The 57,671-nt window shown below is 57.7% G+C and carries 50 protein-coding genes (1 of these 50 running past the window's edge); 27 read left to right on the plus strand and 23 right to left on the minus strand.

Annotation, left to right across the window (positions count from 1 at the left end; genetic code table 11):
• Window positions 1-101 precede the first annotated feature (101 nt).
• A complete protein-coding gene (locus LCM31_RS06785; RefSeq protein ID WP_224868551.1) occupies window positions 102-1,526 on the plus strand; it encodes a response regulator in 1,425 nt (474 codons plus the stop codon).
• A 107-nt stretch (window positions 1,527-1,633) separates the two neighbouring features.
• A complete protein-coding gene (locus LCM31_RS06790) occupies window positions 1,634-1,987 on the plus strand; it encodes a DUF4870 family protein (protein ID WP_224868552.1) in 354 nt (117 codons plus the stop codon).
• Window positions 1,988-2,119: 132 nt separating this feature from the next.
• Here the strand turns inward: LCM31_RS06790 and LCM31_RS06795 are convergent, their stop codons facing one another.
• The 7 genes from LCM31_RS06795 to LCM31_RS06825 form a co-directional block, all read right to left on the minus strand.
• Window positions 2,120-3,379 carry a DUF945 family protein gene (locus LCM31_RS06795; protein WP_224868553.1) on the minus strand — a complete coding sequence of 420 codons (1,260 nt, stop codon included), beginning with the start codon at window positions 3,377-3,379 and terminating at the stop codon, window positions 2,120-2,122.
• Between the two features lie 113 nt (window positions 3,380-3,492).
• On the minus strand, window positions 3,493-4,413 hold the full coding sequence (locus LCM31_RS06800; RefSeq protein WP_224868554.1) for a hydroxymethylglutaryl-CoA lyase: 921 nt from the start codon (window positions 4,411-4,413) through the stop codon (window positions 3,493-3,495).
• An 86-nt stretch (window positions 4,414-4,499) separates the two neighbouring features.
• The gene (locus LCM31_RS06805) at window positions 4,500-6,503 is read right to left on the minus strand and encodes an acetyl/propionyl/methylcrotonyl-CoA carboxylase subunit alpha (RefSeq protein ID WP_224868555.1); all 2,004 of its coding nucleotides are present in this window, start codon (window positions 6,501-6,503) and stop codon (window positions 4,500-4,502) included.
• A gap of 211 nt (window positions 6,504-6,714) precedes the next feature.
• A complete protein-coding gene (locus tag LCM31_RS06810) occupies window positions 6,715-7,512 on the minus strand; it encodes an enoyl-CoA hydratase/isomerase family protein (RefSeq protein ID WP_222231494.1) in 798 nt (265 codons plus the stop codon).
• Between the two features lie 58 nt (window positions 7,513-7,570).
• Window positions 7,571-9,178, minus strand: a complete 1,608-nt coding sequence (locus LCM31_RS06815) for a carboxyl transferase domain-containing protein (RefSeq protein ID WP_224868556.1) — start codon at window positions 9,176-9,178, stop codon at window positions 7,571-7,573.
• A gap of 173 nt (window positions 9,179-9,351) precedes the next feature.
• Window positions 9,352-10,521 (minus strand): isovaleryl-CoA dehydrogenase, encoded by a 1,170-nt coding sequence (locus tag LCM31_RS06820; RefSeq protein WP_077407340.1) that lies wholly within the window; start codon window positions 10,519-10,521, stop codon window positions 9,352-9,354.
• Between the two features lie 44 nt (window positions 10,522-10,565).
• Complete coding sequence (locus LCM31_RS06825) at window positions 10,566-10,967, minus strand: MerR family transcriptional regulator (protein WP_224868557.1); 402 nt, start codon at window positions 10,965-10,967, stop codon at window positions 10,566-10,568.
• Window positions 10,968-11,252: 285 nt separating this feature from the next.
• Between LCM31_RS06825 and LCM31_RS06830 the strand changes: the two genes are divergently transcribed.
• From LCM31_RS06830 to LCM31_RS06840, 3 genes are all read left to right on the plus strand, one after another.
• Window positions 11,253-11,750: an RNA polymerase sigma factor gene (locus tag LCM31_RS06830; RefSeq protein WP_224868558.1), complete on the plus strand. Its 498-nt coding sequence runs from the start codon at window positions 11,253-11,255 to the stop codon at window positions 11,748-11,750.
• Complete coding sequence (locus tag LCM31_RS06835) at window positions 11,747-12,379, plus strand: hypothetical protein (RefSeq protein ID WP_224868559.1); 633 nt, start codon at window positions 11,747-11,749, stop codon at window positions 12,377-12,379. The genes LCM31_RS06830 and LCM31_RS06835 overlap by 4 nt, the downstream gene beginning before the upstream one ends.
• 98 nt (window positions 12,380-12,477) lie before the next feature.
• Window positions 12,478-12,765 (plus strand): superinfection immunity protein, encoded by a 288-nt coding sequence (locus tag LCM31_RS06840; protein WP_224868560.1) that lies wholly within the window; start codon window positions 12,478-12,480, stop codon window positions 12,763-12,765.
• 92 nt (window positions 12,766-12,857) lie between these two features.
• Here the strand turns inward: LCM31_RS06840 and hutH are convergent, their stop codons facing one another.
• The 3 genes from hutH to hutC form a co-directional block, all read right to left on the minus strand.
• Window positions 12,858-14,408, minus strand: a complete 1,551-nt coding sequence (gene hutH / locus LCM31_RS06845) for a histidine ammonia-lyase (protein ID WP_224868561.1) — start codon at window positions 14,406-14,408, stop codon at window positions 12,858-12,860.
• A 31-nt stretch (window positions 14,409-14,439) separates the two neighbouring features.
• Window positions 14,440-16,113, minus strand: a complete 1,674-nt coding sequence (hutU, locus tag LCM31_RS06850) for a urocanate hydratase (protein ID WP_224868562.1) — start codon at window positions 16,111-16,113, stop codon at window positions 14,440-14,442.
• Between the two features lie 234 nt (window positions 16,114-16,347).
• Window positions 16,348-17,085: a histidine utilization repressor gene (gene hutC, locus LCM31_RS06855; protein WP_224868563.1), complete on the minus strand. Its 738-nt coding sequence runs from the start codon at window positions 17,083-17,085 to the stop codon at window positions 16,348-16,350.
• A gap of 384 nt (window positions 17,086-17,469) precedes the next feature.
• Here hutC and hutI point away from each other — a divergent pair, with 384 nt between their 5' ends.
• A complete protein-coding gene (gene hutI, locus LCM31_RS06860) occupies window positions 17,470-18,699 on the plus strand; it encodes an imidazolonepropionase (protein ID WP_224868564.1) in 1,230 nt (409 codons plus the stop codon).
• Window positions 18,683-19,636, plus strand: coding sequence for a formimidoylglutamase (gene hutG / locus LCM31_RS06865; RefSeq protein WP_222231514.1), 954 nt, complete (start codon window positions 18,683-18,685; stop codon window positions 19,634-19,636). The genes hutI and hutG overlap by 17 nt, the downstream gene beginning before the upstream one ends.
• A gap of 23 nt (window positions 19,637-19,659) precedes the next feature.
• On the opposite strand, the gene LCM31_RS06870 is transcribed toward hutG, so the two are convergent.
• Window positions 19,660-20,256 (minus strand): NUDIX hydrolase, encoded by a 597-nt coding sequence (locus tag LCM31_RS06870; RefSeq protein ID WP_224868565.1) that lies wholly within the window; start codon window positions 20,254-20,256, stop codon window positions 19,660-19,662.
• Between the two features lie 278 nt (window positions 20,257-20,534).
• On the opposite strand from LCM31_RS06870, the gene ampC reads away from it, so the two are divergent.
• From ampC to LCM31_RS06890, 4 genes are all read left to right on the plus strand, one after another.
• Window positions 20,535-21,749 (plus strand): class C beta-lactamase, encoded by a 1,215-nt coding sequence (gene ampC / locus LCM31_RS06875; RefSeq protein ID WP_224868566.1) that lies wholly within the window; start codon window positions 20,535-20,537, stop codon window positions 21,747-21,749.
• A gap of 46 nt (window positions 21,750-21,795) precedes the next feature.
• Window positions 21,796-22,569: a 4'-phosphopantetheinyl transferase family protein gene (locus LCM31_RS06880; protein ID WP_224868567.1), complete on the plus strand. Its 774-nt coding sequence runs from the start codon at window positions 21,796-21,798 to the stop codon at window positions 22,567-22,569.
• 228 nt (window positions 22,570-22,797) lie between these two features.
• Entirely contained in the window at window positions 22,798-23,487 is a 690-nt protein-coding gene (locus LCM31_RS06885) for a TetR/AcrR family transcriptional regulator (RefSeq protein WP_224868568.1), read from the plus strand.
• Between the two features lie 128 nt (window positions 23,488-23,615).
• Window positions 23,616-24,287, plus strand: a complete 672-nt coding sequence (locus LCM31_RS06890; protein ID WP_224868569.1) for an RluA family pseudouridine synthase — start codon at window positions 23,616-23,618, stop codon at window positions 24,285-24,287.
• 89 nt (window positions 24,288-24,376) lie between these two features.
• Here the strand turns inward: LCM31_RS06890 and LCM31_RS06895 are convergent, their stop codons facing one another.
• Window positions 24,377-26,725, minus strand: a complete 2,349-nt coding sequence (locus tag LCM31_RS06895) for a Tex family protein (RefSeq protein WP_224868570.1) — start codon at window positions 26,723-26,725, stop codon at window positions 24,377-24,379.
• A gap of 352 nt (window positions 26,726-27,077) precedes the next feature.
• On the opposite strand from LCM31_RS06895, the gene LCM31_RS06900 reads away from it, so the two are divergent.
• From LCM31_RS06900 to LCM31_RS06925, 6 genes are all read left to right on the plus strand, one after another.
• Window positions 27,078-28,274, plus strand: a complete 1,197-nt coding sequence (locus tag LCM31_RS06900) for an efflux RND transporter periplasmic adaptor subunit (RefSeq protein ID WP_224868571.1) — start codon at window positions 27,078-27,080, stop codon at window positions 28,272-28,274.
• A gap of 2 nt (window positions 28,275-28,276) precedes the next feature.
• The gene (locus tag LCM31_RS06905; RefSeq protein ID WP_224868572.1) at window positions 28,277-31,411 is read left to right on the plus strand and encodes an efflux RND transporter permease subunit; all 3,135 of its coding nucleotides are present in this window, start codon (window positions 28,277-28,279) and stop codon (window positions 31,409-31,411) included.
• A gap of 178 nt (window positions 31,412-31,589) precedes the next feature.
• On the plus strand, window positions 31,590-32,330 hold the full coding sequence (locus tag LCM31_RS06910; protein WP_224868573.1) for a 16S rRNA (uracil(1498)-N(3))-methyltransferase: 741 nt from the start codon (window positions 31,590-31,592) through the stop codon (window positions 32,328-32,330).
• 13 nt (window positions 32,331-32,343) lie between these two features.
• A complete protein-coding gene (locus LCM31_RS06915; RefSeq protein ID WP_224868574.1) occupies window positions 32,344-32,706 on the plus strand; it encodes a hypothetical protein in 363 nt (120 codons plus the stop codon).
• Window positions 32,707-32,728: 22 nt separating this feature from the next.
• Complete coding sequence (locus LCM31_RS06920) at window positions 32,729-33,388, plus strand: HAD family hydrolase (protein WP_224868575.1); 660 nt, start codon at window positions 32,729-32,731, stop codon at window positions 33,386-33,388.
• 71 nt (window positions 33,389-33,459) lie between these two features.
• Window positions 33,460-33,621: a hypothetical protein gene (locus tag LCM31_RS06925; protein WP_224868576.1), complete on the plus strand. Its 162-nt coding sequence runs from the start codon at window positions 33,460-33,462 to the stop codon at window positions 33,619-33,621.
• 12 nt (window positions 33,622-33,633) lie between these two features.
• On the opposite strand, the gene LCM31_RS06930 is transcribed toward LCM31_RS06925, so the two are convergent.
• On the minus strand, window positions 33,634-34,386 hold the full coding sequence (locus tag LCM31_RS06930) for a hypothetical protein (RefSeq protein ID WP_224868577.1): 753 nt from the start codon (window positions 34,384-34,386) through the stop codon (window positions 33,634-33,636).
• A 246-nt stretch (window positions 34,387-34,632) separates the two neighbouring features.
• Between LCM31_RS06930 and LCM31_RS06935 the strand changes: the two genes are divergently transcribed.
• On the plus strand, window positions 34,633-35,286 hold the full coding sequence (locus LCM31_RS06935; protein ID WP_224868578.1) for an OmpA family protein: 654 nt from the start codon (window positions 34,633-34,635) through the stop codon (window positions 35,284-35,286).
• Between the two features lie 41 nt (window positions 35,287-35,327).
• On the opposite strand, the gene metF is transcribed toward LCM31_RS06935, so the two are convergent.
• From metF to LCM31_RS06955, 4 genes are all read right to left on the minus strand, one after another.
• Window positions 35,328-36,167 carry a methylenetetrahydrofolate reductase [NAD(P)H] gene (gene metF / locus LCM31_RS06940; RefSeq protein WP_224868579.1) on the minus strand — a complete coding sequence of 280 codons (840 nt, stop codon included), beginning with the start codon at window positions 36,165-36,167 and terminating at the stop codon, window positions 35,328-35,330.
• A 63-nt stretch (window positions 36,168-36,230) separates the two neighbouring features.
• Window positions 36,231-37,607 (minus strand): adenosylhomocysteinase, encoded by a 1,377-nt coding sequence (ahcY, locus tag LCM31_RS06945; RefSeq protein WP_224868580.1) that lies wholly within the window; start codon window positions 37,605-37,607, stop codon window positions 36,231-36,233.
• A gap of 73 nt (window positions 37,608-37,680) precedes the next feature.
• Window positions 37,681-38,901, minus strand: a complete 1,221-nt coding sequence (gene metK, locus LCM31_RS06950; protein WP_222248754.1) for a methionine adenosyltransferase — start codon at window positions 38,899-38,901, stop codon at window positions 37,681-37,683.
• 140 nt (window positions 38,902-39,041) lie between these two features.
• On the minus strand, window positions 39,042-40,019 hold the full coding sequence (locus LCM31_RS06955; RefSeq protein ID WP_224868581.1) for a metalloregulator ArsR/SmtB family transcription factor: 978 nt from the start codon (window positions 40,017-40,019) through the stop codon (window positions 39,042-39,044).
• Between the two features lie 321 nt (window positions 40,020-40,340).
• Between LCM31_RS06955 and tkt the strand changes: the two genes are divergently transcribed.
• From tkt to LCM31_RS06975, 4 genes are all read left to right on the plus strand, one after another.
• Window positions 40,341-42,341, plus strand: coding sequence for a transketolase (gene tkt / locus LCM31_RS06960; protein ID WP_224868582.1), 2,001 nt, complete (start codon window positions 40,341-40,343; stop codon window positions 42,339-42,341).
• A 209-nt stretch (window positions 42,342-42,550) separates the two neighbouring features.
• A complete protein-coding gene (gap, locus tag LCM31_RS06965) occupies window positions 42,551-43,579 on the plus strand; it encodes a type I glyceraldehyde-3-phosphate dehydrogenase (protein ID WP_224868583.1) in 1,029 nt (342 codons plus the stop codon).
• A 4-nt stretch (window positions 43,580-43,583) separates the two neighbouring features.
• Window positions 43,584-44,066: a tRNA-uridine aminocarboxypropyltransferase gene (locus LCM31_RS06970; protein ID WP_318247433.1), complete on the plus strand. Its 483-nt coding sequence runs from the start codon at window positions 43,584-43,586 to the stop codon at window positions 44,064-44,066.
• A gap of 242 nt (window positions 44,067-44,308) precedes the next feature.
• Window positions 44,309-44,827, plus strand: coding sequence for a peroxiredoxin (locus LCM31_RS06975; RefSeq protein ID WP_224868585.1), 519 nt, complete (start codon window positions 44,309-44,311; stop codon window positions 44,825-44,827).
• An 87-nt stretch (window positions 44,828-44,914) separates the two neighbouring features.
• On the opposite strand, the gene LCM31_RS06980 is transcribed toward LCM31_RS06975, so the two are convergent.
• Window positions 44,915-45,715: a DUF2884 family protein gene (locus tag LCM31_RS06980; protein ID WP_224868586.1), complete on the minus strand. Its 801-nt coding sequence runs from the start codon at window positions 45,713-45,715 to the stop codon at window positions 44,915-44,917.
• Window positions 45,716-46,028: 313 nt separating this feature from the next.
• Between LCM31_RS06980 and LCM31_RS06985 the strand changes: the two genes are divergently transcribed.
• Window positions 46,029-48,599, plus strand: coding sequence for a TonB-dependent receptor plug domain-containing protein (locus tag LCM31_RS06985; RefSeq protein WP_224868587.1), 2,571 nt, complete (start codon window positions 46,029-46,031; stop codon window positions 48,597-48,599).
• A gap of 130 nt (window positions 48,600-48,729) precedes the next feature.
• Here LCM31_RS06985 and LCM31_RS06990 read toward each other — a convergent pair whose 3' ends face one another.
• Window positions 48,730-49,884 carry a pyridoxal phosphate-dependent aminotransferase gene (locus tag LCM31_RS06990; protein ID WP_224868588.1) on the minus strand — a complete coding sequence of 385 codons (1,155 nt, stop codon included), beginning with the start codon at window positions 49,882-49,884 and terminating at the stop codon, window positions 48,730-48,732.
• Window positions 49,885-49,942: 58 nt separating this feature from the next.
• On the minus strand, window positions 49,943-50,959 hold the full coding sequence (locus tag LCM31_RS06995) for a sulfite exporter TauE/SafE family protein (RefSeq protein WP_224868589.1): 1,017 nt from the start codon (window positions 50,957-50,959) through the stop codon (window positions 49,943-49,945).
• 35 nt (window positions 50,960-50,994) lie between these two features.
• On the opposite strand from LCM31_RS06995, the gene LCM31_RS07000 reads away from it, so the two are divergent.
• Window positions 50,995-53,400, plus strand: a complete 2,406-nt coding sequence (locus LCM31_RS07000) for a zinc-dependent metalloprotease (protein ID WP_224868590.1) — start codon at window positions 50,995-50,997, stop codon at window positions 53,398-53,400.
• A gap of 74 nt (window positions 53,401-53,474) precedes the next feature.
• Here LCM31_RS07000 and LCM31_RS07005 read toward each other — a convergent pair whose 3' ends face one another.
• Both LCM31_RS07005 and LCM31_RS07010 read right to left on the minus strand, forming a co-directional pair.
• Window positions 53,475-54,290, minus strand: a complete 816-nt coding sequence (locus tag LCM31_RS07005; RefSeq protein WP_224868591.1) for a transglutaminase-like domain-containing protein — start codon at window positions 54,288-54,290, stop codon at window positions 53,475-53,477.
• A gap of 9 nt (window positions 54,291-54,299) precedes the next feature.
• On the minus strand, window positions 54,300-54,530 hold the full coding sequence (locus tag LCM31_RS07010) for a DUF350 domain-containing protein (protein WP_010132325.1): 231 nt from the start codon (window positions 54,528-54,530) through the stop codon (window positions 54,300-54,302).
• Window positions 54,531-54,697: 167 nt separating this feature from the next.
• Between LCM31_RS07010 and LCM31_RS07015 the strand changes: the two genes are divergently transcribed.
• The 3 genes from LCM31_RS07015 (at window position 54,698) to LCM31_RS07025 (ending at window position 56,517) form a co-directional block, all read left to right on the plus strand.
• Window positions 54,698-55,597, plus strand: coding sequence for an SPFH domain-containing protein (locus tag LCM31_RS07015; RefSeq protein WP_224868592.1), 900 nt, complete (start codon window positions 54,698-54,700; stop codon window positions 55,595-55,597).
• A 14-nt stretch (window positions 55,598-55,611) separates the two neighbouring features.
• Window positions 55,612-56,022 carry a hypothetical protein gene (locus tag LCM31_RS07020; RefSeq protein WP_224868593.1) on the plus strand — a complete coding sequence of 137 codons (411 nt, stop codon included), beginning with the start codon at window positions 55,612-55,614 and terminating at the stop codon, window positions 56,020-56,022.
• Between the two features lie 117 nt (window positions 56,023-56,139).
• The gene (locus LCM31_RS07025) at window positions 56,140-56,517 is read left to right on the plus strand and encodes a hypothetical protein (RefSeq protein WP_077407230.1); all 378 of its coding nucleotides are present in this window, start codon (window positions 56,140-56,142) and stop codon (window positions 56,515-56,517) included.
• Between the two features lie 130 nt (window positions 56,518-56,647).
• On the opposite strand, the gene LCM31_RS07030 is transcribed toward LCM31_RS07025, so the two are convergent.
• Window positions 56,648-57,671: the 3' portion of a S8 family serine peptidase gene (locus LCM31_RS07030; RefSeq protein ID WP_224868594.1), read on the minus strand. 530 nt of this gene lie beyond the right edge of the window; the window shows 1,024 of its 1,554 coding nt (coding positions 531-1,554); its start codon lies beyond the right edge, outside the window — the gene reads right to left on this strand; its stop codon occupies window positions 56,648-56,650.

Genomic DNA, 57,671 nt, shown 5'->3' on the forward strand with positions numbered 1-57,671 from the left:
CACAAAACCCTCCAATAAGTGCCCCGTTAGCGGGTATACAACGTGGGTTTTGATCGGGTTGCAGGATTAACCCATACATACCAATGGTTTCAAGGATGAATATGACCATGACCTACTGCCGCCCGGCGGGTAGCCGCGTTGTCGGTGCCAACACCAGAAATACTCGCGCTGTCGTCGCCCGTACCTGTATCGCCTCTGCGCTGATCGCTTTCGCGCCGATGGCTGCCTACGCCTTTCCCGGTCAGGCACTATTGCTTGATACCGGGATTCCCCTGTTCTGGTTATTGCTTGTAGGAGCCGCATTCGTCGGCGTTATGGCGCTCTATATGCGGTCGCGAGCCCAGCTGCAGGCTGCCCTGGAATCCTCAGCTGTCCGTGTCTCAGATTTGCAGGCAGAGAACGCCAAACTGTTTCGCCAGGTGCAGACTCGGGTTCATGAGCTGATGGAGCGGGACAAACTGCTGGAGGAGGTCAAGCTTTCCGCTGCGCAGTCCGAAGAAGAGCACCGGGATTTCCTCTCCATGACCGGGCACCGTATGCGCAAGCCCCTGGAAACCCTGGTCAGTACCATGAGCTTGCTCTCGCGCGGCGGCAATGATGAGAGCCGGCACTTGGCGGACGCGGCATTGGGGCAGTGCCGTACGCTACGCAGCAATATCGAAGAGATCCAGCGGGCGGGCCAAGGGACTTCCGAGGGCGTAGGCGCCGCTGGCCAAGTACCGGCTGTTTCGGCACAGGGTGTTGAGGAGGCGCATCAGCCACTGAATATTCTGTTGGTGGAAAATGACGGGCACGCCAGCTTACGCCGGCGACTGGAGGCCGGGGGGCATGAGGTACGTTGCGAAAGTAATGGAATTGATGGCGCCGAGGCAGCCCTCAAGGCGAAATACGACTTGGTGCTAATTGATGTGCGCCTGCCCCTGATCGATGGTGTGGAAACGGCGCGAAAAATGCGCGGTGACTATTCCAATGACAACCTGCTTATTTTCGGCATGCTCGACAGCCTGAATAAGGGCGACCGCGAGCACTATATGGCGAAGGGATTGACCGGCGTGTTGCCGAGCGAGCCTTCTGAGGCGCAGCTGGCGCAGTTGTTGAGCTGGGTGGAGCAGAAAGCCCAGGGCAAATCGGCCAAGAGCAAAACGTCTCGCGCCAACAAAGTATTGAACTCAAGCACGCTCGAGCGGCAGCGGGATACCCTCGGCCACCTGGCGTTTGCCGAATTGCTTGGGGGGCGCCTCGCCAGCCTGCCCAAGAAAATCACCGCCTTTACCAGCGCTCTGACTGGTCGACACTGGCTCGACGCGCAACACCAGGCACAGGCGATCGCCGCGGAAGCAGAAAGTGTCGGGCTGGAGGTGGTTGCCGGGCGTCTGAAAGCGCTGTCAGCGCGCTTGTCCATCGACAGCGAGCGGGAGTACTGTCGCCACCAGCGCACCGAGATACTCGGGCTGATGCGCACTTCCATTCAACAGCTGAAATCCTGGCGCGAGAAAAACGTCCATACCGAGTGGGCGCTGAGATAAACCCGGTGATTGTCGCGATGGGTGGCCGTTGGCAGCGGTTATCCTGAGAGGCAATAGCGCTTACACTTAGCGCTGGTTTAATGAAAGTGAATAAATGGAAGTCGACCATGTCCGAGCAGTACCCTGTTGAGCAACAAACGGAACGCGAGCGCTCTGCGCGCGATGTCACCACTCTGGTGTACCTGATTCAGGCGATCAGTATTTTCACCGCGGTTCCCTTCTTTGTCGGCGTGATCATCAACTACGCGAAGCGCGGCGACGTGCGCGGCACCCTGGCCGAGTCCCATTTCCGCTGGCAAATCCGTACCTTCTGGTACAGCCTGCTGTGGTTTGTGATCGGTTGGGCGACGGTATGGATTCTGATTGGTTTTGTGGTCTGGGGAATCAGTTGGGTCTGGGTCGTTTATCGCGTGGTGCGTGGCTGGCTGAATCTGGCAGACAATCGCCCTGCTTACTCTTAAGTCGCAGAGTCTTAAGTCGCAGAGTCGATTGGTAAATGAATTGAAGTTGTAACGATAAACGGTGAGAGAAAACCGTTGAGCGGCCCAGGAGGCCGCTCTTTTTTTATCTGTAACGCTGCTGCGGGCGGTGGCTTAGAGCCCGCCCATCAGCGCGAGCACAAACAGGTCTGCGGGCAGCTGCTGACCGTTGACCGCCAGAACCCCTTTATCCAGCTGCAGGTGCATGGTCAGCTGGCCGTTCTCTTCCAGCAGAAAGCCGTATTGTTTTAGCGCGCTTGCCTGCATGATCAGTGGCGATTGCATCAGCGCCTGCTCGGACGCTGAAATATTCGCGCTGCCTTCCAGGCTGTCCAGCCAGAACAACTTGTCGTTCTGTACTCGCTGACTGCGCGGAATCCCTTTCCAGTCCACATCCAGTTGCAGTTGCATGGGCCCATTTGCGGTGGCGATATCCAACTGCTGTTGCGCCTGTAGTGGACGCTGGAACACCTGCGGCCAGCTGCGCTCGGTGGAGGGCTTTAGCAACAGGCTGTAGACGAAGTGGTGCAGGTCGTCATAGGTGACCGCGGGCAGGTGAAGCTGCTGAGTTAGGCTGGTGGCCGGTGTGGCGGACTGAATGTCCGGCAGGTTGATTGCGGTTTGTATCTTCAGGGTCTGTGGCGCAACCAGTTCGCCGGTGTAGTCCAGAGCAGCATCGCGCAGTTCCAGCGGGCCGGAATCATTGTTGGTGCGCACCAGTGGCAATTTCACCTGCAGGGTGCCTGCGCCGGTTGGCGCTAGAGTAAAGTCGCCACGGGCGGATTGCAGGTACAGCGCTTCGCGGTGGCCATCCATGCGCACAAACTCACCCAGTTCAAAGCGGCTGTCTTGTTGCTGGCCCGTGTAATCGGTCACCAGGCGAACCTTGCCCCCTGCAAACTGGATTTGCTGGTCGGCCACGTTGCGGTCGATGGGCCGCAGGTGCAGGGTGTTGATCACGCGATTGTTGGCGGCAACGAGTGTTTCGACCACTACCGGACTTTCATCCAGGGCCTGGCTTATCGGGCCGTAGTAGGCCTCCAGTTGGTGACGCAGAGACGGTTCCAGTTGTTTGCCGGTCAGGCGGGTTTCCGCGTACAGGGCGCCGACCTTGAGGCCGCTGCGGGTAAACAGTACCGGGCCGTGCTGGATGTCGCTCTGGGTCTCGGTCTTGCCGTCCTTGCCGGTGAGCAGGGTCACCGCCTCGGCGCCAAACCAGCCGCGCTGGTAGCCGGTCAATTCGACATTGTCTTGCTGGCTGAGTTGCTGTTGCAGCACCACTTCGACCTGAGGCCCGATCAGGCGGGGGGCGATCAGGGCGGCCAGTAACAGCAGGGCGGTGACGGCGATAAGGCCAAAGCGTAAGACTTTCATGCGGACAAATTTCAGGCGACTGGATAAGAGCGCTCGATAGTAGCAGATCAAGATGAATCTAGTGACCCCGGTGCTTCTATCGCCCTAATAGGGGCTACCTGATAGAGGGTACCTTAATCGCCCTCGATGCAGCCGTGCTCACCGGCGATCGCCCGCGCCACCTTGGAGTTGCTCTCGCGCCCCAGTGCGTGGGAGATAAAGTTGCCCGCCTTGGCCAGTCGCCCCAGATCAATGCCGGTGTGAATGCCCAGTCCATCCAGCATATACAGAACATCTTCGCTGGCCACATTGCCGGAGGCGCCGCGCGCATAGGGGCAACCGCCGAGGCCGGCCACTGCCGAATCTATGACGCCCACGCCCGCCTGCAATGCCGCATAGATATTTGCCAGCGCCTGCCCATAGGTGTCGTGGAAGTGCACCGCGAGTTTTTCCAGCGGCACCTGCCGGGCGACGGTTTCGATCATGTAGCGGGCTTTTTCCGGAGTGCCAACGCCGATGGTATCGCCGAGACTGATTTCGTAGCAGCCCATATCCAGCAGGGCGCGGCTGACCTCGGCAACCCTCTCCGCGGGAATATCGCCCTCGTACGGGCAGCCGAGCACACAGGAAACGTAGCCGCGCACCGGGATACCATCCACGCGCGCCTGTTCGGCGAGCGGGCGGAAGCGCTCAAGGCTTTCTTCGATTGAGCAGTTGATGTTTTTGCGGGTGAAACTCTCTGACGCTGCACCGAATACCGCGACTTCGTCGGCCCGTGCGTCGCGGGCGCGCTCGTACCCGACCATGTTGGGGGTGAGCGCACTATAGTTGACGCCGGGGGCGCGTCGGATACCGGCAAGAACGTCTTCGCTGGCGGCCATTTGTGGCACCCATTTGGGGCTGACAAAGCTGCCTGCTTCGATGGCCTGCAGGCCGCTTTCGCTCAGCAGGTCGATCAGCTGCACACGGGTCGCCACCGAAATCGGCTGTTTTTCATTTTGCAGCCCGTCGCGGGGGCCGACTTCGACCATCTTTATCTTGTGGGGCAGTGACATTGCCTTGAACCTCGTTAGGTATTCTTCGCTGGTTACGCTTGGCGGGCTACCCCGCCTGTTGTCCATCACCTGTTGTGCGAGGCCTGTCAGTTTTCGACCGTCTCGCTACTGAAATCAATCAGCAGGCTGCCGCCATCGACCAGTTCGCCCGGAGCGCAAAAGAATTGGGTGACGGTGCCGTCCGCTGGTGCGCGCAGGGTGTGCTCCATCTTCATCGCTTCCATCACCAGCAGCGGTTCGTCCTGCATAACTTTCGCACCAGGCTTAACCAACAGGGTGACAATGGTGCCGTTCATCGGCGCTTCCAGTCCGTGCGCTGCATCCGACCCTTCACCGATGTCCGGCGGCAGGATTTTGAAGTCCACCTGCTCGCCACTGACAAATACCGTACCCTCGTTATCGTGGGATACGCTGGAATAATTCACCCGGCGTCCGTCCAGTACCGCGACGCCCTGACCGTGTAACGAAGATACGGTGCCGCTTTGATTGTCCACCGCCGCGCTGCATCGCCAGAACAGGTTTTGCTCGCTGCCAGAGAAATGAATCTCGATTTCGCGCCCGTGCACTTCCACTTTTTGGCTGCGCCAAACCGTCAGGCCGTTGCGCCAGTTGTTGCCACTGTGCCACGGTGAATAAGCGTCTGCCTTGGGGGCGGAGCGATGCTGGTCTCGGGTTTCGCGGTGGGCCAGAAATACGGCAATGGCGGCGCACTGTTGCGAACGCAGCTGCTGCTCTTGTTGCAGGATTTCCTGTTCATGGTCTTCGATAAAATGGGTATTCACACGGCCATTCACAAACGCGGTGTGATTGATCACGCGGCGCAAGAACTCAATATTGTGGCGCAGGCCTGCAATCTGATAATGCTGCAGCGCGCGGTCGAGTTTTGCCAGCGCTTCGCGGCGGTTGCTGCCGTGTACGATGAGCTTGGAGATCATCGGGTCGTAGTGCACGCTGATTTCATCGCCAGTTTGCACGCCGGTATCCACGCGCACGGATTGGTTTTCCGGTGGTGGCTGGTGGCGTAACAGCTTACCGGTGGCCGGCAGGAAATCGTTGTCCGGATCTTCCGCATAAATGCGCACTTCAAAGGCGTGGCCGACGATATGCAGTTCGTCCTGCGCAAGCGGCAGGGGATCGCCGGCGGCGACGGCGAGCTGCCACGCGACCAGGTCCTGCCCGGTGATCATCTCGGTGACTGGGTGCTCCACCTGCAGGCGGGTGTTCATTTCCATAAAGTAGAAAGAGCCACCGGCATCCAGCAGAAATTCCACGGTGCCGGCACCGACATAGCCGATCGCATGAGCGGCACGCAGTGCCGCTTCGCCCATTTTTTTGCGGGTCTCCGCGGGCAGGCCTGGAGCCGGTGCTTCTTCGACGACTTTCTGGTGGCGGCGTTGCACCGAGCAATCGCGCTCGAACAGATACACGCCTTTGCCATGTTGGTCACAGAACACCTGGATTTCCACATGGCGCGGATTTACCACGTAGCGTTCGATCAACATGATCTCATCGTTGAAGGCGCTTTGCGCTTCGCGCTTGGCGGCATCCAGTGCGGCATGGAACTCGTCGGGCTTGTCCACACGGCGCATGCCCTTGCCACCACCGCCGGCGGCCGCTTTCAGCAGTACCGGATAACCGATGCGGTTGGCGTGGCCTTCGAGGATGCCGGGCTCCTGGCTTTGGCCGTGGTAGCCGGGTACCAGTGGCACATTGGCTTCTTCCATGATGCGCTTGGCTGCGGACTTGGAGCCCATGGCTTCGATGGCACCGGCCGGTGGACCGACAAAGATAATGCCGGCTTCTTCACAGGCGCGGCAGAAGTGCGCGTTCTCCGACAGGAAGCCGTAGCCCGGGTGAATGGCGTCGGCGCCGGTTCGTTTGGCGGCATCGAGGACCTTGTCGATATCCAGATAGGATTCTTTGGCGGGCGCCGGGCCCAGGTGCACGGCTTCGTCGGCTTGCTGCACGTGCAGGGCATTGGCGTCTGCATCGGAGTAAACCGCGACGGTGGCAACGCCGAGACGGCGTGCGGTGCGGATAATGCGACAGGCAATTTCGCCGCGGTTGGCGATCAGCAGTTTGCGAATCATGGCTGGCTCTGTTTGGTTTTTCGCGCTCTTGGTGGAGCTCTTTTCCGGCTTTTCTGGCGGCCGGGTAGCGGAGGCGAGTTTTCAGGAACGCTGTGAACCCATCCCTGGGCGCTTCGGCGCAAACTTCCTGTTTGCGACGATCCTGAAAACTCGCCTCCGCTACCCGGCCTTCAATTTAGACTTCTGTACTGCGCAAGCGTTGTTGTGCGTTTCAGTCTTCGCTGGTGTTCATCCAGCTTGGTGCGCGTTTTTCCAAGAACGCGCTCAATCCTTCCTGGCCTTCCGGGGAAACCCGCACGGCGGCAATCAGTGCACTGGTCTGGCCCTGAAGCTCCGAATTGATTACCCGGTTGGACATGGACATGGCCAGTTGTTTGGCCATGGTGACGGCGTTGGGACCGTTGTCGGTAATGCTGTTCACCAGTTTCTGTACGGTTAGGTCCAGATCGCCCTCGGCAACCACTTCCGAAACCAGCCCGATTTCCTGGGCACGGGCTGCGGAAAAGCGCTCGGCGGTGACGAAGTAACGGCGTGCCTGGCGCGCGCCGATGGCGTTGATCACGTAGGGGCTGATGGTGGCGGGCAGCAGGCCGATTTTTACTTCGCTCAGGCAGAAACTGGCGCGCTCGGTGGCAATGGCGATATCGCAGCAGCTCACCAGTCCAACGGCGCCACCAAACGCTGCACCCTGTACGCGCGCGATGGTCGGTGCGGGGAACTGATCGAGTTTGTGCAGCATGGCCGCGAGCGCCGCTGCGTCCTGGCGGTTTTGCTCTTCGCTGTATTCCGCCATGCGCTTCATCCAGTTCAGGTCGGCGCCGGCGGAGAAACTCTTGCCATTGGAAGCGAGAATAAGTGCGCGCACGCCGCCGCTGTTGGCGAGCTTGTCGAAGGTCTCGCCCAGCTGGCGAATCAGATCGTCGTCAAAGGCATTGTGAATCTCGGGGCGGTTCAGGGTTACCGTCGCGACGCCTTCGCTATCGATCTCGCACAGCATTTTATCGGTCATGTTCTTTCCTTAATTCGTATAGGCAGAGGGTTAGCCAGTTACTAACACAGCCAACATTCTACATGCGGAAAACGCCGAACTTGGTTTCCTCGGGCTCTTTGTGGGTGGCGGCGGCCAGACACAAGCCCAGTACCGTGCGGGTATCTTTGGGGTCGATCACACCGTCGTCCCACAGACGTGCCGACGCGTAGTAAGGGTGCCCCTGGTGTTCGTAATCGTCGATGATCGGCTGCTTGAACTTGGCGATTTCTTCCTCGCTCCAGCGCTCGCCCTTCGCGGCCATCTGGTCGCTCTTGACCTGTGCCAGCACCCCGGCCGCCTGTTCGCCGCCCATCACGGAGATGCGCGCGTTGGGCCACATAAACAGGAAGTTGGGGTCGTAGGCGCGGCCGCACATGCCGTAGTTGCCGGCACCGAAAGAACCGCCGATCAAAATAGTGATCTTGGGTACCTTGGCGGTGGCCACCGCGGTCACCATCTTGGCACCGTGCTTGGCGATGCCGCCGGCTTCATACTGCTTGCCCACCATAAAGCCAGTGATGTTCTGCAGGAATACCAGCGGAATGTTGCGCTGTGCACACAGCTCAATAAAGTGCGCGCCTTTTTGTGCGCTCTCCGCAAACAGGATGCCGTTGTTGGCGACGATGCCCACCGGGTAACCGTGAATACGCGCAAAGCCGGTCACCAGGGTGGTGCCGTACATTGCCTTGAACTCATCAAATTCAGAACCGTCCACCACACGCGCAATAATCTCGCGCACGTCAAACGGCTGGCGTGAATCCTTCGGCACAATTCCGTAGATATCTTCCGGCGGGTATATCGGCTCGATCGGTTTCTTGATGTCCAGGCCCGGATTCTTGACCCGGTTCAACCTGGCTACAGAATTGCGCGCGATCTGCAGCGCATGGGTATCGTTGTTGGCGAAGTGATCGGAAACCCCGGACGTCTTGCAGTGCACCTCGGCACCACCCAGCTCCTCCGCGGTAACCTCTTCGCCGGTCGCGGCTTTCACCAGCGGCGGGCCAGCGAGGAAAATGGTGGCCTGCTCCTTAACCATAATGGACTCATCTGCCATTGCCGGTACATAAGCACCGCCGGCGGTACAGCTACCCATCACCACTGCAATCTGCGGGATATTCTTTGCCGACAGGTTGGCCTGATTAAAGAAGATGCGCCCGAAATGTTCGCGATCCGGGAACACCTCGTCCTGACGCGGCAGGTTGGCGCCACCGGAGTCCACCAGATATATACACGGCAGATTGTTTTCGTCGGCAATGGCCTGGGCGCGCAGGTGCTTCTTCACGGTAAGCGGATAATAGGTGCCGCCTTTCACCGTTGCATCATTGGCCACAATCACACAGGGCTGGCCGGATACGGTGCCGATACCGGTCAGAATTCCTGCCGCTGGCACGTCTTCACCGTACACATCGAAGGCGGCGAGCTGGGAGAACTCCAGGAAAGGACTGCCGGGATCCAGCAGTGCATCGATACGATCACGTGGGAGCAGCTTGCCGCGCGATACGTGCTTCTCACGCGCGCGTTCACTACCACCTTTAGCGATGGTTTCCAGTTTTTCCTGTAAGTCATCGACGATGCTTTGCATCTGTTCGCGGTTTTCCGCAAACGCGGGATCGCGGGAATTAATCTTGGTCTGAATCTGATTCATAAAAAATACGAGGCCAATTCGTAGTCAGAACCTGGATGCGAAGGTGTTGCCGCCGTAGCCGCTTTTCCAGACCTTCTAAAACAGGGATGTTTTAGAAGAGCCCCCATGGATGGGTTCACGGCGTGTCTGGAAAAGCGGCTACGGCGGCAGCACCGCCACGGAATTTCAAAAAGTTATCGGGTCTCGTTAAACAACTCGCGCCCGATCAACATGCGACGAATCTCAGAAGTACCCGCGCCAATCTCATACAACTTGGCATCGCGCAGCAGGCGGCCGGTGGCGTACTCGTTGATATAGCCATTGCCGCCCAGGGTCTGGATCGCCTGCAGCGCCATCTGCGTGGCACGCTCCGCAGTAAACAAGATTACCGCCGCAGAATCCTTGCGCGAATCCTCACCGCGATCACAAGCCTGAGCCACCGCATACAGATACGCGCGGCTCGCATTCAGGTCCGCATACATATCTGCAATCTTGCCTTGCATCAGCTGGAACTCACCGATCGCCTTGCCAAACTGTTTGCGCTCGTGAATGTACGGCACAACAACATCCATACACGCCTGCATAATGCCAACCGGGCCGCCAGACAGAATCGTGCGCTCGTAATCCAGGCCGCTCATCAGCACGCGCACACCGCCGTTCAGCTGGCCCAGAATATTCTCTTCCGGCACCTCACAGTCCTCGAACACCAGCTCACAAGTGTTGGAGCCACGCATGCCCAGCTTGTCCAGCTTCTGCGCCTGGGAGAAACCCTTAAACCCGCGTTCCACGATAAACGCCGTGATACCACCGGAGCTGATGCCCGGTTCGGTACGCGCATAGATCACATAGGTGTGCGCATCCGGACCATTGGTGATCCACATCTTGTTGCCGTTCAGGATGAAACGGTCACCCTTCTTTTCCGCCTTCAACTGCAGGCTCACTACATCGGAACCCGAGTTCGGTTCACTCATAGCCAGCGCGCCGATATGCTCACCGGAGCACAACTTCGGCAGGTACTTGGCTTTCTGCTCCGGGGTGCCGTTCTTGCGGATCTGGTTAACACACAGGTTGGAGTGCGCGCCGTAGGAAAGGCCAACAGAGGCCGAGGCGCGCGAGATTTCTTCCATCGCCACCGCGTGGGCCAGGTAACCCATATTCGAGCCGCCGTATTCTTCTTCGACGGTCATGCCTAACAGACCGAGTTCGCCAAACTTCTTCCACATATCCGCAGGAAACAGGTTGTCTTCGTCAATCTGCGCTGCGCGCGGGGCCAGTTCTGCCTGACAGAACTTGTAGACCATATCCCGCAGCATTTCGATGTCCTCGCCGAGGCCGAAGTTGAGAGTTGGGTAAGGCGTATTCATGGGTTGCTCCGCGATGACTCAGTCAGAGTGTTATTAGGTTGAAATTAGTTACTGTGTTCTTTGAGGGCCGCCTGGGTGCGGGCGGTGGCTTCATCCAGCTGCGCGAGCATCTTCTCGATATCGCGCTGCTGCTGGCGCAGTTGCTCGCGCTTGCTTTCGATACGCTCCAGCAGGCGGCTGAGCTGCTCTAGATTGCCGTGGGCCGGGTCGTACATATCGATGATTTCCCGGCTCTCATCCAGAGAGAATCCCAGACGCTTGCCGCGCAGGATTAGCTTCAGGCGCACCCGGTCTTCCGGGGAATACACCCGCGTCTGTCCACGCCGCTCAGGGCTGATCAGTCCCTTGTCTTCATAAAAGCGGATGGTGCGGGTGGTAATCCCGAACTCCTGGGCCAGCTCAGAAATACTGTAGCTGTCGGCGCTATTGGTGGCGGTGGCGTTCATTTGAGCTCCTCTGATCTGTCCGAAGTCTAGTTGACGTTTACGTTAACGTAAACGTCAATCTGGGCCGGAATGTGACCGAAATAGTCTTTGCTGTCTTCATGGGGCACAAGCGGGGGCGATTTGGGCGCCAAGGTGCAGGGACTGTGGGGCCTTCAGCGGAGGTAACGTTTTCGTTGAAAGCGGGAAATTTTATGTAAGGTTTCGATCCCGCTGGGTACAGTAGCCCGTATCAACCGCTGCCAGTGATGGCCCAGCGGCCCATTTCAACGGATAGATAACGATAACTTGGACACTCGGGAACAGATCTTTCAGCAGCTGGTGGATGCATGCGGCGGCGGTATTGCCCGTGTCGCGGGTAGCTACGTGCGCAATCGGGCGGAGCAGGAAGATCTCGTGCAAGAGATCTGGATGGCCATCTGGCGGGCACTGCCGAATTTCCGCGGCGACTCGAGCCTGCGCACCTTTGTCTACCGCATTGCCCACAACCGCAGTGTGACTCAGCTGGTGCGGCGACGAGACGCGGGCGACAGCGACCTGCTGGAGAGCGTGTGTGATGAGCGGCCGGGACCGGAGGGTAGCCTGATACAGGCGCGGGACGCGGAGAGACTGATGCGCGCGGTGGCCCAGCTGCCCCTGGGCATGCGCCAGGTGCTGAGCCTGCGCTTTGAGGGGCTCAGCTACAGCGAGATATCCGAAGTATTGGGTATTAGTGAATCCAATGTGGCGGTGCGCCTGAATCGCGCCCGCGAGCGCTTGAATACAAAATTGGGTAAGACGGTATGAGTGGCGACGCAAACAACAAGTCGGTAAACGATGCGGCAGAAGATGACGAGCTGCAGGCCCTCGCGGAAGTGTGGCAACAGGCGGCAGTTGCGCCGCCGGTACCAGACACTATTCGCAGCAGGATTCGTCGCGAGGAGCGGAAGATGCGCTTGTATGCGCTGCTCGAATGGGGTGCGGCAATAGTGGTTGGCTTTTTCGGAATTTACCTGATGCTGACCAGTGAGGTGCGCGACGCACCGTGGCGTGCGCTGCTGGTGCTGGTGTTGTTGATCGGGGCGATGGCGTTCTCGGTCTCCAATCGTCGAGGCCTGTCGGCGCCGCTGGAGGAAACCACGCAGGCATATCTGGAGCGCGCGCGGCTGCGGCTGGTGCGCAAGCGTCGTACCCTGCAATTCGCCTGGCTGCTGTTTGTCGCAGAGCTGGTGATTCTTGCGCTGTGGCAGTGGCTGTCGCAATTTGGTTGGTTGGAACCCATTTTCGGGCGGAACAGTGCAGCCAGCATCGGCCTGCTCGGTGTTTTTACCCTGGCGATGGCAGTCTGGAGCCTGTGGTATTGGCGCCGTATACAGCGCAGCGCACAGCAGATTTATCGCTGGCAGCGAGAAAATATTGCAACGAATGAAAAATAAGAAAAATAAATTGTAAGAAAGTCCTGTTCACCGGTACTAACGCAAGCGTCGATCGGACAACCTGATTCAATTTTCCATCAGATATAGAGACCTTGCTTATGTTGTCGAACCTTGAACAAAAAACTCAGGACTTTCTCGAGTTACTGGCGGGACTGGACCCAGTGCAGACTGCTATCTTTGTGGTGTTTTTCTTTGCGGTGTGGTTTTTGCCGAGCCTGCTGGCGATCTTTTTCAACCGCAAGTATTTGGGGAAAATTTTTCTCGCCAATGTACCCGCGGGACTGTCGTGGATTGCCTGGGTAGCGTTGCTGGTATGGGCGGTGACGGGAAAGCTCAGCGGCAAGCTGGCGAAGAAGTACGAGTCCCCGCAGGCGTCCGCCAGTTAACGTTTGCAGGCTAAGGCTAAGGTATAAGTAGAAAAACCTTCGCTCACACGCAGATGAACACTGCGTACAAGCGAAGGTCGGCGGCAGACTAATTACTGATTGCTGGGCAACATTTCTGTGGCCAGGTAATCGCGGTAATAGGCGCTCGCCAGCAGTTGCTTGGCTTCCTCGATATCCGGTGCGAAGTAGCGGTCCTTGTCATAGAAGGGAACGCGCTCGCGCAGGGCAGCCTTGGCATTTTCCAGTTTGTCGGTAGTTTTCAGTGGCGCGCGGAAGTCGAGGCCCTGACAGGCGGCCAGTAATTCCACCGCGAGAATGCCGCAGGTGTTATCGGCCATGTCGCGCAGGCGACGACCGGCGAAGGTGGCCATGGACACGTGGTCTTCCTGGTTGGCGGAGGTGGGCAGTGAGTCGACGCTCGCTGGATGGGCGAAGGTTTTGTTTTCACTGGCCAGCGCCGCAGAGGTCACCTGGGCAATCATAAAGCCGGAGTTCACTCCGCCGTTGTCCACCAGGAAGGGTGGCAGGCCGGACAGGTTGGAGTCGATCAGCAGCGCCATGCGGCGCTCGGACAGGGAGCCGATTTCGGCAATGGCGAGGGCCAAATTGTCGGCAACCATGGCCACCGGCTCCGCGTGGAAGTTACCACCGGAAATGATGTCGGAGTTTTCCGGGTTTTCCTCGTCGGTAAACACTAGCGGGTTATCGGAAACACCGTTGGCTTCCGCCAGTAATACCTCGGCGGCAAAGCGGATCTGCTGCAGGCACGCGCCCATTACCTGTGGCTGACAGCGCAGGGAGTAGGGGTCTTGCACCTTTTCACAGTTTTCATGGGAGTCGCCGATGTCGCTGGCCGTGCCGAGCAGGTCGCGGTAGCTGGCGGCGACGTCGCGCTGGGCAACCTGTCCGCGCGCTGCGTGAATGCGGTCGTCGAACGGGCGGCGTGAGCCCTTGGCCGCTTCCAGGGTCAGTGCACCGGTTACCACCGCGCCGGCAAACAGGTCTTCCGCGGAAAACATGCCTTCCAGTGCGAAGGCAGTGGAGGCCTGGGTGCCGTTCAGCAGTGCCAGCCCTTCTTTCGGTGCCAGTACCAGCGGGGTCATGCCTGCAAAGCTCAGGCCTTCGGCGGCAGACTTGCGTTCGCCATTGATAAAGCACTCGCCTTCACCGAGCAGTACCACGCTCATATGCGACAGTGGCGCCAGGTCACCGGAGGCGCCCACGGAACCCTTTTCCGGGATCGCCGGGTAAACGCCGGCGTTAACCAGCTTGATCAGTGCCTCGATCACTTCCAGGCGGATGCCGGAAAAACCGCGCGCGAGGGAGTTGATCTTCAACACCATCAGCAGGCGCACGGTATTGGCATCCATAAAGTTGCCGGTACCGGCCGCGTGCGACAGTACGATGGCGCGCTGCAGGGTTTCCAGGTCTTTCTTTTCGATACGTGTGTTGGCCAGCAGACCAAAACCGGTGTTGATCCCGTAGACGGTGCGGCCCTGTTCGATCACATCCGCCACGGTTTTAGCCGAGGCTTCAATTGCCGCGTGGGCGTCTTTGTGTAGCGATAGCTGCACCGGTTCCCGTGCAACGCGGCGCAGTTGTTCCAGGCTCAATTGACCCGGGATAATTTCCAGTTGATACATAATTTTTTACCGCAAATCTCTTCGCAAATTTTTAGTCTTTGAGCATTGGCAGGTCGAGGCCCTGCTCCCGTGCGCAGTTCTTGGCGATGTCATAGCCCGCATCGGCGTGGCGCATCACACCGGTGGCCGGGTCATTCCACAGCACGCGTTCGATGCGTTTACGCGCGGCTTCGGTACCGTCACACACAATCACCACACCGGAGTGCTGGGAGAAGCCCATGCCCACACCACCACCGTGGTGCAGGCTGACCCAGGTTGCGCCGCTGGCGGTATTCAGCAGTGCGTTCAGCAGGGGCCAGTCGGAGACGGCGTCGCTGCCGTCCATCATGGATTCGGTTTCGCGGTTGGGGCTGGCAACGGAGCCGCTGTCCAGGTGATCGCGACCGATGACCACCGGCGCTTCCAGTTCGCCGTTGGCCACCATTTCGTTGAAGGCGAGCGCCAGGCGCGCACGGTCTTTCAAGCCGACCCAGCAGATACGCGCTGGCAGTCCCTGGAACTGAATGCGCTCACGCGCCATATCCAGCCAGTTGTGCAGTTGCGGATTGTCCGGAATCAGTTCCTTTACCTTGGCGTCGGTTTTGTAAATGTCTTCCGGGTTGCCGGACAGTGCTGCCCAGCGGAAAGGACCGATGCCTTCACAGAACAGTGGGCGGATATAGGCGGGCACAAAGCCCGGGAAGTCGAAGGCGTTTTCCACACCCACTTCGAAGGCCATCTGGCGAATGTTGTTGCCGTAGTCGAGAGTGGCCGCACCGCGTTCCTGTAGAGCGAGCATGGCTTCCACCTGAATACCCATGGATTCCTTCGCAGCTTTTACCACGGCCGCTTCGTCTTTCTGACGCATCTCGGCGGCGTGCTCCATGCTCCAGCCCTTCGGCAGGTAGCCGTTCAGCGGGTCGTGGGCAGAGGTCTGGTCGGTAACACAATCGGGGAGGATGCCGCGCTCGACAATTTCCGGGAAGACGTCGGCGGCGTTGCCGAGCAGGCCCACGGAAATAGCTTCGCCTTTTTCCATGGCGTCGTTGATCATTGCCAGGGCTTCGTCGAGGCTGGTGGCTTTTTTATCCACATAGCCGGTGCGCAGGCGGAAGTCGATGCGGGTCTCGTCGCACTCGACGGCGATCATACAGAAGCCGGCCATGGTGGCGGCGAGTGGTTGAGCACCACCCATGCCGCCGAGGCCGCCGGTGAGAACCCATTTGCCTTTGGCCTGACCATCGAAATGTTTGCGCGCTACCGCAGCAAAGGTTTCGTAGGTGCCCTGGACGATGCCTTGGGAGCCAATGTAGATCCACGAGCCGGCGGTCATCTGGCCGTACATGGCGAGGCCTTTTTTATCCAGCTCGTTGAAGTGTTCCCAGTTTGCCCAGTGGGGTACCAGGTTGGAGTTGGCGATCAGTACGCGTGGGGCGTCGGTGTGGGTTTTGAATACGCCGACGGGTTTGCCGGATTGCACCAGCAGGGTTTCGTCGTCTTCCAGACGCTGCAGTACTTCGACGATTTTGTCGTAGCACTCCCAGTCGCGCGCGGCGCGGCCGATCCCGCCGTACACCACGAGGTCTTCCGGGCGTTCGGCTACGTCGGGGTGGAGGTTGTTCATTAGCATGCGTAGCGGGGCTTCGGTAAGCCAGCTTTTTGCATTTAGTTTGGTGCCGGTGGGTGCGGCAATTTTGCGGCTAGGGTCGTGACGTTTGTCGGTCATGGTTGCCTCGTCTGTTCCAAATTCTGTGGATAGTTTGAATTGGATTTTTTGGGCTTGTGGCCCGTTGGTCTTTCGTTTGTCTTGTGGCGGCGAGGCGCCGGGGGGAGGTTTTCAGGACCACTGTGAACCCATCCCTGGGCGTTTCGGCGCAAACTTCCTGTTTGCGACGATCCTGAAAACCTCCCCCCGGCACCTCGCCTTCAATTCGTACTTCTGTGGTTTTTTACCTGGCTATCAAAACCTCAGCTGCGCGCCCAGTCGGTATCGATTTCCCGGGTGTACCAGGCGCGCAAAACTCACAGTGCCCGCACGGCTCATGGTGCGCCGCCAGATCTGCAGGCAGGCGCTTCCTTTGTCGATTTCCAGCGCTTCCGCCACAGCGCCGTCCGCACCAATGGCTTCCACCGTGGTATCGGCTTCGGTCAAGGGGGCCACGCGGGTCAGGTATTCATTTGGTGTGGCCGCACTGAAGTCCTGTTGCAGGTATTCCGGCACCAGTGTGGGGTTGGTATAGCGTTCTTCGAACTGGATTGGCAGGCCGTTATCCAGATGCACGATGATCGAGTGGTACACCGCTGCGCCTTCGGCGAGACCCAGCGCAACGGCCACTTCGGTACTGGCGATGGCCTGTTCCAATTTAAGAATGCGATTACCGTAGCTGTGACCGCGTGCGGCAACTTCGTCGGCGATATTCCGGACTTCCAGCAGGGAACCGGCCGGTACCGGTTCTGCCACGAAGGTGCCGAGGCCCTGGGAGCGCATGAGTACGCCTTCGTCGGTGAGCTCTGACAGGGCGCGTCGGGCGGTCATGCGACTGACGTTGAAGTCTTGCGCGAGCTGGTTCTCCGAGGGCACACGAAAGTGGGCCGGCCACTCACCGGATTCGATCTGCGCGCGGATGTGTGCCTTGATGGCGGCATAGCGCGGTTGGCTGCTGGCTCCGGTGGTCGTGCTGGAAATCTGACTGCTCATACTTGTGTGGTCTTTGCCTGCTCGGGTAAAGTGGCTACCATCTTGTACACTCTTGTATATACAAGCTTGGTTGGGGCCAACTATGGAGCGGAGACTTTTCCCTGTCAAGACTGGTGGGGCAGGCAATCTGAGAGGCTAACGGAGCTTTGAGGGCCAAATTGAAGGGCGAGTGCCGGGTATGACTTTTTGAAAGCGTCAGCGGCATGGACGCCGCTGACGCAGCGTACAGGGACGTATTCACAGTGGTTTCAAAAAGTCATACCTGGTGCTTGCCCGCCACCGGAGCGAGAACAGAGTTCTAGCTACTTGGTATAGGGTGAGAATCCGCGCCAAATCCCCCCAACAGGGCTATGGTTACAAATAACGCCAATTCAGTGAGCGACTATGACCGAACGCTGTGATCTGCTGATTACTAATGTCCATGCGGCCACGATGGATCCGTCTCTGCCCGGCGCCTATGGCGCGGTGGAAGACGCTGCGGTGGCGGTGACGGGCAACAAAATTGTCTGGATCGGCCCGCGCCGGGAACTGCCGGAAACTGTGGCGGATCTGGTGATTGATGGCGAGGGGCAATGGCTGACCCCGGGGCTGATCGACTGCCACACCCATCTTGTATACGGTGGCCACCGTGCCAGCGAGTTTGCCAGGCGTTTGGGTGGCGAAAGCTACGAGGACGTCGCCCGCGCTGGCGGCGGCATCCTGTCCACCGTGCGCGCTACCCGCGCCGCCAGTGCCGAAGAGCTGTATCACGCCGCCGAGCCACGCCTGAAAGCCCTGATGAGCGAAGGGGTCACCACCGTCGAAATCAAATCCGGCTATGGCCTCGACCTCGACAATGAATTGAAGCAGCTGCGCGTTGCGCGTCGCCTCGCCCAGCACTACCCGGTGAATATCCTCACCACTTGCCTCGCCGCCCATGCCCTGCCACCGGAATACGATGGTCGCGCCGACGAATACATCGACCTGGTGTGCAACGAAATTTTGCCCGCGGTCGCGCGGGAACAATTGGCCGATGCGGTGGACATGTTTTGCGAAAACATCGCCTTCTCGGTGGAGCAGTGCCAGCGCGTAATCAGCGCGGCACGCAAACTCGATTTGCCGGTCAAGGTACACGCGGAACAGCTTGCCTCCACCGGCGCCACCAAAATGGCGGCCCGTGCCGGCGCGCTGTCGGTGGAGCATATTGAATACATCACCGATGAAGATGTCGCGGCGATGGCGGAGAGCGGTACCGCTGCGGTATTGCTGCCCGGGGCCTTTTACACACTGAAGGAAACCCGCGTGCCACCGGTGGACAAGCTGCGCGCCGCCGGTGTGCCCATGGCGATTTCCACGGATCTGAATCCGGGTAGCTGCCCGATCGCTTCGCTGCGTCTGATGATGAATATGGGCTGCAACCTGTTCGGGCTGACCCCGGCAGAAGCACTCGCCGGCGTGACGCGCTCCGCGGCGCGCGCACTGGGGATTTGTTGCTCGCGGGGTGTATTGCGCCCGGGGCTGCGCGCGGATATGGCGCTGTGGCCGATGGAAACGCCGGATCAGCTTGCCTATGAGGTGGGTGCGCTGAAACCCGCGGAAATGTTTTTAGGGGGACAACATGTTACAGCTGGCTGATATGCGCCTGTGGAGTGGCCGCGTTGATGGTGAAGACGGCAAGGCGGGCAAGCGCTGGCATCAGGACATAGTACCGCTGCATCTGGATAGCCCGCCGGGGTTCTCGATTCTGGGTTTTGCCAGTGATGAAGGTGTGCGTCGTAACAAGGGGCGTATCGGTGCCGCCAAGGGCCCGCGTATCCTGCGTCTGGCACTGGCCAATCTGCCCAAGACCTTTGGTGCACCGCTGTACGATGCGGGCAATGTGCGGGTGGAAAAGGACGACCTGGAATCCGGGCAGGCAATGCTCGGCGCGCGGATTACCGAACTGATGAGTGCCGGACACTTCCCCATGGTACTCGGCGGTGGCCACGAGATCGCCTACGGCAGCTATCAGGGCATCGCGCGCTGGATGCGCGAGCAGCACCGGGACAAAACCCTGGGCATTATCAATTTCGACGCCCACCTGGATATCCGACTGCCTGCGCCGCAGGGGTCATCCGGTACCCCGTTTTACCAGATCGCGGAACAGTGCGACCTGAACGGCCGCCCGTTCAATTATCTCTGTGTGGGTGCCGCGGCAACCGCGAATACCCCGGCGCTGTATCAGCGCGCGGAAGAGTTGGGTGCGCAGGTCATCTCCGATCGGGAGATCGTGCCCTGGCGTATCGAACTGGTGCAGCGCCAGATTGCCGACTTTATCGACCGCGTGGATTTCGTATACCTGACCATCGATCTGGACTTTCTGCCCGCGGCGGTCATGCCCGCAGTGAGTGCGCCCGCCGGCCGCGGTGTGGCCTTCGAGCTGTTCGAGCCACTGCTGGATACGGTGCTGGAATCGAAAAAGGTCTGTCTGGCGGATATTGCCGAATTTAACCCTTACTTCGATATCGAAGATCACGCAGCGCGCACCGCCGCACGGGTAGTGTTTCAGATTGCCAACGGCATAAAGGGCTGATGCGGATACCGCCCGCGGTAGCATCAGGGTGACGGTGACTGCCGTTCCGGTGGTGAGGGCGGCGCCGGCTCTTCCACCGGCAATTGCCGTGGTGGCCTCCGCGCATCCAGATAGCGCTTGATATAGGGCTTGTGGGTGTAAATCACATCTTCCGGCAGGCGGTGCAGGTCAAAGAAGCGGTAGCCATAGATTTCACCGTCGCGGATTGCCACCTGCTTGTCCTTCAAGCGCCCGCGAATGGCGATATTGATAATCCCCGAGCGCGGCACCTTGTCGACCTCGAGTACCTCGAAATCGTCGATCTTGATGTCCAGCTCTTCGCGCAGCTCACGGCGCGCCGATTCTTCAAACGATTCATTGCGCTCTACCCAGCCGCCGGGCAGGGACCACTTGTCCTGATAGGTGTGGCGCACCAGCAGCAGCTGATTGTTGCGCTCGACGAAATACACCATCCCCACCACAAACTTATCTGTCAGGGCGTAGGAGATATTCCAGCGGATCTTGGGGGGGAGTTTGCGGTACAGCTCATACTTCAGTCCCGGAAAAGCCACAAACGCCCCCGCCGCCAGTACGCCGAGCAGCAGCAGTAAGAGGAAGCTTTTTAAGACAAAAGATCGCATGGGTCCGGTACGGCTTATCTCGCGGTCATTAATGGCTCAAAACCAAGCGCCAGAGCCCGTTGCGTTGCGGTGGCCCTGAAGCTGAGTGCACAGTGGGTAAAGTGTATCCGACAGTGGCGGCATGTTTCGAGCGCTAGTTTGTATGCACATTTAAGGTGCAGGCGCTGAGGCGGGAAGTTATTCCGGCTAAACTGCACTTTATCCCGGGTACATGGTCAGACAAAAAAACCGTCCGTGAGTTTCCATCACTCACTCGTCTGCACAATAAGGAAGACAAGATGTCGCTCACACTGTTTACTTCGCGCTCGCTGAAGAGCCTACTTGCCGGTACCGGCGTTATTCTGGGCGGCTTGGCGCACGCTGAATCTGACGTGAAAATCAGTGCCGGCCAGCTGGAAGCTGCGGTGGTCGCAGCGATTCAACCCGTGGTGGAAAAATACCAGGTACCAGGCATGGCACTGGCCCTCACCATCGATGGCGAGCCGTACTTTTTCAATCTGGGTGAAACCGCGCTGGAAGACGGTGCGCCGGTAACCGAGCACACCCTGTTCGAGGTGGGCTCGGTCAGCAAGACGTTCACTGCCACCCTGGCGGCGTACGCGGAAGTCAAAGGCGCGCTGGATTTTGCCAAACCCGTGAGTACCTACCTGCCGCCGTTGCGCGGCAGCGCCATGGACCGGGTGTCGGTACTCAATCTCGCGACCCACACGGCGGGGCACTTTCCGCTGCAGGTTCCGTCCGAGGTGCAGGATGAAGACCAGTTGCTCAGCTATTTTCGCGTCTGGCAACCGCAGTACAGTCCCGGCAGCAAGCGTACTTATTCCAACCCAAGCAGCGGCCTGCTGGGCCTGGTTGCGGCACGCAGCCTGAACCAGCCGTTTGCCGAGGCAATGGATCAGCATATTTTTCGTGGCCTGGGTTTGTCCGAGACCTACGTGCAGGTCCCTGCAGAAAAGATGCTGGACTACGCCGAGGGGCACAACCGGCGGAATGAGCCGGTGCGGGTAAATATGGGGCTGCTCGGTGAAGAGGCCTATGGCGTGCGCGCCAGTGCCGCCGATTTGACCCGCTATATTGCCGCGCAGATGCAACTGGTGAAGGTCGACGAAGATCTGCAGCAGGCACTGGAAAAAACGCGCAGCGGGTATTTCAGTACCCAGTATTACGTGCAGGATATGGTTTGGGAGCAGTACGCTCTGCCGGTGGAGCGAAGCCGCCTGCTCGCGGGCAACAACTGGAAGAATATCAGCGGCGACCGTCCCGTGGATGCAATCCAGCCGCCTATGGCGCCGCAGCAAAATGTGCTGATTAACAAGACGGGTTCCACCGGGGGTTTTTCCACCTATGTGGCATTTATTCCCCAGCAGCGGTTTGGATTTGTGATGCTGGCGAATAAATACTTTCCCAACCAGGCGCGCGTCGAAATGTTATATGCCTTGTTGCAGTCGCTGCTTCCCGAGGTAGTGGCCGCACCCACTGATGCCACAGAATAATCGGTAGCACTTTTTCGTGCGGCCGAATCTGCCAAGGATCGAGCGGATGAGTCTTACAACAGAACAGCAAGCACCAGCGAAGTCGTCGACCAGCACGCTGCTGCGCAGCGGATTTATTCTCGCCCCAACCTATGAACACCACGACACCGCGGGTTTTTATCGGGCCCGCTGTCGTTTCGACATCGACCATTACCACCCCTCGCTCTTTGCCGCCGCCGGCATTCTGTTGCCCGCTCAGATTGCGCGGGCGGTGCCTGGGCGTCAGGCAGAATTCCTTGCGGGTCGTTATCTCGCCCACAGCATACTTGGTGAACTCCACTCGCCGGATCGGGAAGTCCCGCATATTGGTATTGGTCAACAGCGCAATCCGGTGTGGCCGAGCGGGGTGGTGGGTAGCATCACTCACTGCGGCAGCGAGGTGGCCTGTGTGCTTGCCAGCGCGGCGCGCCTGCACTATCTGGGCATCGATCACGAAAACTGGATGACCCCGGCTGTGTATAAGGAGGTTGTGCCTTCCGTTTTGAATGCAGACGAGTTGGCGCTAGTTGCCGACCTGCGCTTGTCCCCCGAGCAGGCAGCGACCCTGATCTTTTCGGCCAAGGAAAGTCTGTTTAAGGCACTGTATCCGACTGTGCAGTGTTACTTTGGCTTCGAATGCGCACGACTGACCTCAATCAATACGGAAAAGCGTATTCTGGTTCTGCAATTGCGCGAAGATTTTGCACGGCAGTACCAATTGCAGTGGAATTATTTGGTTTCCTTCCGTGTGTCGCCAGTCGGAGTTGAAACCCTGGTACAGGGGCGTGTCGCTAGCCCCTAATCACGCGTTTCTCGCAAAGCGCAGCAAAATGACCTGCTGGCGCAGAGAATACGTAGAAAAGGTTACAAGAGAGGTTCTTGCGCGAATTTTGTCTCCTTGGTCAGCATTTTGTCGAGCGTAACGCCAAGTATCACTTACCTTGTACGATTGACCAATAATTGACCGTTGTATAGGGTTGGTGTTTCGTACATTTGGCGCACTGAATTTTTTCTCTTTTGAGGTTACGACATGGTTTCCAGCAGCGGAGCGGGCGAAATTGCGTCTACAGCACCCAGTGCTAAGCCTTCCTCTGTGAACAAGAAGGCGGAGAAGCGCGAAGTCGCGATGGCGAAAATCCTGAATGCCACCCTGGACCTCATTGCGCGCAAAGGTCTTGCGGCCCTGTCTCACCGGTCGATTGCGAGTGAGGCGGGCGTGCAGCTGGCGATGACCACTTATTACTTCGGTACCATCGACAATATTTTGGTCGAGGCTTTCCGCGAATATAGAAAGTCCATGGAACCGGTGAACATGGGGCTCATTACGGCCTATTCGGAGTTATTGGCGCGGTGCGTAAACGAGCAGGGCGAGCTGACGGAGCGCGACGCTTACATTGAAGGGCTCGCCGGTATTTTTGCCGAGCTGATCGATACCGGGCCTACTATCCGTTTGCGTCAGTTACAGATCGAGTGCCAGTTCTTGTACGAGCAGCATCCGTCACCTGCACTGGAGAAAGAGACCCAGTCCTATAACAATGAGCTAGCAGGCCATGCCCGTGATTTTATTGCGCCGCTGGCAACCCGCTCTCCCGACCTGGATGCGCAGATGTTTCTGTGGATGATCCAGAGTCTGGAGTTCTCGCAAGTAACTAGCGCGGGTATCAAGGGGCAGTCCAGCCGCGAAGTACTGGTGCGGTTGTTGCGCGGCTTTTTAGTTTAACTAGTCTAACTAGTCTAACTCGCTGTTTCTGAATACCTAGTCCGGCCGCCAAATGCGCGGCCGGGAAAAATTGCGTAAGCTTGCGGCCCATTCCCGATAGATCGCCGACTGATAGCCGAGCCCGAGTTTTGCGCCCCTACAATCCCCCCTCTGATCCCCTTCTGGATGTCGTATACAGCGATGCCCACCTGCTGGTGCTGGACAAACCGAGCGGCCTGCTCACTGTGCCCGGCCGCGATCCCGCCCACAAAGACAGCCTGGCGCTGCGCGCTCAGCAAGAATATCCACAGGCGTTGATTGTGCATCGCCTGGACATGGACACCTCCGGTCTGGTGGTGATGGCACTGGGCGCAGAGGTGCACCGACAGTTGAGCGTCCTGTTTCAGAATCGAAAGGTGGAAAAAAGCTATCTGGCGCGGGTCTGGGGTGAGCCCGAGCAGCATGAGGGCGAGGTCGACCTGCCACTGATTTGCGACTGGCCCAATCGACCGCGGCAGAAAGTCTGTTTCGAATCCGGCAAGCCATCCCTGACCCGCTGGCAAAAACTCGACAGCGACGGGCACACCAGTTTGTTACAGCTAACCCCGGTAACCGGCCGCTCACATCAATTGCGGGTGCATATGCAGGCCCTGGGGCACCCGATACTCGGCGATCCGTTTTACGCTCATCCGGAGGCGCGCGCTGCCGCGTCGAGGCTTCTGTTACACGCGCAGGAGCTGGGCTTTGCGCACCCGGTGCTGGAGAAAGAGGTGCACTTTTTGTGTAACCCTGGAGAAGACTTCCTCGAACTCAGTTCCTAGGGCGCAGGCACCCAAACGAAAAAGGGCGATCCAGTGGGTCGCCCTTTTTGATTGCTCGGGATTATTATCCGGACTTATTACCTGGGTAATTACTTCTTACCCTTCATCGCCGCCGCCAGCAGGTCGCCCATACTGCCGCGGCCACCGTTGCCGCCGCCCTGTTGCTGGCGGCTGCGGTTGTTGTGCCGCTGAGCTTGTCTGCTCTCGCGGTGATCACCACGCTTCACGCCGCCGCTGCCCTGTTCGCCGGGCTCGTCAGACATGCGCATGGATAGGCCGATACGTTTGCGCGCTACGTCCACTTCCATCACCTTCACCTTGACGATGTCGTTCGCCTTGACCACTTCGTGTGGGTCTTTCACGAACTTCTCTGAAAGCGCAGAGATATGCACCAGACCGTCCTGGTGGACACCGATATCCACGAAGGCACCGAAGTTGGTGACGTTGGTGACCGTGCCTTCCAGTACCATGCCCGGGCGCAGGTCTTTGATTTCCTCGACACCGTCCTCGAACTTGGCGGTGCGGAATTCCGGGCGCGGGTCGCGGCCGGGTTTTTCCAGTTCACTGATGATGTCTTTCACTGTCGGTACACCGAACTTCTCATCGGTGTAGTCCGCCGGGTTCAGGCGGCGCAGGAAGGCGGAGTCGCCGACCAGGCCGTTGATCTCGCGGCCGTTCTTCTCGGCGATGCGCTTGACCACAATGTAGGACTCCGGGTGTACCCCGGAGCGGTCCAGCGGGTTTTCGCCGTTGTTGATGCGCAGGAAGCCCGCCGCCTGTTCGAACGCCTTGGGTCCCAGGCGCGGGACTTCTTTCAGCTGGTCGCGGTTTTTGAAGGCACCATTCATATCGCGATAGGTGACGATGTTGGCGGCGATGGACGCACTCAGGCCGGACACACGGGTCAGCAGCGGCGCGGAAGCGGAGTTCAGCTCGGCACCCACGCCATTCACACAGTCTTCCACCACCGCATCCAGGGAGCGCGCCAGCTGGGATTGGGACACGTCGTGCTGGTACTGGCCCACACCGATGGACTTGGGCTCAATCTTCACCAGCTCCGCCAGCGGGTCCTGCAGGCGGCGGGCAATGGAAATTGCCCCACGGATGGTTACGTCCAGATCCGGGAATTCCTTAGCGGCAAATTCGGAGGCGGAGTACACGGACGCACCGGCCTCGTTCACCATCACCTTCTGCGCGGTCAGTTTGAACTGCTTGATGGTCTCGCCGACAAACTTGTCGGTCTCGCGACTGGCGGTGCCGTTGCCGATGGCAATCAGGCCCACGTCGTATTTTTTGCACAGTGCGGCGATCACCGCGGCGGACTCGGCCAGCTTGTTCTGCGGCGGGTTGGGGTAAATCGCAGTGTGGTCGAGTACCTTGCCGGTGGCGTCGACTACGGCCACTTTCACCCCGGTGCGCAGGCCCGGGTCCAGACCGATAGTAGCCTTTTGACCGGCGGGTGCGGCCAGCAGCAGATCCTTGAGGTTGCGGGAGAAGACCTTGATGGCCTCTTCTTCGGCTTTTTCGCGCAACTGACCCAGTAGATCGGTTTCCAGGCTGGTGAGCAGCTTGATGCGCCAGGTCCAGCGCACCACCTCACCCAGCCATTTGTCGGCGGGGCGGCCCTGGTCTTCGATGTCCACATGGCGCGCAATCAGGGTTTCGCAGGGGTGGCCGGCGGTGGCGGGACGCTCTTCATCGCCCTCCAGTCCCAGATTGATGGCGAGGATGCCCTCGTTGCGGCCACGGAAAATCGCCAGCGCGCGGTGGCTCGGTACCTTGGACCACTCTTCGCCGTACTCGAAGTAGTCGCGGAACTTGGCGCCTTCCTCTTCCTTGCCGTCCAGCAGTTTGGATTTCACCTGACCGTCGCGGCTCAGGAAGTCACGCAGCTTGCCCAGCAGCTCGGCGTCTTCGGCGAAACGCTCCATCAGAATGAACTTGGCACCGTCCAGCGCGGCTTTGATGTCTTTTACATGCAGAGCGGCGTCTTCGTTATCGGTGTTGAGGTACTTTTGCGCTTCTTCTTCGGGGTTAAGACTCGGGTTGCCGTACAGGTCGTCGGCCAGTGGTTCGAGGCCCGCTTCGATGGCGATCTGGCCCTTGGTGCGGCGCTTGGGCTTGTAAGGTAGGTAGAGGTCTTCAAGGCGGTTCTTGGTATCGGCCGCGTTGATCTGCTGGGCCAGCTCGGGCGTAAGTTTGCCCTGCTCGTCGATGCTTTTCAGGATGGCCGCGCGGCGCTCTTCCATCTCGCGCAGATAGCGCAGGCGCTCTTCCAGGGTGCGCAACTGGGTGTCATCCAGCTCCCCGGTCACCTCTTTCCGGTAGCGGGCAATAAAGGGCACGGTCGCGCCTTCATCCAGCAGTCCCACGGCGGCAGCCACCTGTTGTGGGCGCACGTTCAGTTCTTCGGCGATACGGGCGTTGATATCCAACATCTTGTTATCTACTTCCTCAATGTCACATCAGGTGTTTTGCGGTGGGGAAATCGAGAGCTGACAGCTCGTGCCCGACCAAAAAAATCGGCGGCCATTATGGGCCATGCGGCGGCGGTCACCAAGGTGGAAAGTGGTTCGATTTCTCAGTGCGGAAGCCGCCTGCTGACGGTTTGCGATCAACTGGAATTTTGCTGCGGTGTTCTGAAGCTGGCGCTGGTTCCAATACGCTGCCAGCCCTGTAGAATGCGCAACTAGTTAAATTTTGATCAATGGGACAGCTGTGAATCCTTCGAACAAACGCTCTAGCAAGAATAAAATTTTGGGTCTTGTGGTTCTAGTCGGTGTGGTCTTGATGACTGCAGTGATTGTGTTTGCGCCAAAACCTGAGGAAAAAGTTGCCGAGGCCGCGGTACCGCCGGTAGCGGATATTCTGTATGCGGAGCCCGGCCGTCACACCCTGCTGGTGCCCAGCCAGGGCTCGGTGCACGCCCGCCACGAGATCGAAGTTGTGGCCCGCGTGGGCGGTGTTATCGAAAGTGTGAGCGACGGCTTTGTTGCCGGTGGCTTCTTCGAGAAAAGCGATTCCCTGCTGCAAATCGAGCCCGCGGATTACCGCCATCAGCTGACCCGTTCCCAGTCCCAGGTCGCTAATGCCGCTGCAGCGCTGGCCCAGGAGGAGGGACGTGCCAAGCAGGCCAAGCGTGAATGGCGCGACCTGGGCAGCGAAGCTGCCAACAACCTGTTCCTGCGCAAGCCGCAGCTGGCTGCCGCCAAAGCGGAGCTGGAAGCGGCCAAGGCCGATCGCGATCAGGCCAAACTGAACCTGGAGCGCACCGCGGTCAAAGCGCCGTTTGCCGGCCGTGTGGTGGAAACCTTGGTGGATATCGGCCAGTACGTGACTGCAGGTACCAAGCTCGCCCGTATTCACAGTGTGGGTATCGCCGAAGTGCGCCTGCCGTTGACCGACCATCAATTGTCGCTGCTGGAGTTGCCGCTGGGTCGCGCCATTGAGAATGGCCCGGCGGTGCGCCTGAGCGCCAACCTCGCCGGCCAGCCTCGCGAGTGGCGTGGCCAGATTGTGCGCACCGAGGCGGCGATCGATCCGAACAGCCGTTTCGTCTACGCCGTGGCTCAGGTGCCGAACCCGTATCAGGGGGATGCGCCGCTGATCAACGGTCTGTTCGTGGAGGCGCACATTGCCGGTAAAACCTACGACGACATCACATTGTTGCCGCGTCAGGCGCTGCACGAGGGTGACCACATCTTGGTGCTGAACGAAGAGAACCAGCTGGGCTTTAAAACTGTGCAGTTGCTGCAGGCTGCGGGCGACCAGGTCTGGCTGCGTGGCGACATTAATGCCGGCGACAAGGTGGTTATTTCCAGCCTCGGCTATTCCCGCGAGGGCATGGTGCTGAGCCCCAATCCACTGAATGAGAAACCGTCCGGCCTGTACTTGGGCGGGCAACCCGAAATGCCATCCGATGAACCACAGAGCGAGGGTACCGATACTGCCGGTGGCAGTGCCGCATCCGCACAGGGAGCCTATTAATTATGCAGGGCATTATTGGATGGTTCGTCCGCAACAGTAAGGCGGCCAACCTGCTGATGGTGATGATCATCATCGGCGGTATGTTTGGTATTTCTCACGTCGGGCGCGAAGTGTTCCCGGCGATTAACCCCGGGGTGGTGCGGATCAACATCAGCTTCCCTGGTGCCGGCCCCGCGGAGGTGGAACAGCAGGTAACCCAGCGGGTCGAGCAGGCGATTTCCGAAGTGAAGGGCATTAAGGAGGTGAACTCCTGGTCTTCGCGCAGTAACAGCACCGTACGTATTCAGGCGGTCGACGGTTACGACGAACTACGTTTGCTGAACGACATCAAGGTGCAGGTGGATTCCATCAACACCTTCCCGGCGGATATCGAACGCCCGGTGATCTCGCTGGAAGAGTGGGAACAGCAGATGATGATGATCGCCATCGGTGGTCCGGTTTCTGCGCGCCAGCTCAAGGAAACCGCGCTGGACCTGCGCGACAAACTGATGCTGATTCCCGGCGTGCGCCGTGTGGATGTGTGGGGTGATCGCGCCGACGAGGTTTCCATTGAAGTCTCCGAAGTGAATCTGCGTCGCTTCAATCTGTCCTTCGATGATGTCGCCAATGCGGTCCGTCGTTCGTCACTGGACCTGTCCGCCGGTCGCGTGCGTTCCGACCGCGGGGATATCCAGGTGCAGACCCGTGGGCAGGCGTACACTGCGGAAGACTTCGCGCGTATTCCGGTGATCAGCCGCGCGGACGGTACCCAGTTGTTGCTGCGTGATGTGGCGGCGATCAATGACGGCTTCGAGGAAGAGGGTTCCATTATCCGCTTCAATGGCAAGCCGGCGATGAACCTGCGGGTTATGCAGGGTGAGCCGCTGGACGTGGTGGCCACCGCCGAAGGCATCCGCGAATTTATGCAAGAAGCGCGTAAAACACTGCCGCCGGGCATGGAGTTCGAGACCTGGTTCGATTTCTCTGAATCCTACGAAAGCCGCATGAGCATGCTGTTCTGGAACGCGGTAACCGGTCTGGCGCTGGTGTTTGTGTTGCTGATGCTGTTCCTGCGCCCGGCACTGGCAGTGTGGGTAACCGTGGGCATCTTTACCGCGTTTATGGGCGCCTTCTGGTTGCTGCCGGTTACCGGTATCACCCTGAACATGCTGTCATTGTTCGCCTTCCTGATGATTCTCGGTATCGTGGTGGACGATGCGATTATTGTGGGCGAGGCGGTGCACGCCGCCCACGACCGTGGCGAGACCGGGTTGAAAGCCGCCGAGGCCGGGGTGAAAACCGTATCCGCACCGGTGATTTTCGCGGTGGTGTCCACCATGGTGTTCTTCGTGCCCATGCTGTTCCTGCCGGGCTACACCTCACAGATGATGATGGCGCTGCCGGTGGTGGTATTGCTGTGCCTGGTGTTCTCGCTGGTGGAATCGCTGCTGATCCTGCCTGCGCACCTGGTGGGCCTGAAACCCGAAAAGAAAGCCACTTCGAGTGTGGGGCGCAAGCTGCAGGACGTGCGCGGTAAGTTCGCCGGTGCCATGAAGACTGCGGGCGACAAGTACTATCTGCCGTTGCTGGAAAAATCGCTCAGTAACAGCCGCACCACGGTGATGGTTTTCTTCCTCGCCCTGATCCTGTCGTTCGTGTTGTTCGGCAAGGGCTACGTGGGCAAGGCGTTTTCGCCTTCGGTACCCTCGGACCTGCTGGAACTCAGAACCACCATGGCCCAGGGCGAGTCCTTTGAAGAGGCCAAGCGGGTGCTGGAGCAGTTCGAGCGCGCTGGTATGCAGCTGGCGAAAGACCCGGAAATGCTGGCGCTGAACGGCGGTAAGGAGTTTGTCGATAACACCATGGTATTTCTGTGGCGCGGCAACGTAACCGTGCTACTGCAGCTTACCGAAGGTGAAGAGCGCGACGTTACCTCCGAGCAACTGGCGCTTAAATGGCGCGACTATGTGGGCAAGTTGCCGGCAAGTGTTGAGGAGATGAATATTCAGCACACCATCAACGATGGTGGCAGGGGAATGTCTCTCAACCTCAGCACTGCCTCCGGTGACATGGCGGAAATGCGCCGTGCGGCCGATGCAGTGAAAGAAGCGCTGAATAACTTTGCTGGCGTTTACGATGTACGCGACAACCTGATCGCCGCGCGTCAGGACATTGAGATCCAGCTGAAGCCCCACGCCACCAATATGGGCATCGGCCTCGCCGACGTGGCCAAGCAGGTGCGTCAGGGTTTCTACGGTGAAGAGGTACAGCGTATCCCGCGCGGCCGTGAAGATGTGCGAGTGATGGTGCGTTATCCACAGGAAGAGCGTGCCAGTGAGGAGCAGATCGACCGTATCCGTGTCCGCACCAATGAAGGTGAAATCCCGTTCAGTGCGGTGGCCGATGCGGTCTATGTGCCAGGCTACACCACTATTCGCCGCAACGATCGCGAGCGCACGGTGCAGATCACCGCGGAGTTGATCCCGGGTACCTCGCCGGCACACGAGATTTTGAAACAGGTGCGTGAAAAGAACCTGAAGAAATGGGAGAACGAGTTTCCGGGCTTCAGTCTGAAGACCGCCGGTGAAATGCAGGAAGAGGAAGAGTTCGGCAGTGCCATTGGTGCCTTCTTTGTACTGTCCCTGTTCACCATCTACGCGTTGCTGGCGATTGCGTTCCGCTCTTACTCACAGCCGCTGTTGATCCTGACGGCGGTGCCGTTTGGTTTCTTTGGTGCAGTTCTGGGGCACCTGCTGATGGGCTACGACATCAGCATCATGTCCATGCTGGGCTTCCTGGCGGCTGCGGGCGTGGTGGTGAACGATAACCTGGTATTGATGGATCGGATTAATCAGTTGCGTGCGCAGGGCATGGCGGTGATGGATGCGGTGGTACAGGCGGGGCGTGATCGCTTCCGTCCGATCATCCTGACGTCCATCACCACGTTTATCGGTCTGGTGCCGATTATGTTCGAGCGTTCGATTCAGGCGCAGTTCCTGATTCCGATGGTGGTCAGTCTGGCGTTTGGCGTACTGTGTGCGACCTTTGTGACGCTGGTGTTGGTACCCAACCTGTATAAAGTCATTGAGACTATGCGGGTTAAGGTGAAGGGCGACAAGCCTGCTGAAGAACTGCCGCTGGATATTGAGAGGGCATAACTCGAGCACTTTGTGGGTGCAGTGGCGGCCGCTTGGTGGCCCTGCACTCCACAACCTGGGCGGCAACTGTTCCGTGCAGGGCCACCAAACGGCCTTATCCCGTATTCCTGTCTAGCTACAACTTCCTCTCTGCCTGTATTACTCTTCTCGCAATGTTTTCCTGGATCTGGAAGTTCCTTTGCGTATTCCTCGTATTTTTTCTTCGCAGCCTTTGGCTGGCCAAGCAGAGCTTCAACTCGATGAAGCGGCGTCGCGTCATCTGGTTAAGGTGTTGCGCCTGGGGCCGGGGCGTCCGCTTATTTTGTTTGATGGTTATGGCGGTGAGTACGCGGCCGAACTGGTTGAGGCGGGCAAAAAGGCGCGGGTGAAAATTGGCGCCTTTAGTGAGGGTGACAGGCAGTCGCCCCTGGCTATCACCTTGGCGATTGGTATTTCCCGTGGCGATCGTTTTGACTGGGTGATCCAGAAGGCCACCGAGTTGGGGGTGGCGCAGATTCAGCCGCTGTTTACCGAGCGCTGTGAGGTGAAACTTTCCGGTGATCGCCTGCTGAAAAAGCTGGGCCAGTGGCAGCAGATTGCCATCAGTGCTTGTGAGCAATGCGCGCGCAATCTGGTGCCGGAGATTTTACCGCCACTGAAATTACCGCAGTTGCTCGATCAGGCCAAGGACAGCGAGGCGCTGAAGCTGGTGTTGCACCATCGCACCGATGCGACCCTGGCGGAGCTGGAACAGCAATCCGGGCGCCCAGATGCCGCGCTATTATTGGTGGGGCCGGAGGGTGGCTTGTCGGCAGAGGAAATTGAGCTGGCACTGCAGCAGGACTTTCACCCGCTGCGGTTGGGGCCGCGGGTGTTGCGTACCGAGACGGCGCCGGTAGCGGCACTGTCGGTGCTGCAATATCAATGGGGCGATATCTAACAGGGAATACACTATGAAAGCTCTCGTTTGGTTGATTGGCGTTGCCATTACCGCCATGTCGATTCTGATTATCCTCAAGCCACAGATCGCGCGCGATCTCGGCGAGCGCATGAACCCGCAGATGTTTTACTTTGGTGCCTGGGCGCGGATTGTTATTGGCATTATCTTCCTGTTGATTTCCGATACCCGCAGTTGGGACACATTGTTCAATGTGCTGGGCATCTTGCTGGTGGTGATCGGTGCCTACGCGTTGCAGGCTGGTTATGAGCGCACCCGCGAGTTCGTACTGAATATTGCCCATGGCAATGAAAACGTTGTCCGTGTCGCGGGCGCTGCGGGTGTATTGATCGGCATCCTGTTAATCTCCGCAACCTGATAGAAGTAACACTGGAAGTAACATGGATAGCTTTGCCACCCAAACCCGTTTGGTTATTTTCGATTGCGATGGCGTGCTGGTGGACAGCGAATCGATCGTGTGTCGCGTGGTTGCCGAGGAAATGACGAAACTCGGTATGCCGGCAACCGCCGAGCAGTTGGATGAAGAGTTCAGCGGCCGCTCTACCCAAGACTGTATTCTCGACATCGAAACCCGTTATGGTGGCCCGCTGCCGCAGTCTTACTTCAATGCAACAGAGAGCCGTATTCGCGCCGCGTTCCACTCAGAGCTGGAGGCGGTGACCGGTATTCATGAGGTGCTGGACAAGTTACAGACCACAGACCTGCAAACCTGCGTGGCCTCGTCCGGTCCGCACGCGAAAATGCAGATCACGCTAAACAAGACCGGTCTGTGGGATTACTTTGCCGGGCGCATCTACAGCGCCGACGATGTCGGTCGCGGCAAGCCCTGGCCGGACCTGTTTCTGCACAGTGCGGCGCAGTTCAATGTGGCCCCCGAGCACTGCCTCGTGGTTGAGGATTCTATTGCCGGGGTACAAGCGGCGGTATCGGCAGGCATGCCAGTGATCGGATATAGTCAGCACGCTACACGCACGCGCCAACTGGAAGCGGAGGGTGCGCGGGTGATCAACGATATGCAGTTGCTGCTGGATTATTTTTGAGAAACACTGGAAAACTGACATACAGAAAGTAACTAAATAGAAAAATAACGAGGCAAAAAGAGACTAAAGCTATGAGCACCTTGAAAAGGATATTTATCGCCTTCGCGTGTCTGTTTGCAGCGATCGCTTGTTATGTATTCGGCATCCCGGCCGGCGGTGCCATCTTCCTTGTGCTTGGCATACTGCTGGAAGGGTTTTTCTGGTTCCAGCTAACCCGTTGCAAGCGGGCCTGACGTAGTGGGTCGCTACTCCGTCAATTGAACTTCCACCGAAGCGCTGCGCCGCGTATCCTTTTCATCCACAAAAGTCCGGGTGTAGCGCACCTCATTAATCCCCTGCGCCAGCAGTGACCGCACCAGGCCCGGCGGTAATTCAACGGTTTCTCGCAATGGCTTACCGGCCTGCGCGGTGACCGCTTCAGCAACCTCGTAAATCACTGTGTCGCCCACCAGAAATTGTCCGCTGGTGGATGTCGCGCTGATGTTGCCCAGGTCGCTATCCAGATTCCATGCCATCATCATTTGACGGGATTTGCCGCTCACGGTCTGTGAAGGTGGTGAGGCTTCTACCTGTGCCAGGCGACCGCTGGAGTCCAGATCAAACAGGATATGGTTGGAAAGGCTACCTGCAGGGCCGGCAAACACGCGGCGGTAGCCAACTCTTCTCACCCCTTTCTGATGCCAGCTGCGCGCCTGCACCGGAGAAATCTGTACGATCTCCGTCAGCTGACCGCTGTCGCCACTGAACTCGAGAATTTGGTCCACTACCGCAAGCTCTTCATTGTTATCCAGATTGACAAATACTCCGCGCGGTGAGGCGGCACCGCCCTTACTGGCAATGCGCCAGGTTACTTTCTCCTGATAGCCTTCACTGGCATTCAGCCAGGCATCTCCCGGATCGACGGTGACGATTTGCTGCGCGGTGACCTTGGCGTTAAATACCAGTGCCCAGGCAATAGCGGCAATGCCGAGGATAGTAAGCAGGAGCTGTTTGTTCATAGCCATCTCCCAGAGGGCTTGGGGCATTTTGTGAAGGTTAGAGTCCCTCCGGTCTTATCAGAAATTCGCTTGTGCATCGCGCAATCCAAAGGGTATATGGCCATAGCAAATGCTGGCTGGGGGCGTTCTCTAGTAGCGCCTAGGGTAGCAGCGCCTAGGGAATACTTTTCTCCGACTCTAGAATCGATAAAACGCTAGGCGCCTGTTTTCGTTGCGGGCGCCCGTTCTGGTTAAGGAGTTGGCCCCATGCCCCACGCATGTCCGAAGTCTTCATCGCGTACCCGTCGTAGTTATACCCACACAGTGTCGCCTGTTGTGTTCGCGATCATGCTTGCGACGGGCTGTACCGACCCCACCAAGAAATACACCCTTGATCCGCGGGATCTCGTGAGCAACGGCTTGAGCGAGCAAACCGCCCGCGCAGCGGCGCCATTTGGCGATGATATGGTGCGCTACTTGATGGGGCAGGCGCGAGAGCAGGGGGATACCTTTGTACTGACTGTGGATTTCATTCCCGGTGGCTTTGCTCCGAAGATGGATACGCTGGGGGACGTCGAGGCCCTGCTTGTCATCATGCGCGATTTTCCCGCACTCAAAATTGTGGTGGAGGGGCATACGGACAATGCCGGTGATCCCGACAAAAACCGCAAGCTTTCGCAGTGGCGTGCAGACTGGGTGCGTCAGTTTTTGCTGGAGCGAGGGATTGATTCCGGCCGAGTGGAAGCCGCAGGTCTCGGTGATTCCGATCCTATCGCGGATAATGCTACCCAGCGCGGGCGTGAGAAAAATCGACGGCTGGTGGTGCGGGTGATCGACTTTGACGGCAAGCCACTCAATGTGCGCCTGGGGTCGCCGAAGAAAGCTGGCCGAGACGGGGGAAGTGGAGCGCCAGCGAATTGAGAGTTGGCAGCGCCGCTAACGGCGCCGCCCGCGAAATGGAATCAGGCTTCTTGCTGCAACTGGAGTGCATCCAGAATACTGGCCGTCGGTCCCACCTGGTTCATGGTGTAGAAGTGCAGCCCCGGTGCGCCGCCCTCGAGCAGGGTTTCGCACAGGTCAGTAACCACTTCCAACCCCAACTTTTTCACATCTTCCGGATTGCTGAAACTTTCCATGCGGTATTTCAGCCAACGCGGAATTTCTGCACCGCAATTGCGCGAGAAGCGTGCCAGGTTGGTGAAGTTGGTGATTGGCATGATGCCCGGATAAATCGGCGCATCGATACCGGCCTTGGCGCACTGGTCCAGGAAGTAGAAGTACGCATCCGGGTTAAAGAAGTACTGAGTCAGGGCGCTATCTGCACCTGCGTCAAACTTGCCTTTCAGGTAGCGAATATCGTCGTCGTAGCTTTCTGCTTCCGGGTGAATTTCCGGGTAGGCCGCAACTTCCAGGTGAAAGTGGTCACCGGTATGGCGGCGGATAAAAGCCACCAGTTCGTTGGCATACACCAGCTGGGCGACTGCACCCATACCGGAAGGCATGTCACCGCGGAGGGCCACGATACGATCGACACCGGCTCCCTTGTAGCGGTTCAGCAGGCCCAGCACGATCTCTTCGTTGTCGCCGCCAAATGACAGGTGTGGCGCAATGGAAACCCCCTTTTCCCGCAGGCCGCACACAATATTGGCGGTGGTATCGCGAGTGGTGCCGCCGGCACCGTAGGTAACGGAGAAAAACTCCGGGTTAAATACTTGCAGTTGCTCGCGGGTGTTCTTCAGTTTCTCCCGACCCTCTTCGGTCTTGGGGGGGAAAAACTCAAAACTAATACGTAAATCACTCATTGTTCTTTTCCGTTCCCTCGGATACCGGTCGCGAGGGTGGTGCGCGACCGGTCCTGAGGCATCTTAATACTTGTAGCTTTCTGGCTTGTACGGGCCGTCAACCGATACGCCAATGTATTTGGCCTGGTCTTCGGTCATGCGTGTGATTACACCGCCAAAGCCCTCGACCATGTACTTGGCCACTTCTTCGTCCAGGTGCTTCGGCAGTACTTTTACGTACAGCGCGGACACTTTCTGGTCTGCGGGCAGGTCGGCAAACTTTTCCTTGTACAGATGGATCTGTGCCAGTACCTGGTTGGCGAAGGAGCCGTCCATGATGCGGCTGGGGTGGCCGGTGGCGTTACCCAGGTTCACCAGGCGGCCTTCGGACAACAGCAGCAGGTGATCGTTGCTCGCCGCGTCGCGCACAATCTTGTGCACCTGCGGTTTTACTTCCTGCCATTCCCAGTTTTCGCGCATAAACGCGGTGTCGATTTCGTTATCGAAGTGGCCGATGTTGCACACCACTGCACCGGACTTCAGCGCCGCCAGCATGTGCGCGTCGCACACATTCACGTTGCCGGTAGTCGTCACGATAAGGTCGGTATTGGCGAGCAGGGCGCGGTCGATGCAATCTGCGGTGCCATTGTTCTCGCCGTTGATGTACGGGGAAACCAGTTCGAAACCGTCCATACAGGCCTGCATGGCACAGATGGGGTCAACCTCGGTCACTTTTACGATCATGCCTTCCTGACGCAGGGACGCGGCTGAGCCTTTGCCCACATCACCGTAACCAATAACCAGCGCCTTCTTGCCGGACAGCAGGTGGTCGGTGCCGCGCTTGATGGCATCGTTCAGGCTGTGGCGACAACCGTACTTGTTGTCGTTTTTGCTCTTGGTTACGGCGTCGTTCACGTTGATCGCCGGCACCTTGAGGGTGCCTGCCTTCAGCATGTCCTGCAGGCGGTGTACACCGGTGGTGGTTTCTTCACTGATGCCGTGACAGTTGTCCAGCAGCTCGGGGTACTTGCGGTGCAGCAGTTCAGTGAGGTCACCGCCGTCATCGAGAATCATGTTTGGCTGCCAGCCAGCGGCGTCTGCGCCGATGGTGCGTTCCAGGCACCACTCGTATTCCTCTTCGGTCTCACCTTTCCAGGCAAATACCGGGATTCCGCGCGCGGCGATGGCCGCAGCGGCGTGATCCTGAGTGGAGAAAATGTTGCACGAAGACCAGCGCACCTCTGCGCCGAGCGCCACCAGGGTTTCAATCAGCACCGCGGTCTGGATGGTCATATGGATGCAGCCCATGATGCGGGCGCCTGCCAGCGGCTGCTCCGCACGGTACTTTTCACGCAGGGTGATCAGTGCCGGCATTTCGCCTTCGGCAATTTCAATTTCCTTGCGGCCCCAGTCGGCCAGGTTGATGTCTGCAACCTTGAAGTCTTTAAATTCGGTGCTCATTTGGTTCACTAGTTAGATCCTTGAGAATTTTCTTGGAGGCCCGTGCGGGCCTCTGTATTCGGTGTTTTTTTGATTAGAAGCCCGCTTGAGCGCGCAAGGTTTCCGCTTTGTCGGTTTTTTCCCACGGGAAAGCGGTGAAGGTCTCTACCTGTTCCTTACCGTTGCTGTCGATCCACTTGTAGCTGTGCTCGAACGGCTCGCGGCCGAAGTGGCCATAGGCAGCAGTCAGCTGATACATGGGGTGCAGCAAGTCCAGCGCATTGGAGATTGCGTAGGGGCGCAGGTCGAAGTTTTCCCGCACCAGTTCGATCAGCTTTTCGTCGCTGATGTTGCCGGTGCCGAAGGTGTTAATAGAAACAGAGGTCGGCTCGGCGACGCCAATCGCATAGGAAACCTGGATTTCACAGCGCTTGGCGAGACCGGCGGCGACGATATTTTTCGCTACGTAGCGGCCTGCATACGCTGCGGAACGGTCAACCTTGGATGGATCCTTACCGGAGAAAGCGCCGCCGCCGTGACGGGCGGAACCGCCATAGGTGTCCACGATGATTTTACGGCCGGTCAGACCGCAGTCGCCCACAGGTCCACCGATCACAAATTTGCCGGTCGGGTTGATGTGGTACTTGGTGTTTTCATGCAGCAGGTCGGCCGGCAGCACGTGGTGCACGATCAGCTCCATAACCGCTTCGCGCAGATCTTCCTGGGACACTTCTTCGTTGTGCTGGGTAGACAGCACTACCGCGTCGATCGCACAGGGCTCGCCCTGTTCGTTGTAGCGGAAGGTAACCTGGCTCTTCGCGTCTGGGCGCAGCCACGGCAGCAGGCCGGACTTGCGCGCTTCTGCCTGACGCTCTACCAGACGGTGTGCGTAGTACACCGGGGACGGCATGAAGGTCGGGGTTTCGTCGGTGGCATAGCCGAACATCAGACCCTGGTCACCGGCGCCCTGGTCTTCCGGTTTTACCCGATCCACGCCCTGGGCGATATCCACAGACTGCTTGCCGATCACATTGATTACACCACAGGTTTCACCGTCGTATCCCACCGCAGAAGAGGTGTAACCGATATCGGTGATTACCTTGCGCACCAGGTCTTCCAGGTCGACCCAGGCGCTGGTGCTGATTTCACCGGCAATAACTGCGATACCGGTTTTTACCAGGGTTTCACAGGCAACACGGGCGTTTTTGTCGCGTGCCAGCAGGGCGTCCAGTACCGCATCGGAAATCTGGTCGGCGATTTTGTCTGGATGGCCTTCGGAGACAGATTCCGAAGTAAAAATGCTGTATTCACTCATGCTGAGTTCTCCTATTGCGCTTGGCGCGCTTCCGTTATTCCTATGCTGGCGCGGGGAACTGCGGTTTCTCCCGCCGACACTGCCTAGTACTTGGCTAGTACGTAAATGGTTTGCTGCTTGAAGACGTTTTTTGGGAATTGTCAGGGTTTCACAAATTCCTGAATTTGAATTTGGAAGCCATTGCGCAGCGCGCTGTGCACACTGCGCCCTTTGCTCAGGCCTGCGTCCGACGCCCATTCGATCAACTGCTGGGGCGCGAAACCTAACCACAAGTCGCCGCAGGCATCCCGTGCCCAGTCCTGCGCGTGGTCGTGCAGGTCGGTAATCAGTAGCTGCCCGCCGGCCCTTAAAGACTTTTGCAGATCGTGAAAAATCTGCGCGGGATCTGGCGTGTGGTGCAACACCATATTCACCACAATGCAGTCCGCACTCTCCGGGCGGGCTGCGGCGGCACGTGTGTCATCACACACGAACTCGATATTCTGCAGGCCCTTTTCATCGGAAAACGCCTGCGCTCGCTCGAGCATGGTCTGGGAAAGGTCCAGCGCGGTTACCGTGCCGAAGCGACTGGTCAGCTCTTCCAGGAACTCTCCCTCACCTGGGCCAACCTCGAGCGCGTGACGGCCGGGTTTCAGCAGCTGTGCTACCTGTGGCCCATAGACGCTATAACTGGCGATCAGCTCCTGCTGTTCGCGGAAGCGGTTGCCGTAGTCGGCAAAGAAGCGGCGCGAGGCCTCGGCACGCTCGGCGGCAACCTGGGCCACGGTGGCGGCGCGGTCAGCGGCCAGCGGCAGCTGGTCGAGACCACTGAACAGTTGCTGGAGGAGGTCGCTGTTGGCGGTGCGCCGGTAGAACAGGTTGTTGCCCTCGCGGCGTTTGCTCACTAGTCCAGCCTGGGAGAGCACCTTCAGGTGGTGCGACAGTGCCGGCTGGCGCAGGTCGAAGATGTGGCACAGCTCCAGCACGCTGTAGGAGTCCTGCGCCAGCAGGCGCAATATCTCCAGGCGCAACGGATCGCCGGCGGCCTTCAGGGTCGCCGCCAGTTGCGGAATCTGGTTGCTGGTATGTTGTTTGTCATCCCCGGCCGCTTGGCTGGAGGCACTATTGGACTCAAGCATGGCGGGGAGTCTAGCAGTGCTTTTGATCTATATCAAAAATTTTTGATTTAGCTGTATTTAAAAAAATTGATGCAGATGGGGTGAATTCCATGGAGAATCCCGCGGGTACAGCTGGATTGCGATTTGTTAGGAAAATGTTGCTGTGCTGAAGGAAGAAACGAACCCTTAGACTTTACGCCCCACCGGGTAGTACGGGAAAATACGCCCCCCGTTTTGCCGGACAGCATAAGCGCCGGCAGAAAGGTACCGCGGCATACTGGCCGTCAGAGCCGGAACCGCAGCGCATCTGATGAACCGAAGATCCCAAACCGAGAGATCCCTATGTCTTCTACTCCGTCTCGCACAGAAAAGGCTAACGCCATCCGCGCCCTGTCTATGGACGCGGTCCAAAAAGCCAACAGTGGTCACCCTGGCGCCCCCATGGGCATGGCAGATATCGCTGAAGTGCTGTGGAACGACTATCTGAAACACAATCCGGCCAACCCCGAGTGGGCGGATCGCGACCGCTTCGTGCTGTCCAATGGCCACGGTTCCATGCTGCTGTATTCCCTGTTGCACCTGGCAGGCTATGACCTGTCCATCCACGAGCTGCAGAACTTCCGTCAGCTGCACGCCAAGACCCCGGGTCACCCGGAATACGGCTATGCCCCGGGCGTAGAAACCACCACCGGCCCGCTGGGCCAAGGCATCACCAACGCGGTGGGCATGGCGCTGGCCGAAAAAGTGATGGCAGCCCAGTTCAACCGCGATGGCTACGAGCTGGTGGACCACTTCACCTACTGCTTCTTCGGTGACGGCTGCCTGATGGAAGGCATCTCCCACGAAGCCTGCTCCCTGGCCGGTACCCTGGGCCTGGGCAAGTTGATCGGCTTCTACGACGACAACGGCATTTCCATCGACGGTGAAGTAGAAGGCTGGTTCACCGACGACACGCCGAAGCGTTTCGAATCTTACGGTTGGCACGTGATCCCGAACGTAGACGGTCACGATTCGGCGGCGATCAAGGCGGCGATTGAAGAGGCGCGCGCGGTAACCGACAAGCCCACCATCATCTGCTGCAAAACCGTGATCGGCTTTGGTTCCCCGAACAAGCAGGGTCGCGAAGAGTGTCACGGCGCACCGCTGGGCCACGACGAAATCGCCCTGGTGCGCGAAACCCTGGGCTGGAAACACGAGCCTTTCCACGTACCTGAAGACCTGTACCACGCGTGGGACGCGCGCGCCAAAGGCGAAGCGCAGGAAGACGAGTGGAAAGACATCTTCGAAGACTACAAAGACGCTCACCCGGAACTGGCTGCCGAATTTGAACGCCGCATGAGCGGCGAGCTGCCGGCGGACTTCATGGCCAAGGCCGACGAGTACATCAAGCAGTGCCAGGCGGATGCCGAGAAAATCGCTTCCCGTAAGGCCAGCCAGAACAGCCTCAATGCCTACGGCCCGCTGCTGCCGGAATTCCTCGGCGGCTCCGCTGACCTCGCCGGCTCCAACCTCACCATCTGGTCGGGTACCAAAGGTGTAAGCGCAGACGATGCCTCCGGTAACTACGTTTACTACGGTGTGCGCGAATTCGGCATGAGCGCCATCATGAACGGTATCGCCCTGCACGGCGGCTTCGTACCTTACGGCGCGACCTTCCTGATGTTTATGGAATACGCCCGCAACGCCGTACGTATGGCCGCGCTGATGAAGCAAAAGGTCATCTTCGTTTACACCCACGACTCCATCGGTCTGGGTGAAGACGGCCCGACTCACCAGCCGGTAGAGCAGCTGACTGCTCTTCGCGCCACCCCGAACCTGCAGACCTGGCGCCCCTGTGACGCCACCGAGTCCGCGGTAAGCTGGAAAATGGCGATCGCCCGCAGCGAAGGCCCCAGCGCGCTGATCTTCAGCCGTCAGGGCCTGGCCCCGCAGGCGCGTACCGATGAGCAGCTGGCCAACGTTGAAAAGGGTGGTTACATCCTGCGTGATTGCGACGGCGAACCGGAAGCGATCATCATCGCCACCGGCTCCGAAGTCGAACTCGCCACCGCCGCTGCCGAACAGCTTTCCGGCCGCAAGGTGCGCGTTGTCTCCATGCCGTGTGCCGAAGCTTTCTCTGCACAGAGCGCCGACTACCGCGAATCCGTACTGCCGTCTTCCGTGCGCGCCCGCGTTGCCGTGGAAGCTGCGCACAAGGACTACTGGTATAAGTTTGTCGGCTTTGACGGTGCCATCATCGGTATGGAAACCTTCGGTGAATCCGCACCGGCTGGTGACCTGATGAAGCACTTCGGCATCACCACCGATAAAGTGGTTGAGGCTGTAGAAGGTCTGCTGAAGTAAAACGTTCGACTCCGCAGCAAATGAGCGGGGTCTGAATCGCAGGCTGGGTATCGGATGCGGATTTTCAGGAGCGTCGCAAACAGGAGGTTTGCGCCGCAACGCCCAGGGATGGGTTTACAGTGATCCTGAAAATCCGCATCCGGTAGCCAGCCGCCACCGCACGACAACCGAGCATTGACCAAGGGCGGTGGACATAGCCCGAGGTATACATGCCCAACCCGATAAGACTCGCGATCAACGGCTACGGCCGCATAGGACGCAGCGTTCTGCGAGCCCTGTACGAATCCAACCTGCGCGATCAACTGCAGATCGTCGCCATCAATGAGCTGGCCGATTGTGCCACCATTGCCCATCTCACCAAATACGATACCGTCCACGGTCGCTTTATCGGCGACGTTGCCGTGCAGGACGACACCCTGCTGGTGAACGGCGACAAGATTTCCGTAACCCATTACAGCGAGCTGGAAGACCTCGACTGGCGCTCGCCTCAAGTCGACATTGTCCTCGAATGCACCGGCAGTTTTACCGAGCGCGAGCGCGCCGAACTGCACCTCCAGGCCGGAGCGAAAAAAGTCATCTTCTCGCAGCCCGCGAAAAACGACGTCGATGCCACCATCGTCTATGGGGTTAACCACAGCACGCTGAGCGGAGAGGAAACCATCATCTCCGCCGCTTCCTGCACCACAAACTGCAGCATTCCCGTAATTGCCGCGCTGGACAGCGCCTTTGGCATTGATGCAGGGGTGATCACCACCATCCACTCGGCGATGAATGATCAGCCGGTGAACGATGCCTATCACCACACCGATTTACGTAAAACGCGCTCAGCCATCGGCTCTATCATTCCCGTGGATACCGGGCTCGCCCGCGGCATCGAACGCATACTCCCGGAAATGGCCGGCAAGTTTGAAGCCCAGGCCATGCGTGTACCCACCATCAACGTTTCCGCCATCGATCTCTCGGTGCAGCTGCATCGGTCGGTCACCCAGGCGGAAGTCAATGCCGTGCTCAAGGCTGCAGCGCAAACCGGATACTGTGGAGTGCTTGGGTACAGTGAAGAACCGCTGACTTCGTCCGATTACAACCACGACCCGCGCTCCGGCATCGTCGATGCCAGCCAGACTCGAGTGGCTGGGGGCAAGCTGGTCAAGGTGTTGATCTGGTTCGACAACGAGTGGGGCTTTGCCAATCGTATGCTTGATGTGACCCGCGCCCTGCATGGGCAGTCACTTACATAGCCACGTGGAGATCATACTGCTTACCCATGAGCGTGAACTGGCCAAGCCCACAAATACCGGCAAGTTAGCGCTGGTGGGGGAGGCGGCAGCCGTAGTGCGCCGTGTGGTATGGAAGCGCACCGAGCCGGATGTGCAATTGCTGCAGCTTTTGCAGCGAGCTGATACGGGGCTGGTATATCCGGCTAGCGAAGTACACGGAGGGAATGCCTCTACGGAACCTCTCTCCGTGGAGGATTGCCAAACGTTTATTCTGCTGGATGCGACCTGGCAGGAAGCGCGCAAAATGTTTAACCGCAGCGCCTACCTGAATAGCGCCCTCCGTGTTGAGCTGACACCCGGTCGCCCATCACGTTTCAATTTACGTCGCAACCAGCGCGACGGCGGCCTGTGTACTGCCGAGTGTGTGATTGAAATCCTGCGCCGTAAAGGTGAGCTTGTTGCCGCTGCTGATCTGGAAGCACGCTTTTCAGAGTTTCTGGCACGCTAGAATGTCATTCTCGTGTCTACCCGCGTCCCGCAAGGCACCTGCGTGATTGGATAAGCGTGCCATAGTAGCGTAGAGCGTAGAGCGTGAGGCGGTTCCTGATCCGAATTGCACAAAAAACCGTATTCTCCAGAGGACTATCCATTGAAGACTGTGGGGAAAAACCCCACACTGACCGTGGACAAATAATTATTGAGTAAGGCAGACCTGCCTTTTTAGTCGCAATTAAGGTTAAGGAGAGGAAAGTGAGAGCATTGTTTTTTTTGGTGGCGCTATTTGTTGTAACCATTCCAGCAATGGCACTCGAGGTGGGAAGCCCGGCGCCGGAGTTTTCTTTGAAGGCTTCCGATGGAAAAACCTACACGCTGTCCGATTTCAAGGGCAAGCAGGCGGTTGTGATTGCCTGGTATCCGAAAGCCTTTACCAAAGGTTGCACCATTGAGTGCAAGTCGCTGGCTGAAAATGGTGATCTGATTCGTGCTTATGACGTGACCTATTTCATGGCCAGTACTGACGACCTGGAAGACAACACCAAGTTTGCCGAAGAGATGAAAGCAGACTTTCCCCTGCTGAGTGACCCCACCGGTGAGGTCGCCGAGGCCTACGACGTGAAAATGCCGGTACTCAATATGGCCAAACGTGTGACTTTCTACATTGGTAAAGATGGCAATATTTTGAAGATTGATCGTGATATCCAGCCTGCCACCAGTGCCCAGGATATGGCACAGACCCTAGGCGAGCTGGGTGTGGATAAAAAATCCTGACCGCCCAATAAAAAAGGCCGCATACCTTTAGGGGGATGCGGCCAAACACTTGGGGAGTGTTAGGAGTCTCGCTCTCGAGGTGGTCCGTTAACCTCGGCGATCGAATTTAATCAGGTCGAGCCCATTCAGCTCTGGAATGGCGCGGTGTAGCTCGGTCTCGAGCGTGTCGAGAGATTCCATTTGCGCGCACAGCGTATCTGCGCGGGCTTCCAATGCTTCCGCTTTTTCTTCTACTAATGCTTCCGCTTCTTCTGCCGCCGCTTCGGCGCGAGCCTCTACACTACGGCCGCCGGTAAATACCGCCTTCATCGCGTGCCAGGCGATCTTGCCGGCAGAACGGGTTGCCAGTGCTGCGATGCGTGGTTCCAGTTCTTCTTCAAGGGTGCTTTCCAGTACCCCTTCCACCCACGGGGTGCCAAATGAGTAGACATCGCCTGGGTGCTGCAGCTTGGCGATAACCTCGCTGCGGATCAGGCTGGATTCGTGCAGGAAGTATTCGGTATCCGGGTCGTCGGGCCCCGCCAGGGCCGTCAATGCAATGCCCAGCCCCTCCAGTGCCACGTCGACTGCGGCAACTGCCAGCAGGGATACCTCTTCGCCGGTGTGGTGCAGTTGCTGTTGGTATTGCTGCATCAGCTTTTGCTGATCCGCCGTCAGAGTCAGGCCATCATCGCCCACAGCCAGCTGATCTGGCTTGCTGAATGCAATCAGTGGTGTCAGGTCGTTTTCATCACGCACCTCCAGGAAGTCCGGCCCAACGGTCACCTGATGATGCATGGAAACATTGCAGCTATTGCCATCATGGGAAATGGACATATCTTCCGCCGCGAAAGTGACGGTTGCCATGGTGGCCAGGGCGGCGAAAGTAAAGGGGAGTATCAGCTTCATCGGGAATTCCATAACAGGTGTTTTGGGTATGACACATCGATGAGCGTATTTGGATGCACCGCCCGGTAAAAAATCTGGCACACATATTGCTCGTGTCAGAGTAACTGATCACCAAATACTGATGTTCACGGATATCGCTCCGGATATTGTGCTGAATATTGCGCCGCAAACCGCGTCGCGCCGTTAGAGAACCAAAAAAGTTACCCGTAAGTTTGCAAGCACTAATCGAGTGCGCCGCAGGGGGTTCCTTTGCCCGAAACAAATTCATCAAGAAAAAAAAGTTATGGCAATCGCAAAAAAAAAGGGGTCACCAATGAACCACAAATCTCTTAAACAGAAGTCTCTCAGTTATGCAGTAGCCGCCATTATCGCCAGTAGTGCGATGGCATCCAGTGCGCCAGCTCTGGCGGAAGAAATCGAAGAGGTCGCGGTAACCGGAATGCGGGGAAAGCCGCGCTCGGTCTCGGATTCGCCGGTGCCGGTGGATGTGTTTGGCAGTGACGCGTTGGAATCGGTATCGCACACGGATACAAACGATGTTCTGAAAACGCTGGTCCCCTCCTATAACGTATCTCGCCAACCCATCAGTGATGGAGGAACCTTTATCCGGCCGGCGCAATTACGGGGTATGCCAACGGATAAAACTCTCGTACTGGTAAATTCAAAGCGTCGGCATCGCGCGGCGCTGGTGGAAATTGGCGGTTCCGGCACCCAGGGCCCGGACATCGCAACCATCCCCAGCTCTGCCTTGAAGTCGGTCGAGGTGCTGCGGGATGGTGCGGCTGCACAATATGGCTCGGACGCGATCGCGGGCGTGATCAACTTTATTCTCAAGGACAATGCCGCGGGCGGCTCTTTTGGATTGCGTACCGGTGAGTACAGTGAAGGTGATGGCTTCCAGTCCACTGCAACTGGCAATGTCGGTATGCCCCTGGGTAGTGCTGGCTTCCTGAGTATCTCCGCGGAGGTCTCGCAGCAGGACTTCACTTCCCGCAGTGAACAGTACTGCGAAGCCTGGTTTTGTCTGGAAGAGCAGGACCCGGAATTTATCGAAGCGGCAAAAACTGCCTCATTGGAAGGCGATGTTGTGCAGCCTTGGGGGCAGCCAAACGCGGAAGCTGCACGCATGTTCTTTAACGCTGGTTACGATGTTGCCGACGGCCTGCAACTTTATGCGTTTGGTAACTACTCCGAAAGCGAAGCCGACGGCAGCTTTTATTATCGTTACCCGAACAATGGCACCATTATGGATCTTCGCACCGAAGATGGTTCCATTTACAGCCCGCTGGAGAAATTCCCCGGCGGCTTTACCCCAAGATTTTTCGGTGACGTCACCGACTATTCGGCAGCATCCGGGGTAAAAGGCGAGACCACTTCCGGACTACTGTACGATTTCAGTGCGCGCTACGGTTACTCGGAAGTTGCGTACACCCTGAAAAATACTATCAATCCATCCATGGGGCCCGACAGCCCAACCAAATTTAACCCCGGAACGCTCGCCAATGAGGAAATGCAGATCCAGGCAGACTTTTCCAAAGAGTTGAGTATTGGCCTACCCAGTGATGTGACCGCGGCCTTTGGCTTCAGTTATATGGATGAGTCTTATGAGCTCAGCGGCGGTGACGCCGATTCCTACACAGCGGGACCCTACGCGACTCAGGACCCATGGGATTTCTGTAGCGCGAACGGCACACCCACAGCTTCAGGGCAAGCCGTCATCGATAACGGTTCAACCCTGGACTGTAGCCTGAACGGCGGCGACCCGGTATACACGGTGGTGGGCGTCGGCTCAAATGGCTTCCCCGGATACGCGCCGGAGTACAGCGGTAGCTACTCCCGCGATTCCTACGCGGTGTATGGTGACTTGAGCACGGATCTTTCCGATCAATTGTTTGTACAGGCCGCAGTACGTTTTGAAGACTACTCCGATTTTGATTCAGAGCTGGTCGGTAAACTGGCCATGCAATATGACGTGACCGACAGCATTGGCCTGCGTTCATCCATTGGCACCGGCTTTCGTGCACCCACCCCAGGACAGCAGGGCACCACCAACGTGTCGACCCGCCTGCCGAATGGCTTCCCGGTTGCCACCGGCCTTTTCCCGGCCAGTAGCGATGTCGCTGCGGCATTGGGTGCGGAGCCTCTCAAACCGGAGACGTCCACCAACTTTACCTTTGGTATGACGGCTGATTTCGACGATCTCAGTTTGACCATCGATTTCTATCGCATCGATGTTGATGACCGTACTTATGCGATCTCTACCCTGGATGTATCTGCCGATAGTGGAAGTGGCTCCGCATACGACAACTACCTGGCGCTAGTCGATGCGGGCGTTGTTGGTGCCGAGTCCATTGGTGGGGTCTTCTATTTCAGCAATGCGTTTGATACCCGCACCCAGGGTGTCGATCTGGTCGCGACGTACCCGTTAAGCTGGGCCAATGAAAGCACTACCAACCTCACCGCATCGGTGAATTACAACAAATCGGAATTTACTTCGGATCCATCGGACTATCTGAATGATGAGGACCAGTACGATTTTGAAAACTTTGAGCCAACACTGCGCGGCGCGGTGACTGCAACTCACGACTTTGGTGCGCTGTCCTTTATGGCGCGTGCAAACTGGTACGGCAGTTACAAAAATTCGCAAGGTTCCGATGGTGGCCTGATTTACCAAGCCTATGATTCAGTGGTGCAGGTGGATTTGGAAGGCAAATACCATATAACGGATAACACCAACGTGAGTCTTGGTGGCCGCAACATTTTTGATGAGTACCCGGAAAAAGATGCACTAGGTGACTACTGTTGTGGCCAACTTTACCCATCGGACACCGTGGTGGATTGGCAGGGAAGCTTCTACTATATGAGCCTGAACCACGACTTCTAATTACGTTGTTTGTCTTAGCACTTTTGATCCCCGCAATGCGGGGATTTTTTTGAATTGAGTTTTTACGGCGGAAGCGCAGACATAAAAAAGGCCAGCATAGCTGGCCAGTGAGCGAATCCAACGGAAAGCATCAGCTCATACGATGCAGTACCTTGGGTAGTGCGGCGGTATATTTCTCCACATCCTCCAAATGCCCCATGCTGACCCGCGACCAATTGGTGTAATCGCGATAAATGCCTCTTATCAGTACGTTTTCCTTGGCCATTTCTGCGCGGAAAGTTTCCGCATTCAGATCTCCGAGGTTCACAAACATAAAATTGGTCACTGAGGGGAGTGCGGAAAGTCCATGCTCTTTCAGTGCCGCAGTGACCATCTCACGGGCTTCCAGAACTTTTGTGCGCGAGTAATCCATAAAACGATGGTCTTCGTAACAGGCAATCGCAGCAGCAAGACCGGCCTGATTCAATCCGTACCAGCCGAGCCCATACTTTTCCATCTGCTCGATCTTTTCCGGCTGGGCAATCAGATACCCGACGCGCATGCCGGCCAATCCGTAAATCTTGGAAAACGTACGTGCGACGATAATGTCGTGCCCATCCTTTACCAGAGGTATTACTGTATTCAGATCGCTGTTGTCGGTGAGTTCGTTGTACGCCTCATCGGCCAGAACGGTGCATTTCTTTGATGCCTTGATACAAAAATTGCGCATAGCTTCCGGGTTGATCAGCATACCCGTCGGGTTGTTCGGATTGGTCACCTGAACCATGGAGATGCTGTCATCGATAGCGTTGTACATGGCATCGAGATCAATGGCCAGGCTTTCCAGTTTTGGCAGTCGTTTAATCTCACCAATACTCTGAATCTCAACCACGCGCGATGTGGTATCCCAGAACAAGTCTGGTCCGAGAATATTCCCGGTCTGCGCCGCAGTGATTGCCGCGGCAGCGAGTCCGGCGCTGGAGCCAGAGCCGAGTGTGACATGCTCCGGGGTCAAACCATGTCGTTCAGCAATCATGGTTTTCAGGCGCATGACGCTGTCATAGACGTAATAGGCCCCTTTTTGGCTTGCCTCCATCATTGCCTTGAGTGCAGCCGGACTTGGCCCGTAGGGGTTTTCGTTAGCATTGAGTTTTGCGACGCCTGGAGGCGGACCATATAGTGGCGTTGGGCGTGTTATTTCTTTGGCGCTTGCGGCCAGGCTGGCTGTGCTTGTCGCCGCCAGAGCGGCGGAGACGCCGGCCGTCGCCCCCTGTAGAAATAACCTTCTGCTGAGCGATTTATGCATTATTTTCCTCCCGGTAAGGTCAATGGTGGTGCATTTGATTGGCACCGTGTTTTGTCGGTCAGGCCTTGGCAAACATCGCCATGGACACTGCTATCAAATAAACGCCAAACAGACGCTTGAGGTGCAGCTCGTTCAGGCTGTGCGCCCAGCGCGCACCGATGGGCGCAGAAATAATTGAAAAAATTGAGATGGCGATCAGTGCCGGAACATTGATATAGCCGATGGAACCTATTGGCAGGTCTGGTGCGCCCAGGCCCATCAGCAGGAAACCGATGGCGCCTGGAAGCCCGATAAGAAAACCAATACCCGAAGCGGTTGCCACAGCTTGGTGCGCCGGTCGATTGCACAGCACCATGGTCATCACCGTTATGGTGCCGCCGCCGATGCCGAGTAAGGAAGAAAATCCCCCTAGAAAGCTTGCCAGGCTCGCACGGGCAAATCCTGTGGGCATTTCAAGCTTGCCCTTTAGACCGTCGAACAAATTGGGGAAAAGAAAATAGATGGAATACAGCAATACACCCCCGGCAAACACATAGATCAGACTTTTGCTGTCGGTAAAGGATGCGATGTAGAGGCCTGCGCCGACCCCCAAAACGATCCATATGGACCAGTCCCGTAATACCTTAAAATCTACTGCCCCGCGTTTACTGTGGGCCTGCACCGAGCGTGCCGAAGAAATTACAATGGAGGCGAGTGAGGTGCCTACCGCGACGCGCATCATTTCGTCGCTGGCACTGTGCAGGAAAGGGAACACCGCTAGTAGTGCAGGAACCACTACGAACCCGCCACCATTTCCAAATAGTCCCGCGGTGATACCTGCAATCAAACCTGCAGCGCAAAGCAGTAGGATAAATAGAGAAATTTCCTCGAAACTCATCGGCTCCCCCAGATTGTTCTTCGTTGAACAGGTTGTAAAAAGCATTAACCGTGCCAACGAGTGCGGATGGATGGTGGGGGTGCCCGTTCGGAGGGTGAAGCGAGTGTTTTTGAAGATCAGTGGAAGTCGCGGTACCAAATCACAGGCTTTGCATGGTATGCGGTGAACTGGATTTGTGCGGATGGTACTCTTCCGCATTGTCTAACAATGACCAATATGTTTTTGGGGGGACCATGCCACGTCGGTCGATTATTGCTGTTGTTCTGTTAATAGGTGCCTTATCTCTCAGCGTTTTTTCACGCGCGGAGTCAATTGCCACAATCACCTCCGGTATGGAGCGGCAGCAGGGGCTGTTTGATTACTTCTGGGACCCCCAGCAGGGGCGGCTGTTACTGCAGGTCGATGCGTTCGACCGCGAGCTGCTCTTGCTCACCGGGCTCGCGCAGGGGCTGGGGTCCAACCCGGTTGGCCTGGACCGTAACCAGGTGGGCGAAAGCCGTGTGGTTAAATTTGAGCGGGTGGGCAACAAGGTGTTGTTGCACCAGGTAAATCTGAAATATCGGGCCCTGTCGGATAATCCGGCAGAACGTCGCGCCGTATCCGAAGCCTTTGCGTCCTCGGTGATTTGGGGGTTTAAGGTACTGGCTGAAGAAGGGGGTGCGGTGTTGGTGGACTTCACTCCGTTTGTCTTGAGCGACCAGCACGGTATTACTGCACGGCTCAAGCAGGCTGGGCAGGGCAGCTACAGTCTGGATAAAGATCGTTCTGCGATCTACCTGCCGCGCACCAAAAACTTTCCGCAGAATAGTGAATTTGAGGCACAGCTCACTTTTGCCGGCAGTGATCCGGGCCAATACATGCAGGAGGTGGTGCCGACCCCACAGCTCGCCACCTTACGCCAGCATATTTCTCTGGTGGCCCTCCCGGACGACGGTTACCAGCCGCGACGCTTTCACAGTAACTCCGGGTATTTCCCGCTGATTTTCCGTGACTATGCCACCGCCATCGACCAACCCATGGATCAGCGGCTTATCTTCCGGCATCGACTGGAGAAGCGCCCGGGCAGCAACGAGCCTGTAGAGCCGATAGTGTATTACATTGACCCGGGTGTGCCGGAGCCGGTACGCAGTGCCCTGATCGATGGCGCAAGCTGGTGGAATGACGCATTTGAGGCGGCCGGCTTTGAAAACGCTTTTCAGGTGAAGCTGCTGCCGGAAGGCGCGGATCCACTGGATGTGCGTTACAACGTGATCAACTGGGTGCACCGCTCCACCCGCGGCTGGTCGTATGGGTATTCGATTTATGATCCGCGCACCGGTGAAATTCTGAAGGGGAATGTCACCCTAGGGTCCCTGCGGGTACGCCAGGATTTCCTGATCGCTCAGGGCCTGTTGCAGCCCTATGGCAACAAGGATGCGGATACGGAACAGCTGAAGGCGATGGCGCTCGCGCGTATTCGCCAGCTTTCCGCCCACGAGGTTGGTCACACCATCGGCCTTGCGCACAATTTTATTTCCAGCACGGAAGATCGCGCGTCGGTAATGGACTATCCAGCCCCGCTGGTCACTTTGGCTGGCAGCAAGCTCGATGTGGAGAATGCTTATGCATCGGGTATTGGCGTCTGGGATAAGCTGGCGATCCGCTATGGCTACGGTGTGGCCGAGGGTGATGAAACGGAATATCTCGACAGTGTGCTCGAAGAGGCGCAACAACAGAAGCTGCGCTTTATTACCGATCGGGACTCTCGCAGCATCAATAATGCCCATGCTTATTCCCATCTCTGGGATAACGGGCGTGAGCCGCTGGACGAATTCCAGCGGATGACCGAGCTGCGCAAACACGCACTGGAGAACTTTGGTCCTGCAGCCAACGTGGCGGATTCTGCACGCTCGTCGCTGGATGAAACCTTGGTGCCGGTGTACTACGGCCATCGCTACCAGGCCGAGGCGGTCGGCAAGCTGATCGGCGGGCTGGATTACGACTACCTGTCGAATGACGCGGGTGACGCGAGTTACCAACTGGTATCCGCAGAACAACAGCAGCAGGCGATCGATGCGCTGGCGCAAACCCTGCGGCCGGAGTTCTTAACCCTGCCGGAGCGCGTACTGAAACTCTTGCCGCCCAAAGCGTTTGGCTACAGTCGCAGCAATGAAAGCTTCCCCGCTTACACCGGGGTGGCATTTGACGGGATCGCCATGGCGGAAGCAGCTGCAGGGCATACCTTCTCCATATTGCTTGACCCCCAGCGTGCTGCCCGTCTGCAGGAGCAGCAGGCGCGTCGCGGCGATGGCCCCGGCTTCAATACCCTGCTGGCGCAGCTTACCGAACAGTCATTGACGAGCGGGCAATACACCGGGCTCCAGGCGGCCATCCACCAGCGGGTTAACCACGTGTATATCCACCACCTGATGTTACTGGCAGACAACAAGCAGGCACCGGAGTCCGCCCGCGCGCGGGCGAATTTCGAACTGGCTAAATTTCAGCATGCGATCGGCGCGATGAAATTGTTTGGCGAGGATCCACACGGATACAACGCCCACTATTATTATGAGGCAAACCGTATCGCCGCGTTTATGGATGGCGAATTGAAGGTGGAGAAAGGAGATCTTAAACCGATGCCACCGGGCTCGCCGATCTAGGCCGGACAGCGACAAGAACTGGGGGAAATGTGCAGAGCCGGTAATGCTTGATGCTGAAGATTGCCGGCGTACTTTTATCCGCGAATAAATTGTGACTTTCGAATCCAGTGATCGCCGCGGTAGCGGCGCGTCGGCGCTGCGGTGGTTTTCGCCCAGAAGTAATCGCGGTTGAACTGGAATTCCACTTCATAGCCTTCGGTCAGTGCGGCGAGCGGCATGGCTTGCCAGCTGGCCTGGCGACGTTTACTGGTGGCCTCGAGCAAATACTCGGTGTTATCCACAATGGCCACGACCCAGGCGTGGCCCTCACCCTTGTAGGTTCCCAGTGCCACTCGCGCATCCACGCCCAGATTAATCAGCCAGTCGGCCAGCAGGATCGCATGGTCTTCGCAATCGCCGCGCTTCTGGTAATACGCCTGGCGCGAAGTCTGCCAGATATCGGCGAGGCCGGCGTATTGCAGATGGTCGTACTGGTATTCCTTGCGGACCGCCAGAGTGTACAGCGGCACCCATAAAGCCTCGGTCTCAAATGGCTGGAAACCCACCAGGTAGCTGTTGGCAAAGTGGTGCTGGCTGTCCAGCCCGCGGGCGGAGGCGGTCACCGCCTCGATGCCCTGCCAGTTCCAGATAGAGATATAGCTGCTCTGCTGCTCACTGCGTTTCGACACCGCCTGCTGCACCATCGTTTCGGTGAGTGGGGAGTAGCTACCGGCAATCTTTACGATCCCTTTCTGCTCATCTTTAACCGCATCCGTACCTTTTTCACTCTGCATGACCGCGAGCTGGTGCTGCTGCAGGGCGTGCTCGGCGGGCAGAGCCTGCCAGTGCCGCACCAGTTCCGGCAACATCATCAGCAAACCCATGGCCAGATAGAAGAACAGGGATCTCACGGTGATGCCCTAGCCCTTGAGGCCGAAAGAGATGATCATTGCAACGAAGATCAGGATGGTTGAGGCAAAAATGGCCACGGCGACATTGCCATTTTTAAGTTCGCCCTCGATATCCACATGCTTGAGCAGCTTTTTATCGATCAGCAGCAGCGCAACCATGCCGATCAGCAGCGCGAGAATGGTATACAGCAGGTTCAAACCCAGATTAAACAGGGTCGCGGTAAGAAATTCAGTTTGCATCTTGATGGATTCCGAAAACGGCGAGAAAGGGGTAATTAGATCACAGGCAAGTAGGTTTTTCTTGTGGGAGTTCTGCGGGGTGTACGTAGATTGAGCAACTTGCCCCGGGGTAAATAGCTCTTTAAGGTACTCGCCCGAGTGAATAATGAATTTAGGGATATATGGAAATGCCAAAGCTGTTGAAGTTGCCGGTCCTTCTTTTGATACTGCCTTTTCTGGGCCTGACTGCCTGCGCAGACCGGGTGGAGGTGCCGCCGGCACACGTCGGCAAGGTTCTCACCAAAAATGGCTATAAGCCAAGTACCGTGCCGCCGTCCAAATTCCGCCTGGATATGTGCCTGTTCTACTGCGACAAACTGGTGACCCTGGCGATTGCGGACTTCGGCCACCTGGAAAAATTCAAACTGTTTATGCCTAAAGATCAGCTCAATATGAGCTTTGATATCCGGATGACCGGGGCGGTAAACGAAAAATACATCGACAATATCTTTGACCGTATGCCTCCGCAGAATGGCAATATTTCCGTAAGCCAGGTGTACAACACCTATGCGCAGCCGGTTATTCGCGACGTGGTACGGCGGGTGATCGCCAAGTATTCGATCAATGAAATTGCCTCCAGCCGTGAAATGCTCAGCCAGGAGCTATTTTCCGCTGTCGCCTCCTCGCTGGATGGAACACCCATCAAGATCAAACGTCTGGGTATCGCGGATGTGCAGTTTCCGAAGGTCATCACTGAGGCCAAGGAGCGTGCCGCGGAGCGCCGCGAGCTGATTGAGCAGGAGAAGGCACAGTTTGAAATCCAGAAGATCCAGATGGAGCGGGATCTGGAACGGGAAAAAATGAACCGTGCGATTGCCCGTGAGAAAGCCATGGGGCAGAAAGAGGTTAATGACCTGCTGGCCAAGTCGGTTACTGACAAGTACCTCTCTTACCGCACACTCGAGGTGCTGGAGACCATGGCCGAGTCAAATAACAAGGTGTTTGTGCCGGTCGAAGCATTGGGCACTATTGGCTTGCAGCAGGCGGTGTTCTCCGAACAAATGAAACAGGTCGCGCGCAAGCGCTAAGTGAGGGCTGGCTGATGGAATTCAACTCACAGGTGGCCAACTGGCTGGCGGGTGCCCTCGGAGGGCTCGCCAGCTGGGTGGTTGTCGCGGCGTGTGTGCTACTGGTGCTGAATATTCTGGTGCGGATTCAGTTTTTGCGCCGCCGTGGCGAAGGACTGCACTGGCTCTTGGACCGTTCACTGGTCATTCGTCTGCTCAGTTTGCTGTTTTTTATCTGGGTTTTATTGGGTTTCAGCAGCAATGGACCGAAATTGGAGCTGGCGCCGGACTATAGTGACGAACAACAGGCCACCGAACGTGCGTTGCGCTCAGAGCGCGGTAGTGTAGAAAATTTTGCCCCGGAAAAGCCAGCGGCGGCACAAACGAGCCAACGTTTAGAGGAGCTGCGCGAACAGCAAAAACAGGAAAGCGAGCAGGAAAATTAATCTACGACTCATCCCCACTTTGAAGTCATTGCAACGGTTTTATTTTCAGAAATTCTGTTGGGATGCCCAGATACCGTGAATAGACTTCCGAACACATTGGGAGATGAGGAGATCATCATGCGTTACCTGTTACCTGTAGTTCTGTTTTGTTCCATTGCGGGTTTTGCCCATGCTCAAAGCACTATGACTCAGCTGCCCTCTGGCGCTCAGGAAGTGCAAATTTTGGGTAACACCTATTACAAAAGCGGTGACACCTTTTATCGTTTCAACGAGCAAGGTGGTTACTTCTATGAAACCAACCCGCCTCGTGTAATGGATCATCAGTCCACTCCAAATGCGTCTGTAGTGACTAATCCTGGTGTTGGTCTGACTTCAGACCAGATTGAGGGCTGTCGTAACGCTGCTGCGGATAAATCCAACGCAGTACCTAACCGAGGCAGTTCTGTGTACATCAATGAGTACAATCGCTGTATCGGCGATCTGCAACGTCAATAAGACGTTACTCGATGTGCCAGTGATTCTACCTGCTTAACTCTTTCAACTAGGTAGAATAAAAAGGCTTGCCGAATATCCGGCAAGCCTTTTTTGTTTACTGCTTTCAAGTTTGGAAGCGCAAAGCGCCTATTTATTGGGTGCAGTTTTTTCCACGGCAAGGCTTGTCATTGCCGTCATCACCACCGCCGCCGTTGTCACAGCCATTTGCCGCAAGATAGTCGGCCGCGGCTTTTGCCTGCACCAGACCGTATCCGTAGGCATTGTCGCGACCGGCGCTACCCAGGTCTTCTGCGGTGCTGACCAGTGCATTGCGGATCTGGCTTGCGGAACACGCGGGGAAGTGGCTCCATACCAGAGCGGAAACGCCGGCTACATGCGGTGTTGCCATGGAGGTGCCGTTAAAGAACGCGTAATCGCTGGGTTCGATCGCCAAGGTGGCACTGTCGCCGATCTGGCCTAGCAGTGCGGCGCCATCGGTATCGGAAATACCCGCAGACGGAATGCCGGTAACGGTTTCACCCATGGTGCCAAACAGCATGCCGGGCTCGTTGTTGTAGATCACTGCCGCGATACCGCCGCCGCTTTCACAGGCCTGCACTTTTTCAGCGAAGCTGATGTTGCCGCGAGAAATCAGGCACACTTTGCCGTTCGCGTTGGCACAGGCCGACTCGCCGAGGCCACAGTCAACGAGTGCACCGGTGGCGCTGCCCATAGGGCTTCCGTCCATACCGGCCGCTTCGACATCGCTACCGGCAACACTGAGGGTGGTCGACAGCCCCATACCCACAGGTACCGAAGACAATACGTCTACGCCCGGCCCGGACAGTTCAACCTGTCCGGTCTGTTGGGAGAAGTCCGCGACCAACTTGTTGCTGTCGATAGCCGCGACAGAAACAACAGCGTCATAAGACGCGGGATAGGAGTGGCGGGTATTGCCGTCGTTACCGGCTGCGGCGATCGACAGAATATTTTGGTTCGCATAAAGATCGGCAAAGGCGTTCTGCTCGGTGCGGGACTTTAAGGTGCCGCCGAGACTCATGTTGATCACGCTCGCACCGTTTGCCGCACACTCTTCTGCAGCGGCCACGAGAGACGAGGAATAGGCCCAGCCGTCTGCGCCAAACACCTTAACGATGTGCAGCTTGATGTTGGCG

The sequence above is a fragment of the Microbulbifer agarilyticus genome, from assembly GCF_020171345.1.
Classification (GTDB): domain Bacteria; phylum Pseudomonadota; class Gammaproteobacteria; order Pseudomonadales; family Cellvibrionaceae; genus Microbulbifer; species Microbulbifer agarilyticus_D.

Bases quoted from the DNA above. Each gene is read 5' to 3' on its own strand.
- LCM31_RS06795 (WP_224868553.1), bottom strand. From the start codon at position 3,379: ATGAAAGTCTTACGCTTTGGCCTTATCGCCGTCACCGCCCTGCTGTTA.
- LCM31_RS06885 (WP_224868568.1), top strand. From the start codon at position 22,798: ATGGTTTCCAGCAGCGGAGCGGGCGAAATTGCGTCTACAGCACCCAGT.
- LCM31_RS07020 (WP_224868593.1), top strand. From the start codon at position 55,612: ATGGAATTCAACTCACAGGTGGCCAACTGGCTGGCGGGTGCCCTCGGA.
- LCM31_RS06825 (WP_224868557.1), bottom strand. From the start codon at position 10,967: ATGAACGCCACCGCCACCAATAGCGCCGACAGCTACAGTATTTCTGAG.
- LCM31_RS06900 (WP_224868571.1), top strand. From the start codon at position 27,078: ATGACTGCAGTGATTGTGTTTGCGCCAAAACCTGAGGAAAAAGTTGCC.
- LCM31_RS06870 (WP_224868565.1), bottom strand. From the start codon at position 20,256: ATGCGATCTTTTGTCTTAAAAAGCTTCCTCTTACTGCTGCTGCTCGGC.
- hutH (WP_224868561.1), bottom strand. From the start codon at position 14,408: ATGTATCAACTGGAAATTATCCCGGGTCAATTGAGCCTGGAACAACTG.
- LCM31_RS07025 (WP_077407230.1), top strand. From the start codon at position 56,140: ATGCGTTACCTGTTACCTGTAGTTCTGTTTTGTTCCATTGCGGGTTTT.
- LCM31_RS06800 (WP_224868554.1), bottom strand. From the start codon at position 4,413: ATGTCACTGCCCCACAAGATAAAGATGGTCGAAGTCGGCCCCCGCGAC.
- metK (WP_222248754.1), bottom strand. From the start codon at position 38,901: ATGAGTGAATACAGCATTTTTACTTCGGAATCTGTCTCCGAAGGCCAT.
- LCM31_RS06835 (WP_224868559.1), top strand. From the start codon at position 11,747: ATGAGTGGCGACGCAAACAACAAGTCGGTAAACGATGCGGCAGAAGAT.
- LCM31_RS06920 (WP_224868575.1), top strand. From the start codon at position 32,729: ATGGATAGCTTTGCCACCCAAACCCGTTTGGTTATTTTCGATTGCGAT.
- hutC (WP_224868563.1), bottom strand. From the start codon at position 17,085: ATGAGCAGTCAGATTTCCAGCACGACCACCGGAGCCAGCAGCCAACCG.
- LCM31_RS06840 (WP_224868560.1), top strand. From the start codon at position 12,478: ATGTTGTCGAACCTTGAACAAAAAACTCAGGACTTTCTCGAGTTACTG.
- hutU (WP_224868562.1), bottom strand. From the start codon at position 16,113: ATGACCGACAAACGTCACGACCCTAGCCGCAAAATTGCCGCACCCACC.
- LCM31_RS06995 (WP_224868589.1), bottom strand. From the start codon at position 50,959: ATGCGGAAGAGTACCATCCGCACAAATCCAGTTCACCGCATACCATGC.
- LCM31_RS06980 (WP_224868586.1), bottom strand. From the start codon at position 45,715: ATGAAGCTGATACTCCCCTTTACTTTCGCCGCCCTGGCCACCATGGCA.
- hutG (WP_222231514.1), top strand. From the start codon at position 18,683: ATGTTACAGCTGGCTGATATGCGCCTGTGGAGTGGCCGCGTTGATGGT.
- LCM31_RS06955 (WP_224868581.1), bottom strand. From the start codon at position 40,019: ATGCTTGAGTCCAATAGTGCCTCCAGCCAAGCGGCCGGGGATGACAAA.
- LCM31_RS06985 (WP_224868587.1), top strand. From the start codon at position 46,029: ATGAACCACAAATCTCTTAAACAGAAGTCTCTCAGTTATGCAGTAGCC.
- LCM31_RS06880 (WP_224868567.1), top strand. From the start codon at position 21,796: ATGAGTCTTACAACAGAACAGCAAGCACCAGCGAAGTCGTCGACCAGC.
- tkt (WP_224868582.1), top strand. From the start codon at position 40,341: ATGTCTTCTACTCCGTCTCGCACAGAAAAGGCTAACGCCATCCGCGCC.
- LCM31_RS06905 (WP_224868572.1), top strand. From the start codon at position 28,277: ATGCAGGGCATTATTGGATGGTTCGTCCGCAACAGTAAGGCGGCCAAC.
- LCM31_RS06925 (WP_224868576.1), top strand. From the start codon at position 33,460: ATGAGCACCTTGAAAAGGATATTTATCGCCTTCGCGTGTCTGTTTGCA.
- LCM31_RS06820 (WP_077407340.1), bottom strand. From the start codon at position 10,521: ATGAATACGCCTTACCCAACTCTCAACTTCGGCCTCGGCGAGGACATC.
- hutI (WP_224868564.1), top strand. From the start codon at position 17,470: ATGACCGAACGCTGTGATCTGCTGATTACTAATGTCCATGCGGCCACG.
- LCM31_RS06785 (WP_224868551.1), top strand. From the start codon at position 102: ATGACCATGACCTACTGCCGCCCGGCGGGTAGCCGCGTTGTCGGTGCC.
- gap (WP_224868583.1), top strand. From the start codon at position 42,551: ATGCCCAACCCGATAAGACTCGCGATCAACGGCTACGGCCGCATAGGA.
- LCM31_RS06935 (WP_224868578.1), top strand. From the start codon at position 34,633: ATGCCCCACGCATGTCCGAAGTCTTCATCGCGTACCCGTCGTAGTTAT.
- LCM31_RS07000 (WP_224868590.1), top strand. From the start codon at position 50,995: ATGCCACGTCGGTCGATTATTGCTGTTGTTCTGTTAATAGGTGCCTTA.
- LCM31_RS06810 (WP_222231494.1), bottom strand. From the start codon at position 7,512: ATGACCGATAAAATGCTGTGCGAGATCGATAGCGAAGGCGTCGCGACG.
- ahcY (WP_224868580.1), bottom strand. From the start codon at position 37,607: ATGAGCACCGAATTTAAAGACTTCAAGGTTGCAGACATCAACCTGGCC.
- LCM31_RS06930 (WP_224868577.1), bottom strand. From the start codon at position 34,386: ATGAACAAACAGCTCCTGCTTACTATCCTCGGCATTGCCGCTATTGCC.
- LCM31_RS07015 (WP_224868592.1), top strand. From the start codon at position 54,698: ATGCCAAAGCTGTTGAAGTTGCCGGTCCTTCTTTTGATACTGCCTTTT.
- LCM31_RS06805 (WP_224868555.1), bottom strand. From the start codon at position 6,503: ATGATTCGCAAACTGCTGATCGCCAACCGCGGCGAAATTGCCTGTCGC.
- LCM31_RS06895 (WP_224868570.1), bottom strand. From the start codon at position 26,725: ATGTTGGATATCAACGCCCGTATCGCCGAAGAACTGAACGTGCGCCCA.
- LCM31_RS07010 (WP_010132325.1), bottom strand. From the start codon at position 54,530: ATGCAAACTGAATTTCTTACCGCGACCCTGTTTAATCTGGGTTTGAAC.
- metF (WP_224868579.1), bottom strand. From the start codon at position 36,167: ATGAGTGATTTACGTATTAGTTTTGAGTTTTTCCCCCCCAAGACCGAA.
- LCM31_RS06915 (WP_224868574.1), top strand. From the start codon at position 32,344: ATGAAAGCTCTCGTTTGGTTGATTGGCGTTGCCATTACCGCCATGTCG.
- ampC (WP_224868566.1), top strand. From the start codon at position 20,535: ATGTCGCTCACACTGTTTACTTCGCGCTCGCTGAAGAGCCTACTTGCC.
- LCM31_RS06815 (WP_224868556.1), bottom strand. From the start codon at position 9,178: ATGAATCAGATTCAGACCAAGATTAATTCCCGCGATCCCGCGTTTGCG.
- LCM31_RS06990 (WP_224868588.1), bottom strand. From the start codon at position 49,884: ATGCATAAATCGCTCAGCAGAAGGTTATTTCTACAGGGGGCGACGGCC.
- LCM31_RS06790 (WP_224868552.1), top strand. From the start codon at position 1,634: ATGTCCGAGCAGTACCCTGTTGAGCAACAAACGGAACGCGAGCGCTCT.